The 55,006-nt window shown below is 64.1% G+C and carries 58 protein-coding genes (1 of these 58 cut by a window edge); 24 read left to right on the top strand and 34 right to left on the bottom strand.

Annotated features, from left to right (window positions below; translation table 11 throughout):
• The first annotated feature begins 83 nt into the window (after positions 1-83).
• The 5 genes from ABIB80_RS07470 (at position 84) to ABIB80_RS07450 (ending at position 4,198) form a co-directional block, all read left to right on the top strand.
• Complete coding sequence (locus ABIB80_RS07470; RefSeq protein WP_007599865.1) at positions 84-923, top strand: protein-disulfide reductase DsbD domain-containing protein; 840 nt, start codon at positions 84-86, stop codon at positions 921-923.
• A gap of 251 nt (positions 924-1,174) precedes the next feature.
• Positions 1,175-2,542, top strand: coding sequence for a flippase (locus tag ABIB80_RS07465; protein WP_035994027.1), 1,368 nt, complete (start codon positions 1,175-1,177; stop codon positions 2,540-2,542).
• Positions 2,543-2,595: 53 nt separating this feature from the next.
• Entirely contained in the window at positions 2,596-2,832 is a 237-nt protein-coding gene (locus ABIB80_RS07460; protein ID WP_007599863.1) for a hypothetical protein, read from the top strand.
• The gene (locus ABIB80_RS07455) at positions 2,829-3,143 is read left to right on the top strand and encodes a type II toxin-antitoxin system RelE/ParE family toxin (RefSeq protein WP_007599861.1); all 315 of its coding nucleotides are present in this window, start codon (positions 2,829-2,831) and stop codon (positions 3,141-3,143) included. Before ABIB80_RS07460 ends, ABIB80_RS07455 begins: the two co-directional genes overlap by 4 nt.
• 230 nt (positions 3,144-3,373) lie before the next feature.
• Positions 3,374-4,198, top strand: coding sequence for a sulfite exporter TauE/SafE family protein (locus ABIB80_RS07450; protein WP_007599859.1), 825 nt, complete (start codon positions 3,374-3,376; stop codon positions 4,196-4,198).
• Between the two features lie 136 nt (positions 4,199-4,334).
• Here the strand turns inward: ABIB80_RS07450 and ABIB80_RS07445 are convergent, their stop codons facing one another.
• From ABIB80_RS07445 to cysG, 12 genes are all read right to left on the bottom strand, one after another.
• Positions 4,335-5,123 (bottom strand): 3-hydroxybutyrate dehydrogenase, encoded by a 789-nt coding sequence (locus ABIB80_RS07445; RefSeq protein ID WP_007599857.1) that lies wholly within the window; start codon positions 5,121-5,123, stop codon positions 4,335-4,337.
• A 1-nt stretch (position 5,124) separates the two neighbouring features.
• Positions 5,125-6,300, bottom strand: a complete 1,176-nt coding sequence (locus ABIB80_RS07440) for a DUF3734 domain-containing protein (protein ID WP_007599855.1) — start codon at positions 6,298-6,300, stop codon at positions 5,125-5,127.
• 78 nt (positions 6,301-6,378) lie between these two features.
• The gene (locus ABIB80_RS07435; RefSeq protein ID WP_007599852.1) at positions 6,379-6,882 is read right to left on the bottom strand and encodes a CAP domain-containing protein; all 504 of its coding nucleotides are present in this window, start codon (positions 6,880-6,882) and stop codon (positions 6,379-6,381) included.
• Positions 6,883-6,972: 90 nt separating this feature from the next.
• Positions 6,973-8,010: a sulfate/molybdate ABC transporter ATP-binding protein gene (locus ABIB80_RS07430; RefSeq protein WP_007599851.1), complete on the bottom strand. Its 1,038-nt coding sequence runs from the start codon at positions 8,008-8,010 to the stop codon at positions 6,973-6,975.
• Positions 8,000-8,911 carry a sulfate ABC transporter permease subunit CysW gene (gene cysW, locus ABIB80_RS07425; RefSeq protein WP_007599850.1) on the bottom strand — a complete coding sequence of 304 codons (912 nt, stop codon included), beginning with the start codon at positions 8,909-8,911 and terminating at the stop codon, positions 8,000-8,002. The genes ABIB80_RS07430 and cysW overlap by 11 nt, the downstream gene beginning before the upstream one ends.
• A 10-nt stretch (positions 8,912-8,921) precedes the next feature.
• Positions 8,922-9,707: a sulfate ABC transporter permease subunit CysT gene (gene cysT, locus ABIB80_RS07420; protein WP_007599849.1), complete on the bottom strand. Its 786-nt coding sequence runs from the start codon at positions 9,705-9,707 to the stop codon at positions 8,922-8,924.
• 87 nt (positions 9,708-9,794) lie between these two features.
• Positions 9,795-10,808, bottom strand: coding sequence for a sulfate ABC transporter substrate-binding protein (locus ABIB80_RS07415; protein WP_088941139.1), 1,014 nt, complete (start codon positions 10,806-10,808; stop codon positions 9,795-9,797).
• Positions 10,809-10,920: 112 nt separating this feature from the next.
• On the bottom strand, positions 10,921-11,652 hold the full coding sequence (locus ABIB80_RS07410) for a phosphoadenylyl-sulfate reductase (protein WP_007599847.1): 732 nt from the start codon (positions 11,650-11,652) through the stop codon (positions 10,921-10,923).
• Entirely contained in the window at positions 11,649-12,164 is a 516-nt protein-coding gene (locus tag ABIB80_RS07405; RefSeq protein ID WP_007599845.1) for a DUF934 domain-containing protein, read from the bottom strand. Before ABIB80_RS07405 ends, ABIB80_RS07410 begins: the two co-directional genes overlap by 4 nt.
• On the bottom strand, positions 12,151-13,806 hold the full coding sequence (locus ABIB80_RS07400) for a nitrite/sulfite reductase (protein WP_007599843.1): 1,656 nt from the start codon (positions 13,804-13,806) through the stop codon (positions 12,151-12,153). The genes ABIB80_RS07405 and ABIB80_RS07400 overlap by 14 nt, the downstream gene beginning before the upstream one ends.
• Before the next feature lie 11 nt (positions 13,807-13,817).
• Entirely contained in the window at positions 13,818-14,135 is a 318-nt protein-coding gene (locus ABIB80_RS07395) for a DUF2849 domain-containing protein (RefSeq protein WP_007599842.1), read from the bottom strand.
• Positions 14,132-15,568, bottom strand: coding sequence for a siroheme synthase CysG (gene cysG, locus ABIB80_RS07390; protein ID WP_007599840.1), 1,437 nt, complete (start codon positions 15,566-15,568; stop codon positions 14,132-14,134). Before cysG ends, ABIB80_RS07395 begins: the two co-directional genes overlap by 4 nt.
• 245 nt (positions 15,569-15,813) lie before the next feature.
• On the opposite strand from cysG, the gene cysD reads away from it, so the two are divergent.
• From cysD to ABIB80_RS07375, 3 genes are all read left to right on the top strand, one after another.
• On the top strand, positions 15,814-16,608 hold the full coding sequence (cysD, locus tag ABIB80_RS07385) for a sulfate adenylyltransferase subunit CysD (protein ID WP_035995422.1): 795 nt from the start codon (positions 15,814-15,816) through the stop codon (positions 16,606-16,608).
• Between the two features lie 19 nt (positions 16,609-16,627).
• On the top strand, positions 16,628-18,544 hold the full coding sequence (gene cysC, locus ABIB80_RS07380) for an adenylyl-sulfate kinase (protein ID WP_007599836.1): 1,917 nt from the start codon (positions 16,628-16,630) through the stop codon (positions 18,542-18,544).
• A gap of 370 nt (positions 18,545-18,914) precedes the next feature.
• Positions 18,915-21,080 carry a malate synthase G gene (locus ABIB80_RS07375; RefSeq protein ID WP_007599834.1) on the top strand — a complete coding sequence of 722 codons (2,166 nt, stop codon included), beginning with the start codon at positions 18,915-18,917 and terminating at the stop codon, positions 21,078-21,080.
• Positions 21,081-21,232: 152 nt separating this feature from the next.
• Here the strand turns inward: ABIB80_RS07375 and ABIB80_RS07370 are convergent, their stop codons facing one another.
• A complete protein-coding gene (locus tag ABIB80_RS07370; RefSeq protein ID WP_007599832.1) occupies positions 21,233-21,388 on the bottom strand; it encodes a Thivi_2564 family membrane protein in 156 nt (51 codons plus the stop codon).
• Positions 21,389-21,662: 274 nt separating this feature from the next.
• Here ABIB80_RS07370 and ABIB80_RS07365 point away from each other — a divergent pair, with 274 nt between their 5' ends.
• The gene (locus tag ABIB80_RS07365; protein WP_219682894.1) at positions 21,663-23,756 is read left to right on the top strand and encodes a methyl-accepting chemotaxis protein; all 2,094 of its coding nucleotides are present in this window, start codon (positions 21,663-21,665) and stop codon (positions 23,754-23,756) included.
• 167 nt (positions 23,757-23,923) lie between these two features.
• Here ABIB80_RS07365 and ABIB80_RS07360 read toward each other — a convergent pair whose 3' ends face one another.
• Together ABIB80_RS07360 and ABIB80_RS07355 are read right to left on the bottom strand one after the other, a co-directional pair.
• Positions 23,924-24,577, bottom strand: coding sequence for a DUF2865 domain-containing protein (locus ABIB80_RS07360; protein WP_007599831.1), 654 nt, complete (start codon positions 24,575-24,577; stop codon positions 23,924-23,926).
• A gap of 17 nt (positions 24,578-24,594) precedes the next feature.
• Positions 24,595-25,425, bottom strand: coding sequence for a L,D-transpeptidase (locus ABIB80_RS07355; protein WP_007599830.1), 831 nt, complete (start codon positions 25,423-25,425; stop codon positions 24,595-24,597).
• Between the two features lie 209 nt (positions 25,426-25,634).
• Between ABIB80_RS07355 and ABIB80_RS07350 the strand changes: the two genes are divergently transcribed.
• The 5 genes from ABIB80_RS07350 (at position 25,635) to ABIB80_RS07330 (ending at position 29,746) form a co-directional block, all read left to right on the top strand.
• A complete protein-coding gene (locus ABIB80_RS07350; RefSeq protein WP_007599829.1) occupies positions 25,635-26,747 on the top strand; it encodes an AI-2E family transporter in 1,113 nt (370 codons plus the stop codon).
• A gap of 78 nt (positions 26,748-26,825) precedes the next feature.
• A complete protein-coding gene (locus tag ABIB80_RS07345; protein WP_007599824.1) occupies positions 26,826-27,197 on the top strand; it encodes an ElaB/YgaM/YqjD family protein in 372 nt (123 codons plus the stop codon).
• Between the two features lie 76 nt (positions 27,198-27,273).
• Positions 27,274-27,729, top strand: a complete 456-nt coding sequence (locus ABIB80_RS07340) for a hypothetical protein (protein WP_007599822.1) — start codon at positions 27,274-27,276, stop codon at positions 27,727-27,729.
• A 178-nt stretch (positions 27,730-27,907) separates the two neighbouring features.
• Positions 27,908-29,050, top strand: a complete 1,143-nt coding sequence (locus tag ABIB80_RS07335) for an OpgC domain-containing protein (RefSeq protein ID WP_007599820.1) — start codon at positions 27,908-27,910, stop codon at positions 29,048-29,050.
• 87 nt (positions 29,051-29,137) lie between these two features.
• Positions 29,138-29,746 (top strand): TetR/AcrR family transcriptional regulator, encoded by a 609-nt coding sequence (locus ABIB80_RS07330; RefSeq protein ID WP_198288318.1) that lies wholly within the window; start codon positions 29,138-29,140, stop codon positions 29,744-29,746.
• Here ABIB80_RS07330 and ABIB80_RS07325 read toward each other — a convergent pair.
• The 15 genes from ABIB80_RS07325 to urtA form a co-directional block, all read right to left on the bottom strand.
• Positions 29,743-31,410 carry a CHASE domain-containing protein gene (locus ABIB80_RS07325; protein WP_007599818.1) on the bottom strand — a complete coding sequence of 556 codons (1,668 nt, stop codon included), beginning with the start codon at positions 31,408-31,410 and terminating at the stop codon, positions 29,743-29,745. The two genes, ABIB80_RS07330 and ABIB80_RS07325, sit on opposite strands and share 4 nt — an antisense overlap.
• A gap of 297 nt (positions 31,411-31,707) precedes the next feature.
• Complete coding sequence (ureG, locus tag ABIB80_RS07320) at positions 31,708-32,331, bottom strand: urease accessory protein UreG (protein ID WP_007599817.1); 624 nt, start codon at positions 32,329-32,331, stop codon at positions 31,708-31,710.
• A 159-nt stretch (positions 32,332-32,490) separates the two neighbouring features.
• Positions 32,491-33,219, bottom strand: a complete 729-nt coding sequence (locus tag ABIB80_RS07315; RefSeq protein WP_083869919.1) for an urease accessory protein UreF — start codon at positions 33,217-33,219, stop codon at positions 32,491-32,493.
• A complete protein-coding gene (locus ABIB80_RS07310; RefSeq protein ID WP_083869916.1) occupies positions 33,200-33,817 on the bottom strand; it encodes an urease accessory protein UreE in 618 nt (205 codons plus the stop codon). Before ABIB80_RS07310 ends, ABIB80_RS07315 begins: the two co-directional genes overlap by 20 nt.
• Before the next feature lie 14 nt (positions 33,818-33,831).
• Positions 33,832-34,131 (bottom strand): putative quinol monooxygenase, encoded by a 300-nt coding sequence (locus ABIB80_RS07305; RefSeq protein WP_007599815.1) that lies wholly within the window; start codon positions 34,129-34,131, stop codon positions 33,832-33,834.
• Positions 34,132-34,273: 142 nt separating this feature from the next.
• The gene (gene ureC, locus ABIB80_RS07300) at positions 34,274-35,989 is read right to left on the bottom strand and encodes an urease subunit alpha (RefSeq protein ID WP_007599814.1); all 1,716 of its coding nucleotides are present in this window, start codon (positions 35,987-35,989) and stop codon (positions 34,274-34,276) included.
• Positions 35,990-36,026: 37 nt separating this feature from the next.
• Entirely contained in the window at positions 36,027-36,566 is a 540-nt protein-coding gene (locus ABIB80_RS07295; RefSeq protein ID WP_007599813.1) for an HD domain-containing protein, read from the bottom strand.
• 57 nt (positions 36,567-36,623) lie between these two features.
• Entirely contained in the window at positions 36,624-36,929 is a 306-nt protein-coding gene (locus ABIB80_RS07290) for an urease subunit beta (protein ID WP_007599812.1), read from the bottom strand.
• Between the two features lie 111 nt (positions 36,930-37,040).
• Positions 37,041-37,343 (bottom strand): urease subunit gamma, encoded by a 303-nt coding sequence (locus tag ABIB80_RS07285; RefSeq protein ID WP_007599811.1) that lies wholly within the window; start codon positions 37,341-37,343, stop codon positions 37,041-37,043.
• 24 nt (positions 37,344-37,367) lie between these two features.
• Positions 37,368-38,198: an urease accessory protein UreD gene (locus ABIB80_RS07280; RefSeq protein WP_007599808.1), complete on the bottom strand. Its 831-nt coding sequence runs from the start codon at positions 38,196-38,198 to the stop codon at positions 37,368-37,370.
• Between the two features lie 31 nt (positions 38,199-38,229).
• Positions 38,230-38,925, bottom strand: coding sequence for an urea ABC transporter ATP-binding subunit UrtE (gene urtE / locus ABIB80_RS07275; protein WP_007599806.1), 696 nt, complete (start codon positions 38,923-38,925; stop codon positions 38,230-38,232).
• Between the two features lie 3 nt (positions 38,926-38,928).
• The gene (urtD, locus tag ABIB80_RS07270; RefSeq protein ID WP_007599801.1) at positions 38,929-39,690 is read right to left on the bottom strand and encodes an urea ABC transporter ATP-binding protein UrtD; all 762 of its coding nucleotides are present in this window, start codon (positions 39,688-39,690) and stop codon (positions 38,929-38,931) included.
• The gene (gene urtC / locus ABIB80_RS07265; protein ID WP_007599799.1) at positions 39,687-40,865 is read right to left on the bottom strand and encodes an urea ABC transporter permease subunit UrtC; all 1,179 of its coding nucleotides are present in this window, start codon (positions 40,863-40,865) and stop codon (positions 39,687-39,689) included. The genes urtD and urtC overlap by 4 nt, the downstream gene beginning before the upstream one ends.
• Entirely contained in the window at positions 40,862-42,469 is a 1,608-nt protein-coding gene (gene urtB / locus ABIB80_RS07260; protein ID WP_354127157.1) for an urea ABC transporter permease subunit UrtB, read from the bottom strand. The genes urtC and urtB overlap by 4 nt, the downstream gene beginning before the upstream one ends.
• A gap of 84 nt (positions 42,470-42,553) precedes the next feature.
• Positions 42,554-43,876, bottom strand: a complete 1,323-nt coding sequence (urtA, locus tag ABIB80_RS07255) for an urea ABC transporter substrate-binding protein (protein ID WP_007599797.1) — start codon at positions 43,874-43,876, stop codon at positions 42,554-42,556.
• A gap of 479 nt (positions 43,877-44,355) precedes the next feature.
• Between urtA and ABIB80_RS07250 the strand changes: the two genes are divergently transcribed.
• From ABIB80_RS07250 to ABIB80_RS07240, 3 genes are all read left to right on the top strand, one after another.
• Positions 44,356-45,936, top strand: coding sequence for a DEAD/DEAH box helicase (locus ABIB80_RS07250; RefSeq protein WP_051058446.1), 1,581 nt, complete (start codon positions 44,356-44,358; stop codon positions 45,934-45,936).
• 23 nt (positions 45,937-45,959) lie between these two features.
• Positions 45,960-46,247 (top strand): translation initiation factor IF-1, encoded by a 288-nt coding sequence (gene infA / locus ABIB80_RS07245; RefSeq protein WP_007599789.1) that lies wholly within the window; start codon positions 45,960-45,962, stop codon positions 46,245-46,247.
• Between the two features lie 266 nt (positions 46,248-46,513).
• Positions 46,514-46,726 (top strand): cold-shock protein, encoded by a 213-nt coding sequence (locus tag ABIB80_RS07240; protein ID WP_007599788.1) that lies wholly within the window; start codon positions 46,514-46,516, stop codon positions 46,724-46,726.
• A 77-nt stretch (positions 46,727-46,803) separates the two neighbouring features.
• Here the strand turns inward: ABIB80_RS07240 and ABIB80_RS07235 are convergent, their stop codons facing one another.
• The 4 genes from ABIB80_RS07235 to ABIB80_RS07220 all read right to left on the bottom strand — a co-directional run bounded on the left by ABIB80_RS07235 (position 46,804) and on the right by ABIB80_RS07220 (position 49,808).
• Positions 46,804-47,433 carry a TadE/TadG family type IV pilus assembly protein gene (locus ABIB80_RS07235; RefSeq protein WP_007599787.1) on the bottom strand — a complete coding sequence of 210 codons (630 nt, stop codon included), beginning with the start codon at positions 47,431-47,433 and terminating at the stop codon, positions 46,804-46,806.
• Positions 47,434-47,456: 23 nt separating this feature from the next.
• Positions 47,457-48,029, bottom strand: coding sequence for a TadE/TadG family type IV pilus assembly protein (locus ABIB80_RS07230; protein ID WP_007599786.1), 573 nt, complete (start codon positions 48,027-48,029; stop codon positions 47,457-47,459).
• A 300-nt stretch (positions 48,030-48,329) separates the two neighbouring features.
• On the bottom strand, positions 48,330-48,827 hold the full coding sequence (locus ABIB80_RS07225) for a pilus assembly protein N-terminal domain-containing protein (protein ID WP_007599785.1): 498 nt from the start codon (positions 48,825-48,827) through the stop codon (positions 48,330-48,332).
• A gap of 153 nt (positions 48,828-48,980) precedes the next feature.
• Entirely contained in the window at positions 48,981-49,808 is an 828-nt protein-coding gene (locus tag ABIB80_RS07220; protein WP_007599784.1) for a sterol desaturase family protein, read from the bottom strand.
• A gap of 261 nt (positions 49,809-50,069) precedes the next feature.
• Between ABIB80_RS07220 and ABIB80_RS07215 the strand changes: the two genes are divergently transcribed.
• From ABIB80_RS07215 to ABIB80_RS07185, 7 genes are all read left to right on the top strand, one after another.
• The gene (locus tag ABIB80_RS07215) at positions 50,070-50,234 is read left to right on the top strand and encodes a Flp family type IVb pilin (RefSeq protein WP_007599783.1); all 165 of its coding nucleotides are present in this window, start codon (positions 50,070-50,072) and stop codon (positions 50,232-50,234) included.
• 72 nt (positions 50,235-50,306) lie between these two features.
• Entirely contained in the window at positions 50,307-50,447 is a 141-nt protein-coding gene (locus ABIB80_RS07210) for a hypothetical protein (protein WP_198288341.1), read from the top strand.
• A 121-nt stretch (positions 50,448-50,568) separates the two neighbouring features.
• On the top strand, positions 50,569-51,093 hold the full coding sequence (locus tag ABIB80_RS07205) for an A24 family peptidase (RefSeq protein WP_007599781.1): 525 nt from the start codon (positions 50,569-50,571) through the stop codon (positions 51,091-51,093).
• A gap of 127 nt (positions 51,094-51,220) precedes the next feature.
• Positions 51,221-52,018, top strand: a complete 798-nt coding sequence (gene cpaB, locus ABIB80_RS07200; RefSeq protein ID WP_007599779.1) for a Flp pilus assembly protein CpaB — start codon at positions 51,221-51,223, stop codon at positions 52,016-52,018.
• 11 nt (positions 52,019-52,029) lie between these two features.
• A complete protein-coding gene (locus ABIB80_RS07195) occupies positions 52,030-53,505 on the top strand; it encodes a type II and III secretion system protein family protein (RefSeq protein ID WP_007599778.1) in 1,476 nt (491 codons plus the stop codon).
• A gap of 17 nt (positions 53,506-53,522) precedes the next feature.
• On the top strand, positions 53,523-54,260 hold the full coding sequence (locus ABIB80_RS07190; protein WP_007599776.1) for a CpaD family pilus assembly protein: 738 nt from the start codon (positions 53,523-53,525) through the stop codon (positions 54,258-54,260).
• A protein-coding gene (locus tag ABIB80_RS07185) for a CpaE/TadZ family protein (RefSeq protein WP_007599774.1) crosses the window boundary here: on the top strand, positions 54,257-55,006 show its 5' portion. It continues 519 nt past the right edge of the window; 750 of the gene's 1,269 nt are visible here — the first part of the coding sequence; its start codon is at positions 54,257-54,259; its stop codon lies off the right edge, out of view. The genes ABIB80_RS07190 and ABIB80_RS07185 overlap by 4 nt, the downstream gene beginning before the upstream one ends.

The raw sequence follows: 55,006 nt of genomic DNA, 5'->3' as shown, positions 1-55,006 counted from the left end.
AAGGCTTGCAGGGACTCGATTCAAGTGCATCCATCACAAGCAATTCAATGGTTTGCCGCGGGGTCACCCTGTAAAGACGTACCATGCTGACAAGAGTTCCCCTGCGTGCGGCGGTTGGCGTCGCGACAACCCTGCTCGCGTCGTCGCTGGCGCTTGATGCCCATGCCGACGATTCATCGCCATGGCAACGCGACGGACATTCCGCGGTGCGGTTGCTGGCGGGATCGCGCAGCGGCGCCGTCCTGCTCGGCGGTATCGCCTTCCAGATCCAGCCCGGCTGGAAGACCTATTGGCGCATGCCGGGCGATTCCGGCGTTCCGCCGCGCTTCGATTTCTCGAAATCCGACAATGTCGAAGCGGTGACGGTGATGTGGCCGGCCCCGCAGAAATTCGACGACGGCGCGGGCGGCCATTCGATCGGCTATCACAACCAGATCGTGCTGCCCCTGCGCATCATCGCCAAGGCGGCCGACAAGCCGGTGACGCTGCGCGCCGAAATCAATTATGCGGTGTGCGAAAAGCTGTGCATTCCCGTCGAGGCCCGCGCCGAGCTCGGCTTCAACAGCGTCGCCTCGACCGAGGACGCCAATCTGCGTGCAGCGCTCGACACCGTGCCCAAGCCTGCCACCATCGGCGATCCCAACCCGCTCACCATCCGCGACGTCAAGCGTGACGGGCCCAAGAATGTCGTGGTCGACGTGGTCGCGCCCGATGCGCGCACCGTCAATCTCTACGTGGAAGGCCCGACGCCTGATTGGGCGTTGCCCATCCCGGCACCGGTCGAGCCCAGCCCACCTGGCGTGAAGCGATTTTCTTTCGAGCTCGACGGACTGCCGCCGGGCGCCAAGCCCGACGGCGCAGCGCTGAAGTTCACGCTGGTCGGACCGGAGAAGTCGTACGAGTTCAATACCAATTTGGAGTGATTGTCGTCCTGGACAAGCGGAGCGTAGATCCAGGACCCATTACCCCCAAGGCGTAGTGGTGGCGCGAAACTGCTAACCTCGAATCTTCGCCAAACCTCTCCCTGGGGTAATGGGTCCTGGCTTTCGCCAGGTCGACGTTGGAGTTGCAACACACTCCACCCAACCGAATCTTAACGAATGGTTGCTAATCCCCAAGGCTAGCGCAGAAGCCTTCCGCGGCATGCGCGTGTGCGCCTCGGGGACCCTTCGAATTGGCCGTGATGGATGCAGAACCCGCAACGACCGGACCTGCCGGCCTCATCGCGCGGCTGCGCGACAAATTGACGGGCGGGTCGAGCGAGGCATCGCTGACGCGGCGGCTGGCCGGCACCATCTTCGTCATCCGCATGATCAGCGCCGGTCTTGCCTATTTCTCGCAGGTCCTGCTCGCGCGCTGGATGGGAACGTCGGACTACGGCGTCTATGTCTATGTCTGGACCTGGGTGCTGCTGCTCGGCAGCATGATGGACTTTGGCATGTCGGCCTCCGCGCAAAAAATCATTCCGGAATACCGCGGCCGTGGCGAGCATGCGCTGCTCCGCGGCTTTCTCTCGGGCAGCCGCTGGCTGACCTTTGCCGTTTCCGCACTGGTGTCGCTCGGCCTTGCCGGTATCGTCAAATTGCTGTCGCCCTGGATCGATCCGGCCGAAGAGCTGCCGCTCTATATCGGCTGCATGACGCTGCCCGCTTTCGTCGTCGCCAACACCCAGGACGGCATCGCGCGTTCGCATGACTGGATGCAGCTCGGCCTGATGCCGCAATTCATCATTCGCCAGGCGCTGATCATCGTCATCACGGCCTGCGCCTTCCTGCTCGGCTATCATCTCGGCGCGGTCGCCGCGATGGTCGCGAGCGCCGGCGCGGTGTGGATCGCGATGACCGGGCAGATGGTGGTGCTGAACCGCAAGCTCGGCGGTCATATCGAGCCGGGCCCCAAGGCCTACGACATCGGCGGCTGGCTCGCCGTGTCGCTGCCGATCCTGCTGGTCGAAAGCTTCTACCTGCTGCTGTCCTACACCGACGTGCTGGTGCTGCAGCAGTTCCGCCCCTCCGAGGAGGTCGGCGTCTATTTCGCCGTGGTGAAGACGCTGGCGCTGGTCTCCTTCATCCACTACGCGATGTCGGCGACAACAGCGCATCGCTTCGCCGAATACAACGCTGCGGGCGACAAGGCGCGGCTGTCGGCCTACGTGGCGCATGCCATCAACTGGACGTTCTGGCCGTCGCTGGCGGCGACCATCGTGCTGCTCGCGCTCGGCAAGCCGCTGCTCTGGCTGTTCGGACCGCAATTCGTGGTCGGCTACGACATCATGTTCGTCGCCGCGATCGGCCTCGTGGTCCGTTCCGCGATCGGCCCGGTCGAACGGCTGCTCAACATGCTCGGCCAGCAGAAGATCTGCGCGCTGGCCTATGCGCTGGCGTTTGCGATGAACCTGGTGCTCTGCATCGCGCTGGTGCCGCGCTTCGGCGGCCACGGTGCTGCGGCCGCGACCTCGATCTCGCTCAGTTTCGAGACGGTGCTGCTGTTCTGGATCGTGCGACAACGGCTCGGCCTGCACGTGCTGGCGTTCGGACGCTAGCCATCGGCTCAAGGCGATTGGAAAGCCATCCGCCGCCTGATATAGTCGGATCCATGGCTGCAAGCGATCTGCGAAACCTTCTGGAACGTGCCCAGACTTGGCCTGAAGAGGCCCAGAAGGAGTTGGTTGCCATTGCAAGCGAAATCGAGAGTGAGCTGCTCGGCGGCGAGTATCTTGCAACGCAAGAGGAATTGCGAAGCATCGACGCGGCCTTGGCGTCGATGGATCGCGGCGAGGTCGCTACGGATGCCGAGGTTGCGGAGGCCTTCGCGAAATTTGGGCGCGGATGAAGGTCGTCTGGACGCGAGAGGCGCTTGCTGATCTCGCGGACATCGCGACCTATTATGCCAGCAACGCCAGCCCTGTGATCGCGGAAGCTGTCGGCCAGAGATTCGTTGACGTCGTGGAACGTGTCCGTGTCGCGCCTTTCTCGGCGCCACGCGTTGCGCACCGTTCCGAGGTTCGTGTCGCAGCGGTCGTCCGCTACCCATTCCGGATGTTTTACCGTGTCCGTGGCGACGTCATCCATATCGTCCACATCCGCCACACGTCACCGCGACCGGTCGCGGGGCTGAATGAGCCCGGAAAGCAATATGCCTAGTCTAGAGCGTTATCGGTTCTGATTGAATGAGAACCGAAGCTCTGGATTCCGGTTTTGACGTCTAACCGAAATGTCCGTTTCGCGAGAGGGCGATGAATTGGAGAAAACGCCTCCGCTCCGCCCCCCTGCAGGAGGATTTTTCTTATTCGGTGCAAGCGGTTGCGCCGCAGGGAAAGTTTATTCTACGTCATATTGCCCAACTGACGAGATAAACCTAAGATTCCCTGGACATGATCGATCCACTCTACGTCGCCTCCGGTTTCGGCGTCGGCCTGCTGGTCGGGATGACCGGCGTCGGCGGCGGTTCGCTGATGACGCCGCTGCTGATCCTGCTGTTCGGGATTCATCCATCGACCGCGGTCGGCACCGACCTGCTCTATGCCGCCGCCACCAAGACCGGCGGCAGCGTGGTGCATGGCTGGTCGCGCAGCGTGCACTGGCCGGCGGTGCTGCGGCTCGCCTGCGGCAGCCTTCCGGCGAGCGCGCTGACGCTGCTCGTGCTGTGGAAGCTCGACCTCAAGAGCGATTCCGAGCGCAATCTCGTCAACCTCGTGCTCTGCTTCGCACTGCTGCTGACTGCGACCTCGCTGATCTTCCGCAGATCGATCATGGAGCGCTATCGCCGGCGCCTGGAGCAGGTCGATGACCGCACCACGGCGATCGCGACCGTCGTCACCGGAATCGTGCTCGGCGTGCTGGTTTCGATTTCATCGGTCGGCGCCGGCGCGGTCGGCGTCACCGTTCTGCTGCTGCTCTATCCGCGACTGCCGGTGGCGACCATCGTCGGCTCCGACATCGCCCATGCGGTCCCGCTGACGCTGATCGCCGGAATGGGGCATTGGGCGCTTGGCGACGTGGATTGGGCGCTGATGGGCGTGCTGCTGTTGGGCTCGCTGCCCGGCATCGTCGTCGGCAGCTTTAGCGCGACACGCGTGCCCGAGACGGTGCTGCGCCTGACACTTGCCTGCGTGCTGTTCGTGGTCGCCGGCAAGATCATGTTCGCGGAGCTGCACCTGTCCTCGGCATTCGAGACGGCGCTGGCCTGGACGCACTGAACGGAGAACGGCGTCGTCCGATATCATCTTGTAGGGTGGGCAAAGCGAAGCGTGCCCACCACTTTTTTCCTCATTCGAACAAACAATGGTGGGCACGGCGCTGACGCGCCTTTGCCCACCCTACGGCACCGCCGAACTACTCCGCGGTCCAGCCGCCGTCGATCGACAGGTTGGTGCCGGTGATCTGCGCGGCATCGTCGCCGCACAGGAACAGCGCGAGGGCCGCGACCTGCTCGGAGGTGACGAACTCCTTGGTCGGCTGCGCGTCGAGCAGCACGTCGTTGATGACCTGCTCGCGCGTGAGATTGCGGGCCTTCATGGTGTCGGGGATCTGCTTCTCCACCAGCGGCGTCCAGACATAGCCCGGGCTGATGCAGTTGCAGGTGATCTTGCTGGTCGCGACCTCCAGCGCCACGGTCTTGGTCAGGCCGGCGATGCCGTGCTTGGCCGACACATAGGCCGACTTGAAGGGCGAGGCGACCAGCGAGTGCGCGGAAGCAGTATTGATGATGCGGCCCCAACCCTTCTTCTTCATGCCCGGGACGGCGGCGCGAATGGCATGGAAGGCCGAGGACAGGTTGATCGCGATGATCTGGTCCCATTTCTCCGGCGGGAATTCCTCGATCGGCGAGACGAACTGGATGCCCGCATTGTTGACGAGGATGTCGACCGAACCAAAACTCTTCTCGCCGAGCGCGATCATCCCGGCGATTTCGGCGGGCTTGGTCATGTCGGCGGGCGAATAGACCGCCTTCACGCCGAAATCGGACTCGATCTTGGTGCGCTCCTTCTCGATGTCCTCCGGCGAGCCGAAGCCGTTGATGACGACGTTGGCGCCGGCGGCGGCGAAGGCGCGCGCATAGGCGAGCCCGATGCCGCTGGTCGACCCGGTCACGACGGCGTTCTTGCCTGACAGACTTCCCATATTACTCGCTCCTTTTTGGCGGGGGCGCAGTGACGTCCCCCGTGAGATCGTAGGTCACCATGGTCTCGCCGGATTGCGGCCGCTCGAGCCAGTCCTTGTGGCGCATCGACAGATGCACGTCACGCACGCCGGCTTCCCAATGCTCGACCATGGCGACATGCGAGAAATCGTAATCCTTGGACGAGGATTCGTAGTTCTTGCTGCGGTAGATCAGGTGCACCACAGTCACAGTGCTTTCGCGCGATACCTTGGCAAGGAATTCCACGGAAGGGTCGTTCTTGAGATAATCGGGCAATTTGGAAATCAGGTCGCGCACGGCCCTGCGGGCGTTGTGCACCTGCTTGTTCTTGTCGGTGTTCATCCGCGTGCGGCTCGAGAAGCGGATGTCCTTCTCGCGCTCGGTCGCCTCGAGCAGCGAGGTCGGCAGATCGCCGCGAGCGCTGAAAAGGTCGATCTGGAAGATGAGAAGATCGCGGTCGGTCTCGGCGTCCAGCACGTAGTCGAGCGGCGTGTTGGAGGCGATGCCGCCATCCCAATAATGCTCGCCCTCGATCACAACGGACGGAAAGCCGGGCGGCAGCGCGCCGGAGGCCATGATGTGCTCGGGGCCGATTTTCTTGCCGAGCTTCCTGAACTCGAAATTGTCGAAATATTTGAAGTTGCCGGAAGTGACGCCGACGGCACCGACCGACAGCCGCGTCTTCAGATCATTGATGCGGTCGAAATCGACCAGACGCTCCAGCGTCTTCTTCAGCGGTGCGGTGTCGTAATAGCTCTCGGCCTGCGGGCTGCCGGGCGGCCAGAGCGGCGCGGGCGGAATGCGCGGCGTGAAGAAGCCGGGCACGCCGAAGGTCGCGATCAATGCGGCGCTGGTCGAGTTGAACAGCTCGCGGCTGTGGTCGCTCTTGCCGATCGGCTTCCACGGCACCGGCGCGGAGACCATCTCCCAGAATTCCTTGAGCCGCTTGACGCGCGTCTGCCCTTCGTTGCCGGCGATGATCGCGGCATTGACCGCGCCGATCGAGATGCCGGCGACCCAGTCCGGCTCGAAGCCGGCATGGCAGAGCGACTGAAAGGCGCCGGCCTGATAGGAGCCGAGCGCGCCGCCGCCCTGGAGGACCAGGACACGTTGCGCGTTCGCGGGGATTGTTGCGACTTCTGGACTATGATCAATCATGCGGGAACAGTAGCAGATGGCGAGCGACCGTGGCGACAGTCTGCCGCGGCGTCAATGCATCCCGGGATCAAGTCTGGCTTATCGGGCGTCCGTCGAGGCCAGGATCATGGTCCAGAACACCTTGTATTTGGTGCCGGGAGCATAGCCCGCCGCGATGCCCAATTTTGTGACACCGCTCTTGAGCATGTTGGCGCGGTGCGGGGGCGAGTCGCGCCAGCCGGAAAACGCTTCCGCCAGCGTATGATAGCCGGCCGAGACGTTCTCGACCGCAACGGTCGCCGGATAGCCGCCGGCGCTGAGGCGCTTGGCCAGCGGCGCGCGGACGTCATGGTCCATCTTGTTGGCGGCAGCCATGGCCTGGGACTGGGATTCGGCGAGACTCATCAGGGCAGGATCGATCACGACGGTCCCGAGCCCGTTATTCTGGCGGTATTGCGAGATCATGATCGCGGCCGCCTGCGCATCGAGCTTGGAGCCCGGAACGGACATATCGGCATACATGGACGGCTGCTGGACCGGTGCCTCGTTGCCGGCGCAGCCGGCGAGCAGCAAAAGAATGAGTATCGCGGCCGCGGCGCGCATGAACAGGAGCCCCCAAATCAGGGGCCGTTGTTGCATACCAACCGTGGCTGAAAGGTGAATATTGAGGAAAAATTGATCCGTCGCGCCTGCTCAGGTGCCCGCAAAGATCCGGTAGCGGCGGGGCTCCAGGCCGATCGTGTCGCCGGCGCGCAGTTCCCTGTCGCGGGGAGCGTCAATCTCGATGGTTTCTCCGCCTGATAGTGCCACCTCGGCTCGCTGCACGGGACCGAAATTCCGGACATGCCGCACGGCGCCCTCAAAGGCACCGCTGCCGGGCGGGCCAACCAACATGTCGTGTCGCCGCACGAACAGTCTTGACGCGCCAGGCGCATGCCCGTCTGCCGCGAGCCGAAGCGGCCGGTCGCCAAGCCTGACGACGCCCTCGGCGATCAGGACCGGAAGCTCGATGGATTCGCCGATGAAGCTGTGGACGAAGGCGGTCGCCGGGCTCTCATAGACGTCATCGGGCGAGCCGATCTGCTCGATCTTGCCCTTGTCCATCACCACCACGCGGTTGGCGACTTCGAGCGCCTCCTCCTGATCATGGGTGACGAAGATCGAGGTGACGTTGATCTCGTGGTGCAGCGAACGCAACCATTTGCGCAGCTCCTTGCGCACCTTGGCATCAAGCGCGCCGAAGGGTTCGTCGAGCAGCAGGATGCGCGGCTCGATCGCGAGCGCGCGGGCCAGCGCGATGCGCTGGCGCTGGCCGCCGGAGAGCTGGCTCGGATAACGGTCGGCGAGCCAGTCGAGCTGCACGAGATCGAGCAGCTCCTTGACGCGCGCGCGGATGGTCGCTTCGTCCTTGCGGATCGCGCGCGGCTGCACGCGCAGCCCGAAGGCCACGTTCTCGAACACCGTCATGTGGCGGAACAGCGCGTAGTGCTGAAATACGAATCCGACGTGCCGCTCGCGCGCGCCCTGCGCCAACGCATCCTCGCCGTTGAAGGACACCTCGCCGGAATCGGGCCAGTCGAGCCCGGCGATGATCCGCAGCAGCGTTGTTTTGCCCGAGCCAGACGGCCCGAGCAGCGCCAGCAGCTCGCCGTCATTGACCTTGAGGTCGACGCCGTCGAGGGCTTTGAAACTGCCGAACTTCTTGACGAGATTCCTGACTTCAATGCTCACTTGCGTCATGTCCTTCGTCGAGGTGATTTTCCAGAACGGTCTTGGCGATCAGCGTGATCAGCGCCAGCATCGCCAGCAGCGAGGCGATCGCGAACGCCGCGACGAACTGGTATTCGTTGTAGAGAATCTCGACCAGCAGCGGCATGGTGTTGGTCTCGCCGCGGATATGGCCGGAGACGACGGAGACCGCGCCGAACTCGCCCATCGCGCGCGCGTTGCAGAGCAGGACGCCGTAGAGCACGCCCCATTTGATATTGGGCAGCGTGACGCGGAAGAAGGTCTGCAGGCCCGAGGCGCCGAGCGAGATCGCGGCCTCCTCCTCCTGCGTGCCCTGCTCCTGCATCAGCGGGATCAACGCCCGCGCCACGAAGGGGAAGGTCACGAAGGTGGTCGCAAGCGCGATGCCGGGCACCGCGAACAGGATCTGGATGTCGTGATCGCGCAGCCAGCCGCCGAAATAGCCCTGCGCGCCGAACAGCAGCACGAAGACGAGACCCGAGATCACCGGGCTGACCGAGAACGGCAAATCGATCAGCGTGATCAGGAAGGTCTTGCCCGAGAATTCGAATTTTGCAATCGCCCAGGCCGCGACGAGACCGAACACGAGATTGAGACCAACCGAGATGGCCGCCACCACGAGCGTCAGCTTGATCGCGGACAACGCTTCCGGGTCGGCGAGCGCGGAGAGATAGGCGAGGACGCCCCTTGAGAAAGCTTGTGCGAAGACCAGGGCCAGCGGCAGCACGACGAACATGGTGAGAAAGATCACCGCCAGCGCGATGATGACGATGCGGACCGCCTTTGGCTCGGTGCGGAGATTGTTGCGTGCGGCCGCGGCATGCGCGCGTGCCCTGGCGTCCGGAGCCGAAAGTGAGACGGAATCTGCGATCTGCATCGTCATCGCATCCTCCTCAGCGCACAGGTATCCGGCTCTGCGCCCAGCGCTGGAGCCGGTTGACGGCGAAGATGATGACGAAGGAGACGACGAGCATGACGACGGCGATCGCGGTCGCGTCGGCATAGCGAAACTCCGATAGCCGGATCACGATCAGGAGCGGCGCGATCTCGGAGACGTTGGGCAGATTGCCGGCGATGAAGATCACCGAGCCGTATTCGCCGACGGCGCGGGCGAAGGCGAGCGCGAGGCCCGTGAGCAGCGCCGGCCCCAGCGAGGGCAGGATCACGCGAATGATGGTCTGCCAGCGACTGGCGCCGAGACTGCCCGCGGCTTCCTCAATCTCGGGGTCGATATCCTGGAGCACCGGCTGCACCGTACGCACCACGAAGGGGATGCCGATGAAGATCATGGCGACGAAGATGCCGACCGGCGTAAACGCCACCTTGATGCCGAGCGCGGCAAGCGGCGCACCCAGCCAGCCCTTCTCGGCGAACAGGGCGGTCAGCGCGACGCCGGCAACGGCCGTCGGCAGTGCGAACGGCACATCAACGATGGCATCGAAGATGCGCCGGCCCGGAAAGCGGTAGCGCACCAGCGCCCAGACGATGATGCTGCCCATTACCAGATTGACGCAGGCCGCCGCGAAAGCGAGTCCGAACGACACCCGCAGCGCGTTCAGGGTGCGGCGGCTGGAGAGGATGTTCCAGAATTGCTCGGGGCTCAGCTCAAGCGATTTCAGGAACAGCCCGGCGAGCGGAATCAGGATGATCAGGGTCAGCCAGGAAAGCGTCAGTCCCATGGTGAGACCAAAGCCCGGCAATGTCCGGCGTCGTGCTGCGATTACGCTCACCAGGCCCCCTGCTAAAGCCCCTCCGACGGCGCCCGATCAGTTCTTGTAAATCTGATCGAAGACGCCACCGTCGGCAAAATGTTCCTTCTGCGCCTTGGTCCAACCACCAAAAACGTTGTCGATCGTGAATAGTTCGACCTTGGCGAAGGCGTTTTCGTATTTTTTCGCGATCTCGGCATCGCGAGGACGATAGAAATTGCGCGCGGCGATCTCCTGACCTTCCTTGGTGTACCAGTACTGAAGGTAGGCGTCGGCAGCGTTGCGGGTGCCTTTTTTATCGGCGACCTTGTCGACAATCGTAACCGGCGGCTCGGCGAGGATCGACAGCGGCGGCGCGACGATCTCGAACTTTTCGGGGCCGAATTCCTTAAGCGCGAGATACGCCTCGTTCTCCCAGGCGAGCAGCACGTCGCCGACGCCGCGCTCGACGAAGGTCACGGTGGCGCCGCGCGCGCCGGTATCCAGCACCGGAACCTGCTGGTAGAGTTTTCCGATGAAGTCCTTGGCCTTGTCGGCCGAGCCGTATTTCTTCTGCGCAAAGCCCCAGGCGGCAAGATAATTCCAGCGCGCACCACCCGACGTCTTCGGGTTCGGCGTGATCACGGCAACGCCCGGCTTGAGCAGATCGTCCCAGTCCTTAATAGCCTTGGGATTGCCCTTCCGCACCAGGAACACGATGGTGGAGGTATAGGGCGATGAATTCTGCGGCAGTCGCTTCTGCCAGTCGGCTGCGGTGAGCCCTTTCCCGGCGATGGCGTCGATATCGTAGGCAAGCGCCAGCGTCACCACGTCGGCCTGCAATCCGTCGATCACCGCGCGCGCCTGCGATCCGCTGCCGCCATGCGACTGCTTGATCTCGACGCTCTTGCCGGTTTCCTTCTGATAGGCAGCCGCGAACGACTTGTTGAACTCGGCATAGAGCTCGCGCGTCGGATCGTACGACACGTTCAGCAGATTGATGTCAGCAGCGAGAGCCGAGCTTGCCAAAGAAGCCGTCACGAGGAGGCCTGCCGCGAGCGGGACGATACGGCGCATCATGTCCATCTCCATTTACCTCGACGACATCTGTGTCATCGATGGCATGCGGGCATAACTCGGGTCGAAACGCGCTCAAGTCAACGGAACCGGATTTCCTTGTTCGTAGCCGGGCAGCGCGACTGTGCTACGAAATCTTCATCGTATGGATGCCGCATTCTGTCTTCGCTCGGCCGCGCCAGCGACCGGCGCGTGCGTCCTCGCCTTCGGCCGTTCTGCTGGTGCAAGGCATACACCCAACCGACAGAAAACCGGAGGCGGCCAGTGGATGACGCGGCAATTTGGCGCGGACGAAAATCGCTTCGAGTTCCTCACGCGAGACATTGGCGAAGGGGTTGAACTTCAACCTTGTGCCATCGTCTTCGACCACAGGAATGTCGGCGCGGGTACTGCCCTGGAAGCGCTTGCGACCGTTGAGCCATGCATCGAACGGTTTCAGCGCACGCGCCAGCGGCTCGACCTTGCGAATACGGCAGCAGGCATCCGGATCGGAGAACCAGAGGTCGCGATCGCCATCCTCGCGCGCCAGCGTCTCCTCCGCCGGCTTGATCGAGCGGACATCCTTCAGGCCGAGCATCGCAATCAGCGTATCGCGATAGGCAAGCGTCTCCTCAAACAGCCAGCCGGTGTCGAGAAAAATCACCGGGATCGCCGGATCGACGTCGGCCATGACTTTCAACAGCGTCGCCGATTCCGTACCGAAGGACGACACCAGCGCGAGCTTGTCGCGACCGACCGCCTTCAAGGCCGCTGCGATGACCTCCGCGGGCGAGGCATCGCGCAAGGCACGATCAAGTTCCTGCGCCGAAGGCGGCGCAGAGCCGGATATGGGCGAAACCTGAGGCGCGATGACGCTCATGTGCCGACACCTTCGGAGTGGCGCAGCTGCATGCGCCGGTGCAGCGCGGTGATGCGGCCATCGCCGGTCGGCTGGTAGAACACCGAATAGCGCTTCGCGGTCTGCATGAAGGCTTCCGCGTCGGCCTGCTTCTTGACCTCGAAGGAATCGAAGCCGGCGCGCAGCATGAACACGAACTGGTCGCGCAGCACCTGGCCCGTGGCCCGCAATTCGCCGCGGTAGTTGTAACGCTCGCGCAGCAGCCGCGCCTGGCTGTAGGCGCGCCCGTCGCGGAAGGTCGGGAAGACCAGCGCGACCACGGCGATCTTGCCGAGGTAGGGCACCAGTTCGGCGATGTCGCGATTGTTCGGCCAGATCACGCCGACCTTGCCGGCCCGCTTGAGCAGCGTATCCACCTCGCCGATGAAACGCTCGGCCGGGACCAGGACATCGCCGCTCTCGGGTAGCGGCGTGTCGACGGCGAGCTTGACGAAGCTGTCGTCGGCGATCTTTCCGCCGTTAACGAGTGGCATAGACGCGCTCCTTGAAGGGTTCGACGCCGAGGCGCTTCACCGTGTCCATGAACAGCTCTTCGGGCCGCTCGCGCAGCGCCAGATAAGCTTCCACGATGTCCTCGACCACGTCGGCGACCTCGTCGAACTTGACGCCTGGACCGATCAGATTGCCCAGCGCGGCGCTCTCGTCGGCGCGGCCGCCGATGGTGATCTGGTAGACTTCCTCGCCGTTCTTCTCGACGCCGAGAATGCCGATATGGCCGACATGGTGATGGCCGCAGGCATTGATACAGCCGGAGATGTTGATGTGGAGCCGGCCGATCAGATTGGCGAGTTCGTGGTTGGCGAAGCGCCGCGTCAGCTCCTGCGCGATCGGAATCGAGCGCGCATTCGCCAGCGAGCAATAGTCGAGGCCCGGACAGGCGATGATGTCGGTGATCAGATTGACGTTCGGGGTTGCCAGCCCGAGCTTGTCGAGCGCCTTCCACAAGCCCGGCAGGTCGCGCTTGGCGACATGCGGCAGCGCCAGGTTCTGCTCGTGGCCCACGCGAATCTCACCGAAGGAATATTTGTCGGCGAGATCGGCGAGCGCATCCATCTGCTCGGCGGTGGCATCGCCCGGAGGCGCGCCGATCGGCTTCAGCGAGATCGTGACGATGGAATATCCCGGGTTCTTGTGCGGGGCGACCGAGTTCTTGCGCCATGCCTCGAAATCCGGATCGGCCGCGGCCTGGCGCAGTTCGTCCGGATTGTGCGGCAGCTTCTCGTAAGCGGGGTAGGTGAAACGCGAGCGGATGTCCTCGATCACCTCGTCGTCGATCTGGAGCGAGGAGTTGCGGATATGCTGCCACTCCTCCTCGACCTCGCGCGAGAATTTTTCGATGCCGAGCTCGTGCACCAGGATCTTGATGCGCGCCTTGTAGATGTTGTCGCGGCGGCCGTACTGGTTATAGACCCGCAGGATCGCCTCGATGTAGCTGAGGATGTCGCGGCCGTGGACGAAGTGCTTGATGGTCTTGGCGATGAACGGCGTGCGGCCGAGACCGCCGCCGACCAGCACCTCGAAGCCGGTTTCGCCCTTCTCGTTCTTGATCAGACGCAGGCCGATATCGTGGATCTTGATCGCGGCGCGATCGTGATCCGACGCGGTGATCGCGATCTTGAACTTGCGCGGCAGGAACGAGAATTCCGGATGCAGCGTGGTGTGCTGGCGGATCAGCTCCGACCAGATACGGGGATCCTCGATCTCGCCGGGCGCGACGCCGGCCCACTGGTCCGAGGTGACGTTGCGCATGTTGTTGCCGGAGGTCTGCATCGCATGGATGCCGACCTCGGCGAGATCAGCCAGCGCGTCCGGCAGTTCGGCGAGCTTGATCCAGTTGAACTGGATGTTCTGCCGCGTGGTGAAATGGCCGTAGCCGCGGTCGTATTTGCGCGCGACGTGGGCCAGCGCCCGCAACTGGTTCGACGCCAGCGTCCCGTAGGGGATCGCGACACGGAACATGTAGGCGTGCAGTTGCAGATAGACGCCGTTCTGAAGCCGCAGGATCTTGAACTCGTCTTCGGTGAGCTCGCCGGAGAGGCGGCGCTTCACCTGGTCGCGGAATTCCGAGACGCGCTCGTTGACGAGCGTGCGATCGATTTCGTCGTAAGCGTACATGAGAGAATGCCTTAAACCTGGACCGGCTGTCCGATGGTCACGCCGGTGCGGCGGATCTGTTCGCGCAGATTGCCGGGTTCGACCTTGCCGTCGGCGCCGACCTGTACCGGGGCGATATAGGGACCGATCGCGCCGACGTCATCGGCCACGGACTCGGCAAGCAACGCTTTCGCCTCGTCGGAGTTGCGCACGATCGCAGCTTCCGACAGGTCCGCGGACCAGCTCTTGGCGGCGGTACGGTACACCACGATGCCGTCCCAGGTGCGATTGGCGGTCACGACCGAGGGGCCGGCGATCTTGATCTTCTTCTGTTCAAGCGGGGAGGTCATTCGGCTGCATCCAATAGGTCAGAGATGATTTGCTTTGGGGTTTTCTCGGCGGTTTCGCGGCGAAGCGAGCCGGCATGCCGGACCACGTCGCCGATGATGAGAATGGCGGGACCGCCATGGGTCCGGCGCACCAGTTCGGGCAGGTCGCGCAGCGTGCCGATCGCGCCTTGCGCATCGGGACGCGTGACGCGGGCGAACACGCCGACGGGCGTCTCCGGCGAACGGCCGGCGGCCAGGAGACCGGCGCGTATGGCCGGCGCAGCCGTCATGCCCATGTAGACCACGACGGTCATCCTGGTGTCGGTCAGCGTCGACCAGTCCACGACTTCCGCGTCGCGCGCCTTGTGCGCGGTGAGGAAGGTGATGCGGGTGGCTTCATGACGGTAGGTGAGCGGCACCTCGAAATCGGCGGCGCCGCCGAGCCCTGCGGTGATGCCGGGAATGATCGAATAGGCAACGCCGGCGGCACGCAGGGCTTCGACTTCTTCGCCGCCGCGACCGAACACGAAGGGATCCCCGCCCTTCAGCCGCACCACGCGCTGGCCGGATTGCGCGGCCTCAATCATGCGCTTGTTGATGGCGTCCTGCCCGATGCCGGGCTTGCCGACGCGGCGTCCGACCGGCACGCGCGTGGTGTCGCGGCGGATGCGATCGAGAATCTCGGGCGAGACCAGCTCGTCATGGAAGACGATATCGGCGTCCTGGAGCGCGCGCAGCGCCTTGATGGTGAGCAGATCCGGATCACCCGGACCGGCGCCGACCAGCGCGACCGAGCCTTCCGGCTTGTCGGCCCGCGCGAACGCGGATGGATCGGAGATCGCCTTGAGCGCAGCGTCCGCCTCGCTTTTGCGGCCGGCCAGAACGGCGGCGCCGATCGGGCCGTCGATGATGCGCTCCCAGAAGCGGCGGCGCAGCGGAAACTCGGCAATACGTTCGTTGATGGATTTGCGGAAGCCGCCGATGAATTCGGCCAGCTCGCCGATGCGCGCCGGCAGCAGCGCCTCGATCTTTTCGCGCACGCGCCGCGCCACCACCGGCGACGTGCCGCCGGTGCCGACGGCGACGACGACATCGCCGCGATCGACGATCGCCGGGAAGATGAAGCTCGAATGCGCGAGATCGTCCATGACATTGACCGGCAGGCCGAGTGCCTTGGCGCGGGCCGACATCGCCACGCCGACATCGCCGGCGCCGGCGCAAACGACGGCGATGATGCCCGAGAGATCGGCGGTCAGCGGGTCGGCGGCCGCGATGTTGATACGCGCCGCGTCCTCGGAGCTCAGACCCAGGTCCTGATTGCCGTCGATCGCATGCACGCGGATGCGCGCACCGGCAGCGGCCAGAACGCGCAGCTTGGCGCGCAGAAGCTCACCCGCACCGATGAGGACCACCGGACCGGCCTTGAGATCGAGGAACACCGGCAAGAACCGCATACGATACTCGCTCCCCCCAGATCCGGGGTTGACTGGAATTATTTTCTATATATGTGTCGTTTCTAGCGCGCAAAGAGAAAATTTTTTCTTCTCTCTTGCACCGCAACTATAGAATTTTCGCCTCCAAACGCAAAGTGGCAGAGATGCATCTTCTCAAGGACAATTCCACCGCTGGCGGGCTGAGCAGCCCCGCTCTCGCCGAGCGCGTGCCCGCGCAAGAATTTTCTGCCGACCTGGCACCGAGCATGGACCATCTCGACCAGCTCGAGGCCCAGAGCATCTATATCTTCCGCGAAGCCTTCGGCCGCCTCAAGAAGATTGCCCTGCTGTGGTCGCTCGGCAAGGACTCCAACGTCATGATCTGGCTGGCGCGCAAGGCGTTCTTCGGCCGTCTGCCGTTCCCGGCCCTCCATGTCGACACCGGCAAGAAGTTTCCGGAGATGTATCGCTTCCGCGATCACTACGGCAAGAAATGGGATCTCGATCTACGCGTCGAGCCCTGCCCGCCGATTGATGCCGTCGACCCAACGTTGCCGCCGGCTGCCCGTTCCGCCGCGCGCAAGACCGAGGGCCTCAAGATGGCGCTCGCCAAATACGGTTTCGACGGACTGATCGCCGGCATCCGCCGCGACGAGGAGGCAACGCGCGCCAAGGAGCGCGTGTTCTCGCCGCGCGGCTTGGAGGGCAATTGGGACGTGCGCGATCAGCCGCCGGAGTTCTGGGACCATTTCAATGCGTCGCCGCCGCAAGGCGCGCATTTGCGCATCCATCCGATCCTGCATTGGACCGAGTCCGATATCTGGGCCTACACCAAGCGCGAGAACATCCCGATCATCCCGCTGTATCTGTCGCAAAACGGCAAGCGCTATCGCTCGCTGGGTGATCAGGACATCACCAATCCGGTCGCCTCAAACGCGTCGACCATCGACGAGATCCTGATCGAACTCGAGCAGACCAAGGTGCCGGAACGTTCCGGCCGCGCGCTCGATCACGAGACCGAGGACGCTTTCGAGCGCCTGCGTGTCGCCGGCTATCTCTGATCAAGGACGCGAGCGTCGTATGAACATGATCGTCACCCCCGCTTCGCCCGCCACCCCGAACGGCACCACGCGTCCGCAGGTCCGCATCGTCATCGTCGGCCATGTCGACCACGGCAAGTCGACGCTGGTCGGCCGCCTGCTGCACGAGACCGGCAGCCTGCCCGACGGTAAGCTCGACATGCTCAAGGCCGTCAGCGCGCGGCGCGGCATGCCGTTCGAATGGTCGTTCCTGCTCGACGCGCTCCAGACCGAGCGCGACCAGGGCATCACCATCGACACCACGCAGATCCGCTTCCGCACCAATTCGCGCGACATCGTGCTGATCGACGCACCCGGCCACGCCGAATTCCTGCGCAACATGATCACCGGCGCCTCGCAGGCCGACGGCGCGGTGCTGATCATCGACGCGCTCGAAGGCGTGCGCGACCAGACAAGGCGGCACGGCTATCTCCTGCATCTGCTCGGCGTGAAGCAGGTCGCTGTCGTCGTCAACAAGATGGACCGCGTCGACTTCTCCGCCGAACGCTTCAAGGAGATCAGCGACGAGATCTCGGCGCATCTGCAAGGCCTCGGCGTGAAGCCCACGGCCGTGATCCCGATTTCCGCCCGTGACGGCGACGGCGTCGCCGAGCGCACCGACCGCATCGACTGGTACAAGGGTCCGACCGTGGTCGAGGCGCTCGACCGGCTCGAGCCGGCGCGGCCGCTGGAAGCGCTGGCGCTGCGCCTGCCGGTGCAGGCGATCTACAAATTCGACGATCGCCGCATTGTTGCGGGCCGGATCGAATCCGGCAGCCTGGTTGCCGGCGACGAAATCGTGATCATGCCGGCCGGCAAGATCGCCAGGATCAAGACGGTCGAGAGCTGGCCGGTGACGCCGGTCGCAGGACGTCAGGGCGCAGGCCGCTCGGTCGGCATCACGCTCGACCGCGAGCTGTTCCTCGAACGCGGCGATATCATCGCGCATACGAACAGCGCGCCGCGCGAGACGCGACGGCTGCGCGCGCGGATCTTCTGGCTGCACGACAAGCCGCTGGCCAAGGGCGACCAGCTCCTGGTTCGCTGCGGACCGAAGGAAAGCCGCGCCACTGTCGTCGCAATCGAGAAGGCGGTCGATCCCGGCGAGCTGTCGAGCGTCGAGAACAAGGCGATCGGGCGCAACCATGTCGGCGAGATCGACATTTCCCTTTCGAATCCGATTGCCACCGATCCCTACACCGAGAATCCGCGCACCGGCCGTCTCGTGATCGAGGTGTCCGGGCGCATCGCCGGCGGCGGTCTCGTGCTGTCGGTCGACGCCGGTCAGCGCGCTCTGCCCGTCGACATCGTGCCGGTGGAATCCGCGCTGCGGCCCGACGAGCGCTCCGCGCGCTATCGTCACAACGGCGCCGTGGTCTGGCTCACCGGCCTCCCCGCCTCCGGCAAGTCGACTCTCGCAAAAGCGCTGGAGCGGCGGCTGTTCAGCAATGGCGGCTCGCCGATCCTGCTCGACGGCGATACGCTACGCGCCGGGCTCAACAGCGATCTCGGCTTCTCGGCCGCCGATCGCAGCGAGAACATCCGCCGTCTCGCCGAAGTCGCGACGCATCTCGCCCGCAACGGCCACATCGCCATTGTCGCCGCCGTCTCGCCCGCCCGCGAGGACCGCGCCACCGCGCGCCGCATCGCCGACACTGCGTTCCGCGAGATTCACGTCGCGACGCCGGCGGAAATTTGCGAGGAGCGCGACCCCAAGGGCCACTACAAGAAGGCCCGCGCCGGCACGCTCGCGTCGTTCACCGGCATCGGCAACGACTACGAGACGCCGCAAGCCGCTGAGCTCGTGATCGACACCTCGACGCGGACGGTCGCCGAGGCGGCGGACGAGATCGAACGGATGCTCAAGACGACCGGCGTGCTGTTCGACGAACTCGTGGACCTCGCCGCGAATATTTGAGCCGGGCTGCTGCCCCGACCCGTGCTGTCGTCCTGGCGAAGGCCAGGACCCATACCGCGTGATTTATCGGTTGGGACGGCAGCAGTACCGGGACGAGTCTTCGCCTAACTCCTCCCTGGGGTAATGGGTCCTGGCTTTCGCCAGGACGACGCCGGGGAGAGATCGCGCCGAATGCTTCAGCAGCGGGCATCAAGGGCACGGCGCGTCCGCGCTCCCCACCTCGTCTTGACATTTTGACAACTTTTGGGGGCCTTCTCACGGCCCCGATTTTGGGGCTAATAAGACCCCGAAAGCCGCTCCTTGGAGCGCATTTTGCTGCTGTCGGGTCAAAAGCAGCCAAAAACAGCCATTTCCAACAAGAAAGCCCATCATGAAACGCGTCGACGCCCACGGATTGAAGATCGCTCCCGTCCTGTTCGATTTCATCGCCAAGGAAGCGGCCCCGAAGACGGGGATCGCGCCGGATGCGTTCTGGGCCGGGCTCGCCGCCATCATCAAGGAGTTGGGGCCGAAGAACCGCACGCTGCTCGCGGTGCGCGACACGTTGCAGGCCAAGATCGACGACTGGCACCGCGCCAACAAGGGCAAGGCGTTCGACCTCAACGCCTATACGGCCTTCCTGAAGGAGATCGGCTATCTCGTCCCGGAGCCGGCGACGCAGAAGGTCGAGACCGAAAATGTGGACGAAGAGATCGGCAAGATCTGCGGCCCGCAGCTCGTCGTGCCCCTGACCAACGCACGCTACGCGCTGAACGCGGCGAATGCGCGCTGGGGCTCGCTCTATGACGCCTTCTACGGCACCGACGCGATCCCGCACGATTCATCCGAGAGCGGCAAGGGTTACAACAAGGCGCGCGGCGACAAGGTGATCGCCAAGGCCAAGGCCTTCCTCGATGCCGCCGTGCCGCTGGCGACCGGCAGTCACACCGACGTCACCGCCTATAGCGTGGTCGCGGGCCAGCTCGCGGTGAAGCTGAAGAGCGGCAACGCCACCGCGCTGAAGAACGCCGCGCAATTCGCGGGCTTCCAGGGCGACGCAGCCGCACCGAGCGCGGTGCTGCTCGCCAACAACGGCCTGCATGTCGAGGTGAAAATCGACCGCACCAGCGCGATCGGCAAGGACGATCCGGCCGGCGTCGCGGACATGGTCATGGAGTCCGCGGTCTCCACGATTCTCGACATGGAAGACTCGGTCGCGGCCGTCGATGCCGAGGACAAGGTGCTGGTCTATCGCAACACGCTCGGCCTGATGAACGGCACGCTCTCGGCCGATTTCGAGAAGGGCGGCAAGACGCTGACGCGCTCGCTCAACGACGACCGCAGCTACAAGACGCCTGACGGCAAGGGCGAAGTGAAATTGCACGGTCGCAGCCTGCTCCTGATGCGCAATTGCGGTCACCACATGTTCACCGACGCGGTGCTGGACGAAAAGGGCGAGGAGATTCCGGAAGGCCTGCTCGACGCTGCCGTCTCCGGGCTTCTTGCTGTCCATGACTTGAAAGGCAACTCCAAGGTCAAGAACAGCCGCACCGGCTCGGCCTATATCGTCAAGCCGAAGATGCACGGCCCCGACGAGGTGTCGCTGACCTGCGAGATCTTCGACCGCGTCGAGAAGATGCTGTCGCTGCCCGAGAACACGCTCAAGGTCGGCATCATGGATGAGGAGCGGCGCACCACCGTCAACCTCAAGGCCTGCATTCAGCGCGCCTCCAAGCGCATCATGTTCATCAACACCGGCTTCCTCGACCGCACCGGCGACGAGATCCACACCTCGATGGAGGCGGGTCCGATGATCCGCAAGAACGAGATGAAGGCGCAGCCCTGGATCAAGTCCTATGAGGACTGGAACGTCGATATGGGCCTGACCTGTGGCCTGCCCGGCCATGCCCAGATCGGCAAAGGCATGTGGGCCGCGCCGGACAAGATGGCGGACATGCTGGCGCAGAAGCTCGCCCATCCGCAGGCCGGTGCCACCACCGCCTGGGTGCCCTCGCCGACCGCCGCGACGCTGCACGCGCTGCACTACCACCAGGTCAACGTCACCGCGCGCCAGCAGGAGCTCGCCAAGGGCGGCCCACGCGCAAAGCTTTCCGACATCCTCACCATCCCGGTGTCGAAGTCGAACTGGGCGCCCGACGACGTCAAGCAGGAGATCGACAACAATTGCCAGGGCATCCTCGGTTACGTCGTGCGCTGGATCGACCAGGGCGTCGGCTGCTCCAAGGTGCCTGACATCCACGACGTCGGCTTGATGGAGGATCGTGCCACCTTGCGCATTTCCAGCCAGCACCTCGCCAACTGGCTACACCAGGGCGTCATCACCGAAGCGCAGGTGATGGAATCGCTCAAGCGCATGGCGGTCGTGGTCGACAAGCAGAACGCGGGCGATCCCCTCTACAAGCCGATGGCGCCCGCCTTCGACGGCACGGCCTTCAAGGCGGCTAGCGACCTCGTCTTCAAGGGGCGCGAGCAGCCGAACGGCTACACCGAATACATCCTCACCGCCCGCCGCCGCGAGGCCAAAGGGGCGGGATAGGCCCGAATAGGCGAGCACCAAAAGCCCCGGCTCACGCCGGGGCTTTTTTGTTGGCGCAGCAGCCCGGATGGAGTGGAGCGTAATCCGAAGCCGCTATCGATTGGGGCAAGACCCGGATTGCGCTGCGCTCCATCCGGGCTACGAAAGCGCGGCTAGAACACGGCCAGATATTTCAGTAGCGACACGATGCCGATGATGATGACGACGACGCGCGCGATCTGCTTGGCGCGGCCGTCCATCGGCAGCATGTTGATGAGATAAAGTACGAGAATGACGACGAGAAAGGTGACGAGTACGCCGACCAGCATCGCTAGGACCCCCCTTTAGGCAAAATTGCTGACCCTCTCCTAACGCGCAACTCCCGGCTTGGTTCCATCGACGCAACCCTCTGCAACTTCTAGTAAATACGTACTTCTACGATCAGCCGGCCGGCCTAAAACTTTACCCTTTTCCTTTGAGATGCGGAAACCGTTTGGGCCGTGAGCCGCAAACGGCATGCGATTGCCTCGTCTTACGGGCCCCTTTTTCTGTTGTTGCCGGGGCGACTTCACGAACTTTGTATTGGGAATTGGGGGGACTTCGATGCTGAATCGTCTGACCGTATCCGCGCTGCTGAAGGCGGTGATCGCGATCACGTCGGTCTGCGTGGTGATCGTGCTCTCCCTTACCGCCTACGAGTCCTGGGATCGCCTGAAGACCGCCAATCGCATCTCGCAGATCGCCGACACGTCCGCCGATCTGTTCAAGGCGATGCACAATCTGCGCACCGACCGCTCGACCACGGTCCGCCTGCTGAACGCGACCGAGCCGATGGACGGCGAAATCGAGAAATATCTGCGCGCCCTGCGCGATGCCCAAATGCCCGCCATGGCGCGCGCGCTCGCGCTGCTGCCGGCCATGGACTTTCCGCAATCGGGCACTCTGGTACCGGAGCTCGCGCGCCTCTATAAGCTGCTGATCGAGGAGCAGAAGCAGTTCTGGGAGGATGTCGCCAAGCCGAAGGACCAGCGCCGCGCCAGCCTGCCCAAGGAATACATGGAAACGACGCAGGGCCTGCTCGACACGCTCGACAAGCTCTCGAACACGTTGGCCGCCACCGTCAATCACCTGGACGCCGCGATCGACCAGTTGCTGTCGATCAAACAGAACGCCTGGCTGCTCCGCAACACAGCAGGCGAAGCTTCGCTGATCGTCTCGACCGGGCTGGCCGCCGGCAAGATCACGCCGGAGGGCCGCTACGCCTATACCCAACATGTCGGCGGCACGAGCGCGATGTGGAAGGCGCTGGAGTTGTCGACGGCCGGCATGCAGTTGCCGGCGGGGCTCGCCTCCGCGATGGCCTCCGCCAAGACCTCCTATTTCGAGCCGCAGTATCTGGCCTTGCGCGACCGTCTCGCGGACGCGCTGGTCAAGGGTGAGAAGCCCGAGATGACGGCGAACCAATGGAGCCCGCTCACGGTCGGCCGGATGGCGAGCGCGGTCGCAGTGGCAGAAGGTGCGCTCGATGCTGCCAAGATCCACACCCAGGAGCAGCGCGGCGCCGCAGAGCGCGCACTGATCGTACAGCTTACGCTGCTGGCGCTCGCCGTGGGGCTTGCCGTCGGCGCGATCATGCTGGTCAGCCGCCGCGTCATCACTCCGCTCAACACCATCCGCGACGCCATGCTGAAGGTCGCCGGCGGCGACCTTGCTGTCGACAGCGGCTATCTCGATCGCAACGACGAGATCGGCGCGCTTGCCGGCGCGCTGGAGACCTTCAAGCAGCAGGCCAACGAGAAGCTCACGATCGAGGCGCAGGAGCGCGAACGCAATGCGGGCGCCTCCGCGCGCCAGCGCGCCGTCGAGACCTATGTCGGCGAGTTCGAGGGCGCGGTGCGCAAGACGCTCGGCGAGTTGAGCGAAGCCTCCGGCGAGATGCGCAAGACCTCGGGCGATCTCTCCGCGGTGTCGCGGCAGACCAACGACCGCGTTCAGGTCGCGGGCAAGGCCTCCAACGACGCCTCCATGAGCGTCGACAGCGTCGCCGCCGCAGCGGAAGAGCTCAGCGCCTCGATCAACGACATCAGCCAGCAGGCCGCGCATGCCGCGGGTATCGCCAGCCGCGCCGTGACCCAGGCACGCGAGACCGACGGCACGGTGCAGGGACTTCAGAAGTCGGCCGGTCGCATCGGCGAGGTCGTGGGCCTGATCAACACCATTGCGCAGCAGACCAATTTGCTCGCGCTCAACGCCACGATCGAGGCCGCCCGCGCCGGAGAAGCCGGGCGTGGCTTTGCCGTGGTCGCCTCCGAGGTGAAGTCGCTGGCGAGCCAGACAGCCAAGGCGACCGAGGAGATCTCCGAGCAGATCGCCGACATCCAGAAGGTCGCGGGCGACGCCATCAGCGCGATCCAGACCATCGGTGGCATCATCGGCGAAGTGAACGAGGTCGCGACCGCAATCGCTGCCGCCGTGCAGGAGCAGGGTGCGGCCACGCAAGAGATCACCCGCAGCACTCAGTTTGCGGCGCAGGGCACCAAGAACGTCTCGGACAACATCACCGGCGTCAAATCCGATGCTGACGCTGCTGCCGCCGCCGCCGACAACGTGAAGCATGCCTCCGAGATGCTGGAGAGCCAGAGCCGCCAGCTCGGCCATGAGGTCAGCGACTTCCTCGGCAAGATTCGCGCAGCGTAGCGTGGGTATATGGGAACGACGAGCCACACATGCCGGTGTCGTCCTGGCGAAAGCCAGGACCCATAGCCACCCCACTCTGCAAGGGGCAGGCTGGTGGTCAGCGGTGTGGGGGCAACACCGGCATTTGGGGTAATGGGTCCTGGCTTTCGCCAGGACGACCTTGAGGGCTACTCCTTCGCCACCACCGGCACTTGGCGGAATCTTGCGCGCACCGAATCCGGCAGCGGGGAGAAATTCATCGCGACACCGCGGCGGTCGTTGGCATTGCGGCTGGCGACCACCAGGCCGTCGGCGCCCGCGACGATGTCACCTTTGCGCAAGGTGGGATCGTCGTCGACCTTGACCTGAGCGAGCCCGACCGGATCCTTGCCGTTGCAGGTGCAGCCTGAGACAATCTCATTGCGATAGCGGAACGCGTTAGGCAGGTCGGAATAGGATTTCCCCTTCTCCGTCGTCGCGTCGTCGATGTTGCCGCCATAGACCAGCGACGTCTCCGAGGCCGGGCAGAAGCTCTTGCAGGATTGCGCCTTGCTCTCGGAATCGTTTCCCTGCGCCGGGAAGTAACGTCCGTCGCAGCCGCGCACGCAATAGGCCGTGCCGCCGCCATAGGACGCCCGTTGACGCGGCGCGTCGTAGCGTGGCGTGTCATCGGTCTGGAACGGCATGCGAATCTCGGGCGCCGGTCGCCCGCGGAAGCCGCCGAACAGCGCCGAGAAAAAGTCCTCCGCATGGGCCGATGGCGTCAGCGCGAGGCCGACGGAGGCAACGGCGACGAACGCCACCGCGCCACCGGCGAGTTTGCCGATCGAACGTCTCTTCATGTGACCTCACACGATCCTTAGTTCACGGCCGAATTCGAAACGTTCAGCGCCTGCCGGCCCGAGGGCAGCGCCGTCACGGCCGGGCGCTTGCGCACGGAATCGCTACCTTTCGCCATCAGCGGCGCGTTCTTCGGCAGCACAACGACCTTGGCGCCGACATTGACGCGGCCGAACAGGTCGGTGACGTCCTCATTGGTCATGCGGATGCAGCCGGACGAGACGAACTTGCCGATCGTGGTGGGATCGTTGGTGCCATGGATGCGGTATTCGCTCGACCCGAGATACATCGCACGCGCGCCGAGCGGATTGCCGGGGCCGCCAGCGACGAAGCGAGGCAGATAAGGTTGTCGCGCAATCATCTCAGCCGGCGGATGCCAGTCCGGCCATTCCGCCTTGCGGCTGACGCTCTGCACGCCCGACCAGGTAAAACCCTCGCGCCCGACGCCGACGCCATAACGGATGGCGCGGCCCTGGCCGAGCACGTAATAGAGATAAGTATTGTTGGTATCGATGACGATGGTACCGGCCGGCTCGCTGCGGTCGAAGCTGACAATCTGCCTGCGCAGGCGATCGGGCAGCGCGGCATCCTCGTCGGCGGCCTGCGCGTTCGGGCTTGCATAGCCCTGATTCGCATAGCCTTGGTTCGCATAGCCTTGGTTTGCATACCCTTGGCTCGCATAACCCTGCGAATAGCCCTGGTCCTGCGGGTAGGGCTGATGCGGATAGGTGTAGCCCAGCGTCTGTGCGCTCGCGGCGCCGAACGGCACTGCCAGCAAAGCGGTTGCGAACGCGAATGCGGTGATGCGGCGCGGCGATATGCGGCGTCGGACTGCAGAGAACTTCGTCATGTGCTGCCCCGTTGGATGCCTGCATCAGGGTGATGCGCTGGTTCGATCAACGCGGCCGAGCCGATACAAGTTCCGCTGCGGGATGCAGCAGCAACGTCACAGTCAAGCGAGCACCTCTTCACGAAGCCGCGATGGAACCCGCAGGGCGCTTGGACGTTCTCCCGTGATCACAGGCGCGAGGACCGAAGACTCCGTGCCGGAGAGGTATTGTGCGCGTCCTTCCCAGTGAACGTATAATTCCCGGCAACGGCGAAGGCACTCCGCTTCCCGAGAGCCACGGCGAACTCCCCCCGGTGATCCGCCGCACAGAGCTCGTCGCCTTCTCGCTCGCCGGGCTGCTCCTCATCGCAATCGTCGCGGTACTCTATGTCGGTAAGGCGTTCTTCCTGCCTGTCGTGATGGCGTTCGTCACCGGCACGATGCTCTCGCCGGCAGCGACCTTTCTGGAGAACCGGAAAGTGCCGCGCGGGCTTGCCGCCGTCTTGATCGTGTTCGCGGTGACCGCCGTGGTCGGCTTCATCGTCGCGCTGATCGCCTCGCCGGCGATGGAATGGAGCTCGCGCCTGCCCGAACTCGGCACCCAGCTGAAAGACAAGGTCCACGTGTTCGACCGGCCGCTGGCGCTGTGGCGAGAGCTGCAGACGATGCTCGGCGGCTCGGAGGGATTGCCGAGCTTCCAGATGCCGAAATTCGATTGGGTGCAGCCGACGATCGAATTCCTGTCACCGACCTTTACCGAATTCCTGCTGTTCTTCGTCACGCTGATCCTGTTCATCGCCAGCTGGCGGGACCTGCGACGGGCGATGATCATGACCTTCAGCGATCATGAGGCACGGCTGCGCACGCTTCGCATCCTCAACGAGATCGAGGTCCATCTCGGCAACTATCTCTTGACCGTGACCCTCATCAATGTCGGCGTCGGCGTCGCCGCCGGCATCGTCTGCGCGCTCACCGGAATGCCCAATCCGGCTGGCCTCGGCGCGCTCGCGGCCACCCTCAATTTCATTCCGATCATCGGACCGGTGGCCATGTTCGCCATTCTGGTCGTGGTGGGACTGGTCACCTTCCCGACCGTCAGCGGCGGCCTGATGGCGGCGCTCGCCTTTGGCGGCATCACCTTCCTGGAGGGACATTTCGTCACGCCGACCATCATCGGCCGGCGGCTGGCGCTCAATGCGCTCGCGGTGCTGCTGGCGCTGGCGTTCTGGACCTGGCTGTGGGGCCCGATGGGCGCGTTCCTGTCGTCGCCGCTGCTGATCGTCGCCCTGATCCTGAAGGAGCATCTGTTGCCGCAGGATTCGCCGCAGCTCCCGCAGGACTGACCGGTTTCCGTGAACGGAACTTACCCGACGACGAAACGTTTCCCGGCTGTCTCAACCGTCAACAGCTCGGAGCCCCCGATGTCCACCACCAATGCCGAAGCCGGGATGAGAGACTGGACCGACAAAGCCACCCGAGAACGCCTCGAGAAGGATGTAGCAGCCGTGAAAAGCGATATCGCCGCCCTCACCGATCAGATCACCGACGCGCTCAATACTTTTGCCAACTCCTCCGGCAAGCAGGCCCGCCGCGGCTATCGCCAAGCGCGCGAAAACGTGGATTCCGCGATCGACGACATGTCGGAGCGCGGCAGCGCGATGATGGGCGCGGCACAGGAGGCCTACGGCTCGATCGAGGAGACGCTGGAGGACGCGATCAGCCAGCGGCCGCTCGCGACCGTCGGGCTCGCGCTCGGCATCGGCTTTCTGATCGGCGCGGCCTGGCGCCGCTGAGGTCGCGAATGGGTATCGAGACGGTGGCGCAGCGGCGCCGCCGGCGCCGGCTTGTGGGGATCTGAGGAGCAAGACCATGTTTCAGCGCATCATCGACGGGATCAGCGCATCCACCGGCAGCGCTGTGCGGCTGACCTCGTTGGCGGCAGGCGCGGCGTTCGCGCTCTTCATCACCACCTGCTTCCTGTGCGCAGCGGCGTTCATCTCGGTGCTCGAGAAATATGGTCCGGTGCAGGCCTGCCTTGCCGGTGCAGGCGTTTTCTTTCTCCTGACCCTGACCGCGGCGGTGAGCTATTGGGTCTACAAGCGGCAGCTGCGCAAGCAAGCTTATATCGCGGCCGAGCGCGCCACGAAGTCGGCGGCCTCGAGCATGCTCGCGGACCCCATGCTGCTCGCCACCGGACTCCAGATCGTTCGCGCCATCGGGATCAAGCGGCTGTTGCCGATCCTGGCGATCGGCGGTGTCGCCCTCGGAATCATGGCGAGCCGCGCCGGCGTACCCGACGAGGCCTCGGCCGAACCTGCCGAGTAGCAGCTACGGCGGGTTAGAAAATTTCGTCAGAAGTCCCGCGAACGCATCTATCGAATCGGCACCAGTGGCCCCGCGCCGATTTTGCGCCGTTGCCTGCGCCATCACGCAAACGCTACTCGGATAGGCAGGCGGTTGCCGGTAAAAGCAGCGCCCCTGATTCCAAAAAGCCATTTTTTCGATGAAACCGTCCGTCCAGGCGAACCTCGCCGCATTCCATCACGACCCTCGTCTCTATTTGACGCTCGGCATCGCCAACTGGTCGGTTTTCGTCGACCACATCCCGAACAACGTCGTCAATTTGCTGACGCTGCGCAACTTCGGCTTCAGCGGCGCCGCAGACTTGTTCGTGTTCGTGGTGGGCTATGGCGTCGCGATCATTCACGGCAGGATCGCACTGGAGCGCGGCTACGTGGTCGCGGCGACGCGCATCTTTCGCCGCGTCTGGCGGCTGTATGCCGCTTATGTCGTGCTGTTCGTGATCTATATCGACACCATCGCCTATGTCGCCTCGCAATCGAAGGCGCCCGAGATCATCCACGAATACAACATATCGGGAATTCTCGAGCACCCGCTGCGCATCCTGGTGCGTGGCCTCGTGCTCCAGGAGGAGCCGCTGAATCTCGACCTGTTACAGCTGATGATCCCGCTGATGGCCTTCTTTCCGTTCGCGCTGTGGGGCCTGTTGCGGCGTCCGAACCTGATGCTTGCGGCATCGGTCGCGCTGTACGTTGCGGCGCGCTGGTTCGACTGGAATTTCCGGGTCTATCCGGACCAGGAGTGGACCTTCAACCCGTTCTGCTGGCAGATGCTGATGGTGCTGGGCGGCTGGTTCGCCGTGACCGGTGCGTCGGGCCGCGCGCTGCATGGCCTGTCCTGGCTGCGCGTGCTTGCGGGCGCCTATCTCGTATTCGCAATGGCGATCACGCTGATGCGCCACTCGCCGGCGCTTGCCGCCTACTTGCCGAACATCGTGCTCGACAATATCACGCCGACCGACAAGGAAAACCTCGCACCCTATCGCGTGGTCCACTTCCTCGCGCTCGCTTTCCTCGCGACATATCTCGTCCCGGCCGATCATCCCGCCCTGCAATGGAGACCGTTACGGGCGGTCATCAGATGCGGCGAGGAATGGCTCGCGGTGTTCTGCGTCGGCGTGTTCCTGTCCCTCGCCGGCCATCTCGTCCTGATCACCGGCGCCAATCTGGTGGTGATGCAGATCGCCGTGAGTCTGGCCGGCTTCGCGGCGATGGCCGCGGTCGCATATTACATCGGCTGGTCGAAGCGGCAGGACCTGCCCGCGGCCTTGCGGCAGCAGACCTAACTCGACACCTTCCGATTCCGCTAGGCCGGCCGTCACGGCTGGGCTATGCGGAGCGGCAGCGGATTGCGCGAGGAGGCCGGCGTGGTGATGGCGAATGGCGGGAGTGAGGGAGCCGACAGCGCGCCCCGGCGCGGCCGGCCGAGGTCGATCGAGACCACCAACGCCATTCTCCAAAGCGCCTATGCGCTGATGGCCACCACCGGCCTTGCCGCCACCACCATCGACGCAATCGCGCGCCACTCCAGCGTCTCCAAGATGACGATCTACAAATGGTGGCCGTCCCGCGAAGCCTTGCTGATCGACGCCTTCCTTCACCATGCCGCGCAGATGCTACCGCTGCCGCCTGCAAGCTCGGGCAGCCCCGCCGCGCGCGCACGCCGCCATGCCGCGGCCTACGCCGAAGCGCTCCAGGGCGAGTTCGGCAAGGTCCAGCTCGCCGTCATCTCCGAATGCATCTCCAAGACCGGCTCGGCGGAGCTGTTCTACGCCCGCTACCTGCAATTCCGCCGCGACGCACTGATCGAGATGATCGCCGCAGGCCAGAACGACGGCAGCATTCTGGCGGAAGCGCCGCCCCAGGATCTCTACGACGCGATTTATGGCAGCCTGTTCTACCGCTACGTCTTCGGCATCGCGCCGATCACGCCGGCCTACGCGCGGACTCTGGTTGACCTCGTGCTGCGCCCGAAGAGTTAGGGCGTTTTCCGCGCCGGCCGGATCGGTGCTGACAGCTTGTCGGTGCGGTCGCGCTCGGTCATGTCCTCGACCGTCTCCATCGGCGCGGTCAGCTCGTAGACATAGGAAACGTCGGTGAAATAGCGCTTGGCGGTGCCGCCGAGCGCCTCGGGCGCGACGCGGTCGAGCAGGATCAGGCCGAAATCGGAATCGGGGCGGCGCGTCGCTTCGCTGGTGTTGAACTCCTCCCAGCGGAAATAGAAGACCTCGCCGGCCCCCTCGTTCGTCACCGTCCAATTGGCCGTGATGTGCGGATGCTTGCCGACCAGCGACAGGCCCTCGTCGGAGTGCGAGGCGAGCTCGAAGAACAGCAGCGACAGGCTCTGCGCTGCACGCGCGCTGACTGCGATATCAGGACCGGTGACGGCGATTCGGTCGGCATGCGGGATGGCGCGCGCCTCGAACAGGCCCTTCAGCTTGACCCCCTGCCACTGGCTCTCGCTGAGCAGTGAGACGACGTTGGACATGGCGTGGATGCGGCCGATCAGGAGCTCGCGCGCGACATCGATGTCCGAGCCATGGCGCAGCGTGCGGGTCACGATCGACTGGATCACTGCCAGGATGTTTTTGACCCGGTGGTTGAGCTCGTCGATGACAGCAGTCAACCGGCGCTCGAAGCCGATTCTGACCTGGATTTCCCGGCTGAGCCGCAAATTGTTGTAGGCGACATAGCCGAACAGGCCGCACACCATCGCGGTGATCGCAAAGCCGATCGCCGCCACGATGATCGCAGTCTGCTCGGCGCGGCGCGCCGAATTGGTCTTGGCGTAATAGCCGAGCTGCCAGTCGCGCCCCCCAAAGCTCACCGTGCGCGTCGCCGACGGCGCCGGCCCATCGGCCGCCGTCGTTCGGGCCGAGACGACGCCTTGATCGTTGGCGACGAGTTCGCCACCCTCCCGGCGCGGATCCTTCAGTGCGACTGCGAACAACGACATGTCGTCGTTGGTCAGCATCAGGGAAGAGAGCTCGTAGGAAAATGTGATGAAGCCCGCCGGCTCCGTCGCGCCCTCGGGGATGACGGGAGCGGCCACAATGATGCCGATCGGCCCGCCGCTGCGCAGGAGGGCAACCGGTTCTGAGGCAACCGATCTCTTCTCCACTCTGGCGCGCGCCAGCATGGCGCTGCGCACCTGATCCTGGTCGTAGCTGCGGCCGGGCAGCCCCTTGGTCTCGTTGCTGCGCGGCTCGAGATCCATCAGCACGTCGATCGGCTGGGTGACACCTGCGGGATCGATCGGCTTGTCGTCATAGGTGCGGATTCGCGGATTGGGGAAGCCGGCGCTCGCGATGGCGGCCTGTGCTGCGGCAAGTTCGTTCGGCTTCAGGCGGGCGACCCAGCCCGCCACCACGAAATCGGTCTTGAAGGCGTAGATGGCCGAGCGCAGCGGCTCGAGCATGTTTGGCTTGAGCACCGACGGCGCCCGGAACAGGCCGGAGGCAACCCGCGCGAGCAGTTCGCGCTCGGTGAGCCGGTCCTGGACGAGGCTCGCATGGACGTCGATCGCGCGCGCCAGCGCGATCCGGTCCAGCGCCAGCTCCTGGTCGTGGACGCGATAGGCCGCAAGCCCGGAGAGCAGGGCTCCGAGAAGAGCAATGAAGCCGATGATGAAACCCAGCCGGACCACGCGACTACTCAGGCGAAAGCAGGAGGTCGGCAATAAACACGGAGCATATGGACGCCGCTCGAACGGGCACGTGCCGAAACAGGGTGGACCCCAATGGCCGGGATAATGAAGGAGGAGACATCGGTACGCAACTTGGTCGCCTGAGAAGCTTAAATCGGCCCGCCGCTGGTCCGGCCGGGACGGATTTGCTCCGGGCACCGGAGGTAATCAATTGCCGTGACCGAAATTTGTTCCGTGGACACGGCTCTGCCCATGGCGTTAACGGGGGGAAACGCCTGCGTTAGGTGGTCGCGCCGGTCAGCCGGCCCGTTTCAAGCCGCCTTTGGCCTCAATGAAGCCGATGATGCGGTCCAGCCCCTGGCTCTTCTTCAGGTTGGTCATGACGAACGGCCGCTCGCCGCGCATGCGCCTGGCGTCCGTCTCCATCTTTTCCAGGGAGGCGCCGACATGGGGCGCCAGGTCGATCTTGTTGATGACAAGGAGGTCGGACCGGGTGATGCCGGGGCCGCCCTTGGACGGGATCTTGTCGCCGGCCGCCACGTCGATGACGTAAATGGTGAGATCGGCGAGCTCGGGGGAAAAGGTGGCAGCGAGGTTATCGCCGCCGGATTCGATCAGCACGAGATCGAGCCCGGGAAACTTGGCGCGCATATCCGCCACCGCGGCGAGATTCATCGAGGCGTCCTCGCGGATCGCGGTGTGCGGACAGCCGCCGGTCTCGACCCCGGCAATGCGATCCGGCGTCAGCGAACCCGAGCGCACGAGAAATTCCGCATCCCATTTGGTGTAGATGTCGTTGGTGATCGCCGCGATGTCGTAGCGCTCGCGCATGGTCTTGCAGAGCAGGTCCATCAGCGCGGTCTTGCCCGATCCGACCGGACCGCCGATGCCGACGCGCAAGGGACCGTGAGATGTAGGCATTGAGTCTTTCCTATCGTCGTCCTGGCGAAAGCCAGGACCCATTACCACTGAACCCGATTGTCACGGCACGCTGGAGCCGCATCTGTGCATAGCCACGCGCACTCGTGGTTATGGGTCCTGGCTTTCGCCAGGACGACGGCGGAGAGCAACTCACCCTGCTCATGACCGAAACAGCCGCGTATATTGCGTCTCGTGCCGCAGGCTGGCGAGGTCGGCGCGAAACGTCGCGCCGCCGACATCGTCCAACGTCGCATTCAGCGCACGATGTGCCGTCGTGGCAACCGCGGCTTCCAGCTTCACCAGCACGCGCTGGCTGTCGGTCTGGCCGAGCGGGATGAGCCGGCTGGCCGCGGAAATCCAGTTCGAGACCAACGCATGCAGGAAGGCGTGCAGCGTCGGTGCCAGCGGCACGCCGTGCATCGCGGCGACCACGCCAACGGCAACGGGATAGACCAGTGGCGTGCGGCATGCCGCAACCATGGCATCCAGCCCGTCGGCATCCCACGCTGCGCGGGCCATGTCGATGAAGGCACGGCCCTGCGATGTCGTCTCCAGTTGCCGCTCGCGCGACGGCACGAAGGCCGCGGCGAGCTCGGCGATATCGCTCAAGGTGTCGCCCTCGCCCGCTTCAGTGGCGCGATAGGCGTGGACCAGAAAAATCGCATCGCAGAAGCCCGAGCCATCGCGAAGCATCGCGTCGAGCCAGTCCGCCAGCGACGCGACGTCGGTGATGTCGCCGGCCTCGACCGCCCATTCGATGCCGCTGGAGTAGGAAAAGCCGCCGACGGGAAACGCGGGCGACAGCCAGGTCATCAGCCGGTACAGCGCCGCCGCCTCGCGCTCCGCGAGGTCGCGGGCCGCGACCGGCTCATTTGTGGTCATGAGCATGCTTGTGGCCGTGGTGATGATCGGGGTGATCGCAGTGCTCGTCGTGCTGGTGATCGTGACCGTCGCCATGTGCGGCATGATCATGATGGTGATCATGATGGTGATCATGATGATCATCGTGGCCATGATCGTGATGCGCGTGGTCGTCGTGTCCATGCGCATGACCGGCATCGGCATAGGCGCCGCCCTCGGGATCGAACGGCGCCTCGATCTCGATCACGCGCGCACCGAGGCCCTTCACCATGGCTTCGATGACGTGGTCGCGGCGGATGCGCAGGCCCTTGGCCATGATCTGCGTCGGCAGATGGCGATTGCCGAGATGCCAGCCGACGCGAATAAGGTGGTGCGGATCGTGGCCGCGAATCTCGAGCAACGGCTCGGGCGCGGCGACCACCTCGACCAGTCGGCCGTCCTCCAACACCAGTGCATCGCCGCCGCGCAGGGCGACGGCATTCTCCAGGTCGAGCAGGAACTCGAGCCCCCGCGTTCCCGTCATCGCCATCCGGCGGCGGTGTCGATCGTCGAAATCGAGCACGACCGTATCCGCCGGCGCTTCCGCGAAGCGGTGTTGTCCCCTGACCTGCGTCGCCCGGATCATGCGCTTTTACCCCGTTAGCGTGTCTCGACCTTCTCGGGCGTGATCACTTCGATCTTCGGCGGCGCCGTAAAACACTTCACCGCGACGCGGCCGAACGTCTTCATGTGCTCCATGGCGCGATGCGGCACCAGTGCTTCGGCATTCTCCCACTGCTCGACGAACACCATCTTGGCGGGATCGGTGACGCTCTCATGCAGATCATAGGCGATATTGCCGGGCTCTTTCCGCGTCTCCTTGATGCAGGCGGTGGCAGCTGCAATGAATTCGGCGCGCGTTTCAGGCTTGATGGTCAAGGTGGCGACGACGTAGATCACGAGAAATCCTCCCGGCTTTTCTTCTGGGCTTCAGATACCCGGCGGGACCTTAGACCAGGCGGGATCGAACGCAAAACCCGGAAAAGCTGCCCCCGGATATGCGACCAGGACATGTTCCTGAGACATGCGTTGAGGCGCTATTTCAGTACATGAAATATCGCTGCGCCATCGGCAGCACCTCGGCGGGGGCGCAGGTCAAAAGCTCGCCGTCGGCGCGGACCTCATAGGTCTCCGGATCGACTTCGATATTGGGCGTGGCGTCGTTGTGAATCATGCTCTTCTTCGAGATCCTGCCGCGGGTGTTCTGGACCGCATAGAGCTTCTTGTCGATGCCGAGCTTACGCGCGAGGCCGCCGGTGATCGCGGCCTTCGAGGTGAACACCACTGAGGATGCGGTTATCGCCTTGCCGAAGGCGCCGAACATCGGCTGATAATGCACCGGCTGCGGGGTCGGGATCGAGGCGTTGGGATCGCCCATGGGAGCGGCGACGATCATGCCGCCCTTGACGACACAATCGGGCTTGACGCCGAAGAAGGCCGGCGACCACAGCACGAGATCGGCGAGCTTCCCCTTCTCCACCGAGCCGATCAGCTTCGAAACGCCATGGGCGATCGCGGGATTGATCGTGTATTTGGCGATGTAGCGCTTGACGCGGAAATTGTCGTTGTCCTTGCCCTTATCCTGCGGCAGCGAGCCGCGCTGCTTCTTCATCTTGTCGGCGGTCTGCCAGGTCCGGATGATGACCTCGCCGAGGCGGCCCATGGCCTGGGAGTCCGACGAGATCATCGAGAGCGCGCCGAGATCGTGCAGGATGTCCTCGGCCGCGATGGTCTCCTTGCGGATGCGGCTTTCCGCGAACGCCAGATCTTCCGCGATCGAGGGATCGAGGTGGTGGCACACCATCAGCATGTCCAGATGCTCGTCGATGGTGTTGCGCGTGAAGGGCCGCGTCGGGTTGGTCGAGGACGGCAGCACGTTCTTGAGCCCCGCGACCTTGATGATATCGGGGGCATGACCGCCGCCGGCGCCCTCGGTGTGGAAGGCGTGGATGGTGCGGCCCTTGAAGGCTTTGATGGTATCCTCGACGAAGCCGGATTCGTTCAACGTGTCGGTGTGGATCATCACCTGGATATCGTAGTCGTCGGCGACCGAGAGGCAGGTGTCGATCGCGGCCGGCGTCGTGCCCCAGTCCTCGTGCAGCTTCAGCGCACAGGCCCCGGCCTTGATCATCTCGACCAGCGCGGCGGGCCGCGAGGCGTTGCCCTTGCCAGAGATGCCGAGATTGACCGGGAAGGCGTCGAACGACTGGATCATCCGCCCCATGTGCCACGGCCCCGGCGTGCAGGTCGTGGCGAACGTGCCGTGCGAGGGCCCGGTGCCGCCCCCTAACATCGAGGTGACCCCAGACATCAGCGCGTGCTCGATCTGCTGCGGACAGATGAAGTGGATGTGGCTGTCGAAGCCGCCGGCGGTGAGGATCTTGCCTTCACCCGCGATTACGTCGGTGCCCGGGCCGATGATGATGGTGACACCCGGCTGGATGTCGGGATTGCCGGCCTTGCCGATGCCGGCGATCATGCCGTCCTTGATCGCGACGTCGGCCTTCACGATGCCCCAGTGATCGACGATCAGCGCATTGGTGATGACGGTGTCCGCCGCGCCCTGCTTGTTGGTGACCTGCGACTGACCCATGCCGTCGCGGATCACCTTGCCGCCGCCGAACTTCACCTCCTCGCCGTAGGTGGTGAAATCCTTCTCGACCTCGATGATGAGGTCGGTGTCGGCCAGCCGCACCTTGTCACCGGTGGTCGGGCCAAACATGTCGGCATAGACCGAACGCTTTATTTTGACGGACATCACAAGCCCCGTTTGCGTTTGAATTTTGGACCGGTGCTCACAGCGAGGTCCTCGCTGTGAGCACCGTGTCGTCGAATGTCGTATCGAGCCAAGAGTTGCCGCCCCGGCAACCGGCGACAACCTGCTCGGCCCAGTCGGTGTAGTCGACGAGATCGTCACGTTCCTCGGCCGTCGGATCGGAATGCACGCGCGCGCCGATATTGCTGATCTTGTCGGCGATCTTGATCAGCCTGGCGCCAGCCGATTTCTTCGGTGCGTCGAGCACCTGACGCCGCCGCCGCTCCGGCTTAGGCAGGCTCATATCGTCGGTGCATTCCTCGACAAGCGACGCGACACGGTCGGAGAATTTTTGCGCGAGCTCCTCGCGCGTGGTGTCGGTGTCCTCGATCGCATCGTGCAGCCAGCCTGCGGCAACGAGTTCGGCGTCGGCGCCGTCGGTCGCGGTGGCAAGCAGGTTCGCGACCTCGGCGAGGTGGTTGATGTAGGGCTCATGACCACGGCCCTTGCGCGCCATGCCGTTGTGACGGCGCGCGGCGAGCTCGGCGGCTTCGGAGACGAGGCGGACAGGTGACAGCATGGCAAAGTCCTCCGTTTTCGCCTCAACCATGCCGCGCCACGCTCGTTCCTGTGGATTTCACAGCTTCCCCATCACGTCGCCGCGGAAGCCGTAGATGGTCTTCTTGCCGGCCACCGCGACGAGCTGAACGTCGCGGGTCTGGCCGGGCTCGAAGCGAACGGCGGTGCCGGCGGCGATGTCGAGGCGCATGCCGCGGGCTTTCTTGCGGTCGAACTTCAGCGCCGGGTTGGTCTCGAAGAAATGGTAGTGCGAGCCGACCTGGATCGGGCGGTCACCGGTGTTGGCGACCGTCAGCGTCACGGTCTTGCGGCCGGCATTGAGCTCGATCTCGCCGTCCTGGATGAAGAGTTCGCCGGGAATCATTCTATCCTCCTCGTCATTCCGGGGCCCGCGCAGCGAGAACCCGGAATCTCGATCAACAATCTTTGGATTCCGGGTTCGCCCTTCAGGCGCCCCGGAATGACGAATTCAAAACTACCTGATCGGCTCGTGCACGGTGACGAGCTTAGTGCCGTCCGGAAAGGTCGCCTCGACCTGGATGTCGTGGATCATCTCGGGAATGCCCGGCATCACCTGGTCGCGCGTGAGGACCTGCGCACCCGCTTGCATCAGCTCGGCGACGGTGCGGCCATCCCGCGCGCCTTCGAGGATGAAATCGGAGATGAGCGCGATCGCCTCCGGATGGTTGAGCTTGACGCCGCGATCCAGCCGGCGGCGGGCTACGATCGCCGCCATCGAGATCAGAAGCTTGTCCTTTTCGCGCGGAGACAGGTTCATACGAAATCTCTTCCGTTCACTTCGTCAATTCAGCCAGAGCCGCGGCAGCGCCGCACCGGTGCGCGCCAATACGGCCATCATGTCGCCACGCAGGCGCGCCGCATCTTGGGCACAGAACCGCGCCATTGCAAAGCCATTCCAGGCGGACATCCCGACCTCACCGGCGAAGGATTCCGAGGCCTCGCGGAGACGCTCGATCAGGGCCTCGTCGCCGGGCACGATCAGCGCCGTCCCGATCGCAGCGCCGCCCTTCGCCACCGCCGATCGCGCAAGCTTTGCGCCGATATTGCCGTCGAGCCTGACGGTCTCGGCGAACACTAGCTTGCCGCCGCGACGCAGTCGCCAGCGGTCGACGAACTCGCCCTGCTCCATCCGCTCACCCATCGCGGTACGGCCGAACACCACGATCTCGCACAGCAGGAGCGAGGCAGTCGCATCGAGGTCTATGTCGAAGCGACGGCGCACGCGCGCCCGGTCGAACAGGATCGTCTCCTGCGGCAGCCAGCCGAGATGTGCGCCTGCGGCAACCTTCAGCGCTATATTGAGCTCCGCCGCCTGCCCTGGCGCGCGATAGACCTTTTCCGCGGCCGCCGTCGTCAGCGTCAGCTTCGCACCATCTGCGGCCGCGATTTCGATGTCGAAGCGATCGCCGCCGGCGACGCCGCCGGCCGTGTTGACGAACACGCCGGAGAGCCCCTCGTCCTCCGGCGAAGGGAAGCGCACGCGCAGGGAGCCGGACTCATGCAAGATCCCGCGACGTGTCACACCGTCGCGCGCGTGGACGTCGAAGCGCACCGCTCCGCGGGCACGGTTGGCGTCGAACACCGAAGATGTCGCTAAAACGTCGCTGCGCATCCGCCTCCCCAGCCGGTCGCGGCAGAATGGCCTACAGCGCCATCTGGCGGCTGATTTCGCTCGCGTCGAGATTGGAGCGGTCGCAGGTGAACTTCACCGCGCCGCGATCCATCACCGCAAAACTGTCGCCGAGTTCGCAGGCAAAGTCGAGATATTGTTCGACCAGCACGATGGCGATGTTGCCGAGATTGCGCAGGTACGAGATGGCGCGGCCGATATCCTTGATGATCGAGGGCTGGATGCCCTCCGTCGGCTCGTCGAGCAGCAGCAGCTTTGGCCGCATCACCAGCGCACGCCCGATCGCGAGCTGTTGTTGCTGGCCGCCGGAGAGATCGCCGCCGCGCCGGCCGAGCATGGATTGCAGCACCGGGAACAGCGAATACACGTCGTCCGGAATGTGCTTGTCCTCGCGCCTGAGCGGGCCGAAGCCGGTCTTGAGATTCTCCTCGACCGTCAGAAGTGGGAATATCTCGCGCCCCTGCGGCACGAAGCCGATGCCCTTGCGCGCGCGCTCATAGGGCTTCAGGCCCGTAATATCGTTGCCGTCGAGCACGATCGCGCCCGATGAGATCGGGTACTGCCCGACCATGGCGCGCAAGAGCGAGGTCTTGCCGACGCCGTTGCGCCCGAGCACGCAGGTCACCTTGCCGGGCTCGGCCGCGATCGACACGCCGCGCAGCGCCTGCGCCGCGCCGTAGAACAGGTTGATGTCCTTGACCTCAAGCATCGCTCACCGCCCCAGATAGACTTCGATGACCCGCTCGTTGGACGAGACCTGGTCGATGGTGCCTTCGGCGAGCACGGTACCCTCGTGCAGGCAAGTGACCTTGACGCCGAGTTCGCGCACGAACGTCATGTCGTGCTCGACCACCATCACGGTGTGGGTCTTGTTGATTTCCTTGAGCAGCTCGGCGGTGAGATGCGTCTCGACGTCGGTCATGCCAGCGACGGGCTCGTCGACGAGAAGCAGTTTTGGATCCTGGGCGAGCAGCATGCCGATCTCAAGCCACTGCTTCTGGCCGTGGCTGAGGCTGCCGGCGAGACGGTTGCGGGCCTCGGTAAGGCGGATCGTTTCCAGCACCTTGTCGATCTGCTCGGATTCCGCCCGGCTGCCGCGCCAGAACAGCGTAGCCTTGACGCTGTGGTCGACATTGAGCGCGAGCAGCAAATTGTCCTGCACGGTCTGGCTCTCGAACACGGTCGGCTTCTGGAATTTGCGGCCGATGCCGAGCTCGGCGATGCGGGTCTCGTCAAGCCGCGTCAGGTCCGTGACGCCGTCGAACAGCACGGTGCCTTCGTCGGGCTTGGTCTTGCCGGTGATGATGTCCATCATCGTGGTCTTACCGGCGCCGTTCGGGCCGATGATGGCGCGCATCTCGCCGGGCTCGAGCGTCAGCGAGAGGTTGTTAATGGCGTGGAAGCCGTCGAACGAGACGTGCACGCCGTCGAGATACAGCATTGCGGAGGTCGCGCGGGTGTCCATGACGTTCATTGCGCCTCCTCCGCCATTTTGGGTTCGGCGACGCCATCTTCGGCCGCGGCGCTCGCAATGGTCGCGGCGTCGCGCCTTTCCTTCGACGAGTCCCACCAGGCGTTGAAAGTGCCGACGATGCCCTTGGGCAGCAGCAGCGTCACCAGAATGAACATCGCACCCAGCATGAACAGCCAGTACGGCGCGAGCATGCCGGAGGTGAAGAACGTCTTTGCGTAATTGACGACGACGGCACCGAGCGCAGCGCCGACCAGCGTACCGCGGCCGCCGACCGCAACCCAGATCACCGCCTCGATCGAATTGCCGGGCGCGAATTCGCTCGGGTTGATGATGCCGACCTGCGGCACATAGAGCGCGCCGGCGACGCCTGCCATGCAGGCCGACACCGTGAACACGAACAGCTTGTAGGATTCGACGCGGTAGCCGAGGAAGCGCGTGCGCGATTCGGCATCGCGCACCGCGATCAGCACCTTGCCGAGCTTGGACGAGACGATGGCGCGGCAGATCAGGAAGCCGGCGATCAGCGCCAGGCAGCTCAGCGCGAACAGCGCAGCACGGGTGCCTTCGGCCTGCACGTTGAAGCCCAAAATGTCCTTGAAGTCGGTCATGCCGTTGTTGCCGCCGAAGCCGAAATCGTTGCGGAAGAAGGCCAGCAGCAGCGCATAGGTCATCGCCTGGGTGATGATCGACAGATACACGCCCGTGACGCGGGAGCGGAAGGCGAGCCAGCCGAAGCAGAAGGCGAGCAGGCCCGGCACGATCAGCACCATCAGCGCGGCAAACCAGAACATGTCGAAGCCGTACCAGTACCAGGGCAGCTTCGAATAGTTCAGGAACACCATGAAGTCAGGCAGGATCGGGTTGCCGTAGACGCCGCGGCTGCCGATCTGCCGCATCAGGTACATGCCCATCGCGTAGCCACCGAGCGCGAAGAAAGCACCGTGGCCGAGCGAGAGGATGCCGCAATAGCCCCAGATCAGGTCGATCGAGAGCGCCAGGATGGCGTAGCAGACATATTTGCCCCAGAGCGCGACGAGATAGGTCGGCACTTGCAGGAACGAACCCGCGGGCAGCAGCAGGTTGGAGAGCGGGATCAGGATGCCGCAGGCCACGACGACCGCAAGGAAGATCGTCGCGCCGCGGTCCAGCGATCGCGTCAGCATGTGAGGGGTCATGCTTCCACCGCACGGCCCTTGAGCGCGAACAGGCCGCGCGGCCGCTTTTGAATGAACAGGATGATGAGAACGAGGATGGCGATCTTGCCGAGCACGGCGCCGGCGACCGGCTCCAGGAATTTGTTGGCGATGCCGAGCGTGAAGGCGCCGACCAGCGTGCCCCAGAGATTGCCGACGCCTCCGAACACGACGACCATGAAGCTGTCGATGATGTAGCTCTGGCCGAGATTGGGGCTGACATTGTCGATCTGCGACAGCGCCACGCCGGCGATGCCGGCAATGCCCGAGCCGAGGCCGAAGGTCAGCGCATCGACCCGCGAGGTCGCGATGCCCATCGAGGCCGCCATGCGGCGGTTCTGCGTCACCGCGCGCATCTCGAGCCCTAGCGCCGTGTAGCGCAGCATCGCGAGCAGAATGACGAACACCGCGAGCGTGAAGACAAGGATCCAGAGCCGGTTATAGGTAATCGTGATCTGGCCGAGCTCGAACGCGCCGCTCATCCAGGAGGGGTTGCCGACCTCGCGGTTGGTCGGGCCGAACATGGTGCGCACCGCCTGCTGCAGCACCAGCGACAAGCCCCACGTCGCCAGCAGCGTCTCCAGGGGACGGCCATAGAGAAAGCGGATGATGCTGCGCTCGATCACGACGCCGAGCGCGCCCGCCACCAGGAAGGCGAGCGGCACCGCGATCAGCAGCGAATAGTCGAACAGGCCGGGATAGCGGGTGCGGATCACCTCCTGCACCACGAAGGTGGTGTAGGCCCCGATCATCACCATCTCGCCATGCGCCATGTTGATGACGCCCATCACGCCGAACGTGATGGCAAGCCCGATTGCAGCAAGCAGCAGCACCGAACCCAGCGAGAGGCCGTACCAGGCATTCTGCACCATCGACCAGACCGCGAGCGAACTCTGGATCGAGCCGATTGCGCTCGCGGCAGCCTTGGTCACCGAGGCCGGCTGGTCGCCCATGCCGGTAAGCAGCGCCATCGCCTCCTGGTCGCCGCGCGCCTTGATGGTGGCAACGGCTTCGAGCTTCTCGACCTCGGTGGCATCAGGCTTGAACAACAGGATCGCCGCGCGGGCGTCGCCCAGCGCAGCTTTGACGGATCGGTTGGTTTCCTTGGCGAGCGCGCCATCGATGGCTTCGAGCGACGTCTCCTCATGCGACTTGAAGACGGATTGCGCGGCCTGCAGCCGCGCTCCGATGTCCGGTGACTGCAGCGTCAGGCTGCCGATCGCGGCATCGACGCTGCGGCGCAAGCGGTTGTTGAGGCGGACCGCGCTTGCACTGTCGGGCACGCTCGCCACAGCCAGGCCGGTCGCGGCATCGATCGACTTGCCGTCGGTGCCGGTGACGTAAACCTTCTTGCTATCCGGGTCGGCCATGAGTCGGCCGTCCTGAAGCGCGCTGATGATGGGGAAAGCCAGCTTGTTGCCGCTGCCCGCGACCACGCCGATCGCCTCTTCCGTGTCGGAATAATCGTCGTTGGCGAATTTGGCGACCGCATCCTCGAACGGGCCGGCCAAGGCCGGCAGTGCGAACGCGATCAGGAACAACGAGAGCAGGAGCGAACAGAGGCGGGCGGACAAATTGGCTGGCACTGTGAAAGACCCCGGCAGAAAAGGGTGGAGAAGGCGGCGGGATCGCCGCCTTCTCCGATCGTGCAATGGAGCGTCAGATCCGGATCAGGAGCCCGAACCGAGGCACTTGTTGGTCTTGGTGTTGAAGTTGCCGCACTTCTTGCCGACCCAGTCGCCGACCAGGTCCTTGGAGCCATCGAGCTCCTTCGACCAGGCGTCGCCTGCGACAAGACCCGGGGTCTTCCACACCACGTCGAACTGGCCGTTGGCTTTGATTTCGCCAATGAACACCGGCTTGGTGATGTGATGGTTCGGGAGCATCTTGGAGGTGCCGCCGGTCAGGTTCTTGGCTTCGATGCCCGGGAGCGCATCGATCACCTTGTCCGGATCGGTCGACTTCACCTTCTCGACCGCCTTGACCCACATGTCGAAGCCGATCACGTGCGCTTCCATCGGATCGTTGGTCACGCGCTTCGGGTTCTTGGTGTAGGTCTGCCACGCCTTGATGAACTTCTCGTTCTCCGGCGATTTGATCGACTGGAAGTAGTTCCAGGCGGCGAGATGGCCGAGCAGCGGCTTGGTGTCGATGCCGGCGAGTTCTTCCTCACCCACCGAGAACGCGACGACCGGGATGTCCTTCGCCTTGATGCCCTGGTTGCCGAGCTCCTTGTAGAAGGGAACGTTGGCGTCGCCGTTGATGGTCGAGACCACCGCGGTCTTCTTGCCGGCCGAGCCGAACTTCTTGATGTCGGCCACGATCGTCTGCCAGTCGGAATGACCGAACGGCGTGTAGTTGATCATGATGTCTTCCTGGGCGACACCCTTGGACTTCAGATAGGCTTCCAGGATCTTGTTGGTGGTGCGGGGATAGACGTAGTCGGTGCCCGCGAGCACCCAGCGCTTCACCTTCTCGTCCTTCATCAGATAGTCGACGGCGGGGATCGCCTGCTGGTTCGGCGCGGCGCCGGTGTAGAACACGTTGCGCTCGCTCTCCTCGCCCTCGTACTGCACGGGGTAGAACAGGATGCTGTTCAGCTCCTTGAACACCGGGAGCACCGACTTGCGCGACACGGAGGTCCAGCAGCCGAACACCACCGAGACCTTGTCCTTGGTGATCAGCTCGCGCGCCTTCTCGGCGAACAGCGGCCAGTTCGAAGCGGGATCGACGACGACGGCTTCGAGCTTCTTGCCGTTGACGCCGCCCTTCTTGTTCTGCTCGTCGATCAGGAAGAGGATGGTGTCCTTCAGCGTGGTTTCGCTGATGGCCATGGTGCCGGAGAGGGAGTGAAGCACGCCGACCTTGATGGTGTCGTCCGCGGCTTTCGCACCAGAAATGGAAGCCAGACCAAGCATCAGTCCGGCGGTCGCGGCGAGAACGCCACGGCGGCTAAATGGCGCCGCTATATCGTGAGTGGATTTGCTATGCATGAGTGTCTCATCTCCCTGACGCAGACGTGAAAAACGCTGCGAAACGGCCCCAACGGCCGCCTGCGATTAACGGATTCGCAAGAACCGTGCCATGGATTAGACACCAACTAAGCCATTGGCTTTGTTGCTAAAATGGACGGAAAACAAAGCCTCGCCATGACCGCGCCGCCTAAACACTGAGCAAATCGAATGTATGCGAATGTGGCAGACGGGCTATTTTTTGAGCAAATTTGCCACTCTGGCTAAATTTCCGGCATAACTATTTCTGCACCGCGATCGCCATTTGGGGTGAGCCTGCCTTGAAAGCGCCGCCTCAATGTTCCATATGGAGGGCGAGGTCTCTTGCGAATCAGAGACCGTTGCGAGCCGCGTGTTCTTAAGCCCTTACGGGCGTCTGGCTTGCCCCATCCCATCAAGCCATCCGACACCCCAAACACGCAGGTGTCCCTCTCGACACCCTTTTGCGCGCGCCGCGCCGAATGCGCCGGGCGCCCGCTTTTGACATGGAAAGAACCCATCTTTTGACTTCGTTTCAGGATTTCGGCCTCGCCGAACCCATCGCTCGTGCTCTCACCGAAGAGAACTACGTCACCCCCACCCCGATCCAGGCCCAGACGATTCCGACCGCGCTGACCGGCCGCGACGTCGTCGGCATCGCCCAGACCGGAACCGGCAAGACCGCGTCCTTCGCGCTGCCGATCCTGCACCGCCTGCTCGAGAATCGCATCAAGCCGCAGCCGAAGACGACCCGCGTCCTGGTGCTGTCGCCGACGCGCGAGCTGTCCGGCCAGATCCTTGACAGCTTCAACGCCTATGGCCGCCACATCCGTTTGTCCTCGACACTCGCCATCGGCGGCGTGCCGATGGGCCGTCAGGTCCGCTCGCTGATGCAGGGCGTCGAGGTGCTGGTCGCCACCCCCGGCCGTTTGCTCGATCTCGTGCAGAGCAACGGACTGAAGCTTGGAAGCGTCGAATTCCTCGTGCTCGACGAGGCCGACCGCATGCTTGACATGGGCTTCATCAACGACATCCGCAAAATCGTCGCCAAGCTGCCGATCAAGCGGCAGACGCTGTTCTTCTCGGCCACCATGCCGAAGGACATCGCCGAGTTGGCCGACGCCATGCTGCGCGACCCCGCCCGCGTCGCGGTGACCCCGGTCTCCTCGACCGTGGAGCGCATCCAGCAGCGCATCATCCAGGTCGACTTCTCCGCGAAGCCGGCCTTACTGGCCAAGCTGCTGAAGGACGAGCCGGTCAACCGAGCCCTGGTCTTCACGCGCACCAAGCACGGCGCCGACAAGGTCGTAAAGACACTCGAGAAGGCGGGAATCCCCGCCAGCGCCATCCACGGTAACAAGTCGCAGAACCATCGCGAACGGACGCTAGCCCAGTTCCGCACCGGTGAAATCCGCACGCTAGTCGCCACCGATATCGCCGCTCGCGGCATCGACGTCGACGGCATCACCCACGTCATCAATTTCGACCTCCCCAACGTGCCCGAGACTTACGTGCACCGCATCGGCCGCACCGCGCGCGCCGGCGCCGAGGGCACCGCGATCTCGCTGGTCGCGGGCGGCGAGGAACTTGCCTATCTCCGCGACATCGAGCGGTTGATCAAAGTGACGCTGCCGCGCGAAGACCACCGCACCGACGCGGGCCGCCGCGATGCGGGTCCTCCCCCGTCCCAGCAACGTCAGGGCCGGCCCAGCCGCCCAGGCCAGCGTCCGCACGGCGCACGGCATGGCGACGGGCGGCGTGCAGACGAAAGGCATGCTGACGGTCGTCACCACAGTGCCGCCAAGCAGGGCGACGGAAGGCCCGGCGAGGGACGTCATGGCGACGCCAGGCGTGCTGACGCACGGCCCGGCAGTGGCCCGAAGGCTTCGAAGACTCCTCGTCGCGACCACACCGGAGGCAAGGCGCATTCTTCGCCAAACGGCCGTCCGGAACAGCGTTCCGCGCATAGCGCCGGGGCGTCTGATGGGATACAAGGCGTTGCCTTTTTGCGCCGCGAGAGTCGGCCGAACGGCCAACCGAACCGCAAACCCCATTCGCACTAGCCGTCCACGACCTGGAGAAATTCATGGCTAAGGAAGAGCTGATCCAGTTCGAAGGACTGGTCACCGAAATCCTCCCCGACGCGCGCTACCGCGTGCAGCTCGACGCCGGACACGAGATCGTCGCCTACACCGCCGGCAAGATGAAGAAGAACCGCATCAAGACTCTGGCGGGCGACCGCGTGACGGTGGAGATGTCGCCCTATGACCTCGAAAAGGGCCGGCTGATTTTCCGCCACAAGGACGAACGTCCGAGCGGGATGGGCGGACCTCCGCGTCCCGGACAGCGCGGCGGCCAGTTCCGCCGCCGCTAGGGGCTCGGCGCGCGAGCGCGAACCTAAGATTCCGACCTGCATGCTGATCCGCCGTGACCATCACGGCGGATCAAAAAATCGTGCACGTCAGCATTGTTTTGGAGCTCTGTTTCCAATAAAATGAACTAATCGATTTTCGGCCGGACGACATTAGCATCCACCGGTACAGCCGGTTCAGACACGCTGACGACCCTTCCAAAAATTCGATCTAACCTGTCCGCGCAAGCGGGCTCTGACATTGTGTTATCTGAGAAGGGACTACCCCCATGAGCATGGGAACCGTGAAGTGGTTTAACGCGACCAAAGGCTTCGGCTTCATCCAGCCCGACGATGGCGGCCAGGACGTGTTCGTCCACATCAGCGCTGTGGAACGTGCGGGCCTCGGCACGCTGCGCGAAGGTCAGAAGATCTCCTACGAGATCGTGGCCGACCGCCGTTCCGGTAAGTCGGCAGCGGACAACCTTCGTTCCGCCGGTTGAGCCTACCGCTTACGGCCCCGATCGGCTCGAGCGAACAAATCAAAAGAAAAGGCCGGGCGCGATGCCCGGCCTTTTTTCTAGTTTAGGGGGCACGGCGACGGTACACCGTCGTAAGGAACGCAGGTGACCTGGCGCGGCCGCGTGTAGGAGACATCGCTCAGCGTGATGCCCGACTTCAGGACGAATTTGACGGAAGGCGTGTAGAGGTAACTCGCCTCACTGTAAATGAGGTAGGTCTTCGCGATCAAGAGCGTCGGCGGAATCATCGAGGTGACCGTGGTATCAGGCGCCAGAGACGGAGGCGCGTCCGTCACCGTGGCCTGCGTCGCGCCGTTCGCAATGGTGGCGGACTTGCTCCATTTAATCGTGGCGACTTTGCTTGAGTCGATATAGATCTGGGCAACCGTACCGTTCACGAGCGTAGCGTCATACGGCATGATCATCGATATGCTTGCCGTGAACGTGTCCTGCATGGCCGGACCGTTGGTCGCGATCGACTGCGACGTCAAGTCGGACAGCGTCCGTGCAATCATCGTAACTTTGCGATCGATCGCCACGGCCGATGAAAATTCGACGGTACCGAAGAACATCACCAGCATCAGCGGCACGATGACCGCGAATTCGGTCGCCGCGATCGCGCGCCTGTCGGCGACGAAGTCGCGGACGGAACTACTGGCATTTTTCCAGATATTTGCAATCGCCTGCATCGGTGGGCTCGGATCCATCTGTCTCAGAAGGGTTCATTCTTGAAGGCCGCAGTCGCAATCAGCAGCCGCTTGTTGCTGCAGCCCATGTTGAAGCCAAGGCCCGTGACGAAGAGCGGCCACTGATAGAACAGCCGCACCACGACGACCTGGTTGGCGGCCCCGGCACTGTACTGCACGCCGGTTGGATTGAAGCTGCAGGAATCGCCATAGTTGGTGAGGCTTAGCGCTCCGAACGAGCTTGTACTCACGACGTCGACGTAGAGCTTGGTGCAATCAAACAGCGCCGGGATCTGATTGCAGACGTAAGCCTTGAACGTCGTTTGCGAGCAGGGTGTGCTCACGCCGGACACCGCGCAGGCTGTTAGCGTGCCGGTTTGCGCCTGCCCGGTCAGCAACACGCGTGCAGAATTCTGCGCGGCACTCTCGAGCACCTGGCTCGCCAAGAACATCAGCGCCGACTCGATGATGGCGAACAGCAATGCGAAAAACATCGGCGCGACGAGCGCGAACTCGACGGCTGCGGAGCCGCGGCGGCTGCCGCGAAACCGGCGCAACGTGGCGAGGAGCGTGAATCTCGTAGGTGCAGGCGAAGGCATCAAATTCCCCAGCAGCAGCAGCAATCATCTGCCATGTTCAATAGCGGAAACTGATTGTTTAAGTGTTCAGGCGATCCGCACCCGGCGGCCCGGGCCGTTAACGGCGGGTTAACCGCAAACGACCCAGGGCACGGAGACGAGGGCATGGGGCGGGGCATGGAGACGAGGACGCGGAGAGAGAAACTCGCGCGCGTGCGTCGGGCGAGGACGATCCTTGCCCCGGCAAACCTGCCAATCAAACTCGCTGGTTGGTCTTACTTGGTTAGTCTTGCTCAGTTCGTCTTGGTCAGTTCGTCTTGGTCAGTTCGTCTTGGCGCCCGCACCGGCATTGCCGCTGGCCGTGCTGCTCAACGAACCGGCCTGACTCATCGTGTTGTTGAAGTAGGTGTCGCTGTCGCCGAGCGTCACGCGACGCTGGCAAATCGGCATGCAGCTGTAGGACTCGCGGTCGATCCCGCGATAGACGGTGACGAGCCGATCGCTCGGACCTTCGACCTGGATCTGGCGATCGACCAGGATCTCGCCGCCCCGATCGAGCGCGATGAAATTGGTGGCGCCATAGCCCTTTCCGGTCACGACGATCATGCCACCGGGCTGGAGCGTGACGTCGGCGATCATGGGATTGCCGACCACGATGGTCGCCACCTTGCCGGGCAACCGCACCAGCTTGGCCTGGTCGACATTCACGGCAATGGCATCTGCGGTCGGCTCGGCAATGACGACAGCCGGCGATGCCAGCACCGCGGCCGCAACCAGAAGACAGACGCGCGCACGACGGCGCAGCAATTGTTTACGCATACTCTTACCCCCGGGACGTCACAAACCGGCAGAAGCAATCACATAACAGCCGAGCCGGTGCCCGACCCGGCTAACCTGCCCTCAATTCGTGAACGTTCCGCAAATTCGCCGACTATTGTTTGAACGGACTGGCGTTTCGCGGCCCTCGAGAACCTAGCGGCGGAACGGATAGGCAAGCTGCCCTCCGATTTCCTTCGGCATGGTGGCTTCATCCTTGCCGTAATCCTGCGGCAGTTGCCCCTCGGGCATGCGGAAAGTGCCGAACAGCACATCCCAGATCGGGAACGTGCCGGCAAAATTGGTGTCCCCGCCCTCTGCGAGCGCGGTGTGGTGCCAGCGGTGGAACACCGGCGTCGCCAGCACATATTTGAACGGCCCGAAGGTCCAGTTCAGGTTGGCGTGCACGAAGGCCGAATGGAAGGTCGTGAACGGGGCGAGCCAGACCATGGCGTTCGGCGAAATGCCGGCCATCAGCAGCACGACGTCGACCGCGATCGTACCAAGCACGAGATTGACTGGATGGAAGCGGGCCGCAGAAATCCAGCTGATCTCCTCCGAAGAGTGATGGATCGCGTGGTACTTCCAGAACCCCCCGCCGTGGAACAGCCGGTGCAGCCAGTACAGCATGAAATCGGACAGCACCAGGAACAGCATGGCCTGGACCCAGAGCGGCAATAGCGCCAGCGGGCCGTGGCCATTGTCGTAGAAGGCGATGAGCTCGTCGGCATCATGGATGTTGAAGACGAAGCTCGCACCGACGATCAGAAGGCCGATCCGCATGACGCGTGCGAACACCGGAACGACAAACCAGTAGCAGATGTCCGTGACGATCTCCCGCTTGCGCCACCAGGGTGCGCCGGGATTGCAGGCCCAGACATGCTCGAGCACGGTGAAGACCACCGCGAGCGCGAAGGTCGTGGGGATCACCTTCGCGATGGTCTCGCCGAGCATCAGGGCGATTTCCATGGGCAGGCTCGACATCGTCGCCTCTCTTGCGAATTGCTGGTCGTACCTACGCGTACTCCCCTAAATTTAAGGGACGGTGAAGCCGGTGCCGCGCTTGCTGCGCATCCGGAACCGGAACGAATTGCAGATTGTGGCCTTAAGGCGAAATTCACTCTGGCCAGCGGCAAGCGCGTTTGCCCGACCTAATTAACTCTCCCGAAAGAGCTCGGATCTCATGGTCATTGCGTCAAGCACAACGCCGAACGAGGCGATCCCACCCCAGATGGAGTTTTGTTCATGAAGAACCTCATTGCGCGTTTCGCGAAAGATGAATCCGGCGCCACCGCCATCGAATACGGTCTGATCGCCGCCGGCATCGCGCTGGCCATCATCACCGTCGTCAACAATCTCGGCACCACGCTGAACGCCAAGTTCACCTCGATCAGCAGCTCGCTGAAGTAAGCGATCGACGAACGACGGCAAAAGCCCCGGGCCTCCGGGGCTTTGTGTTTCAGACGGCGAGTTCCAGTGGCGTTGAGCAAGTACAGAACCGATGCCGCGGTCGCGGCAAATGCGGCGGAGGCCACGCAGACCGGCTCGCCGGTCTACTGGGTCTGCCTTGCCCTGCTGCTTGCGACCGTCGCGCTCGCCGCACGCATCGCCTCCCTTTGGTGAGCACGCCTTCGGCTGGTTCCACCCCTCGAGCCGCTGCCGCCGTTTTCGGTTTGTTTAGCACTGCCGGCTAGAATCCGGCGACGCCAGCTCCGCGGCGAACCCAGGCCTCAAGACGCAGCCCATGATCCTCGACCTTGCGCGCCTTCTGCTCTTCCCGGCCCTGATGGCGTTTGCCGCCGCAAGCGACCTCTTCACGATGACGATCTCCAACCGCGTATCGCTGGCGCTGGTCGCCGGCTTTTTCGCGCTCGCTCTCGCCGGTGGCATGGCACCTTACGAGATGCTGAGCCATGTCGGCTCAGGCACGCTTGTCCTGGTCGTGGCCTTCACCTGTTTTGCGATGGGTTGGGTCGGCGGCGGCGATGCCAAGGTCGCGGCCTCCGTCGCACTTTGGTTCGGTTTCGCACAGCTGATGAACTTCCTGCTCTACGCCTCGCTGTTCGGCGGGGCGCTGACGCTGCTCCTGCTCCAGTTCCGGCAGTGGCCGCTGCCTTACGGGCTCGCCGGCCAAGCCTGGCTCGCGCGGCTGCACGCCAAGGAGAGCGGCATTCCCTATGGCATCGCGCTCGCACTGAGCGCGCTGATGGTCTACCCGGAGACCGAATGGGTGAAGGCGATCGATCTCGCTCACCTCGCATTGCGCTGAACGCATCGGGTAAACCCGGCGTTAAGGCGATTTAGATACGCCTCATTAACCATGCTTTGACGAATAGCTGGTCAACTGCCGATTACGGCGGCGTCAGCGTCGCGGCGTTTGGTGGAAAGTGAAGCGTATGAATAGGGCACGCATTGTCGTCCTGACGGTCGCCATCTGCGCCGGCGGTGTCGCCGCGTATCTGGCGAGCGGCTCGGACAATTCTGCGCCGCCTCCGGCTCCGGTCGCGCAGCTTCCCACCGTCGACGTCCTGGTCGCCAAGAACGACATCGGCCTCGGCCAGACCGTCAAGCCGGAAGACGTGCAATGGCAGACCTGGCCGTCCGCGACCGCCAGCGCCACCTTCATTCGCCGCAACGAGCGCCCCGAGGGCGTAACCCAGGTCACCGGCTCGATCGCACGATCCCCCTTCATCCAGGGTGAGCCGATCCGCGACCAGAAGCTGGTCAAGGCGGAAGGCTCCGGCTTCATGGCAGCAATCCTGCCCACCGGCATGCGGGCGATCTCGACCGAGATCTCGCCGGAAACCGGCGCAGGCGGCTTCATCCTCCCCAACGACCGCGTCGACGTGCTTCTGACGCGCCGTCTCAAGAACCCGGACCAGAACAGCGGCGCTCCCGATGTGGTCACGTCCGAGATCATCCTGGCCAATATCCGCGTCCTGGCCATCGACCAGGCGCCGAAGGAGAAGGACGGGCAGAACGCGGTGGTCGGCAAGACCGTCACCCTCGAGCTCAATCCTGCGCAGACTGCGACGCTCTCCTCGGCACGCCAGAGCGGCACGCTGTCGCTGGCGTTGCGCAGCATCGTCGACGTCAAGCTGAGCGAGATCACGCTCGATGATTCCGCGCAGAAGCGCGATGGCGTCTCGATCATTCGGTACGGTATCCCAAGCTCGACGGCGAAGGCACGATGAGGACTGTCGACATGAAATGCAGGGCGAATTTGGCGACGATGCGAACCTCTGTGGTCCGCGCCCTGTCGTTTTCGGCCGCCGTCGCGCTCGCGCTCAACCCGGTGCTGACCCCTGTGGTCGCCGCCGATTATCGCCCTGTGGCGCAGGCTGCGGCCGACGGTCAGATGAACGCGCGATTCCTCTCGCTCGGCATCGGCAAGTCGATCGTGATCGACCTTCCGCGTGACATCAAGGACGTGCTCGTCGCCGATCCCAAGATCGCCAATGCGGTCGTCCGCTCGGCGCAGCGCGCCTACATCATCGGCGCCTCGATCGGCCAGACCAACATCGTGTTCTTCGATTCAGCCGGCCAGCAGATTGCGGCCTATGACATCGCGGTCAAGCGCGACCTCAACGGCGTGCGGGCCGCGCTGAAACAGGTCCTGCCGAATTCAGACATCCAGATCGACGGCCTAGGCGACGGCATCATCCTGACCGGTTCGGCCGCGAATCCAGCCGAAGCCCAGCAGGCCAACGACCTCGCTGCGCGCCTCGCCGGCGGTCCCGAGAAGGTCGTGAACTCGATCGTGGTCCGCGGCCGCGACCAGGTCATGCTCAAGGTGACAGTCGCCGAAGTGCAGCGCAGCATCATCAAGCAGCTCGGAATCGACCTCACCGCCAACCTCAGCTACGGCACCTCGGTCGTCACCTTCAGCAACTCCAATCCGTTCACGGCTCTCGGCCATAACCTCGTCGACAGTAACAACCTGACCACCAAATTCGGCGGGGCGCCGTCGGTGCAGGCCACCCTGCGAGCGATGGAAACCGCGGGCGTGATCCGGACGCTGGCCGAACCGAACCTGACCGCGATCTCCGGTGAATCGGCAACATTCATCGCCGGCGGTGAATTCCCGGTGCCCGCCGGCTACGCGTGCGACCCCACCACGCACGTTTGTACCACCCAAATCAGCTTCAAGAAGTTCGGCATCTCGCTCAACTTCACCCCCGTCGTTCTCACCGAGGGCAAGATCAGCCTGCGGGTGATGACCGAGGTCTCTGAGCTCTCGAACGAGAACGCGATCACGCTGTCCCAAGCCGTGACCTCGACCTCGGTCAACTCGCTTACGGTGCCCTCGATCAAGACCCGCCGCGCAGAAACCTCGCTGGAAATTCCCTCCGGCGGCGCGATGGCGATGGCCGGCCTGATCCAGCAGCAGACCAAGCAGGCGGTCAGCGGACTGCCGGGTCTGATGCAGCTCCCGGTCCTCGGCACGCTGTTCCGCAGCCGCGACTTCGTCAACAACGCGACCGAGCTGGTCGTGATCGTGACGCCCTATATCGTTCGCGCAGTTGCGCAAAAGGATCTGTCGCGGCCGGATGATGGCTTCTCCGCGCCTGCGGATCCGCAGGCCGAACTGCTCGGCAACATCAACCGCATCTACGGCGTGCCCGGCCGGAGCGAACCGGCCAAGAACTACCGTGGCACCTACGGCTTCATCACCGACTGAGGCGGAACGGGGACTTCATGAAGATCACTAGACCACCCCAGATTCGCAGGCGCGCCATCCACCTCGGCGGCGCGCTCGTCGGCATGGCGCTCGCCCTTGGCGGTTGCCAGCACGACGAAGCGGTCACGGCCTCCATTCCCGACGACTACAAGCAGCGCCATCCGATCGCCATCGAGGAGCAGAATCGCTCCATCGTCGTCTTCGTCGGCCATGCCCGCGGCGGCTTGACCGCGGCCCAGCGCGCCGACGTGATGGGCGTCGCTTCGGCCTGGATGCACGAAGGCACCGGCGCGATCCGGATCGACGTGCCGTCCGGCACGCCCAACGCGCGTCCGGTCGCGGACACCATGCGTGAAATCCAGGCGATCCTGTCGGCGGCGGGCGTTCCGCCGCGCGGCGTCAGCGCCCGCTCTTACCAACCGGAGGACAAGCGCTTCCTGCCGCCGATCCGGCTCACCTATTCCAAGATCGCGGCGGTCGCGGGCCCCTGCGGCCTGTGGCCGGAAGACATCGGCCCTTCGATGAAGAACAAGAGCTGGTTCGAGAACAAGGACTATTACAATTACGGCTGCGCCTATCAGCGCAACCTCGCGGCGATGGTCGACAATCCGTCGGATCTCGAGCAGCCGCGGCCCGAAACGCCGTCCTACACGCCGCGGCGGACCGCCGCGTTCGAGAAGTATCGCAAGGGAATGCCGACGGCGGTCGCCTATCCCGAGGCCGACAAGGCCAAACTCAGCGACACCGGCAGATGATCAGCTACGCTCGCCAGCCCCAAGAAGAACAGTCCGAGGCATCGCTCCCGCCGGTCGAGGAGCATATTGCGCCGGCGCCCCGCGTTTCCGTCCAGGCTTTCTGCGAGACCGTGGAAACGGCGGCCGCCGTGCAGTCGGCCGGCGAAGATCGCCGTCTCGGCAAGGCCCATCTGAAGATCCAGATGGGCGGTATGGCGGCTGCGGTGGAAGCCTACCGCTCGGCACCCACGCCGAACGTGATCGTGCTCGAAAGCGACGGCCGCAACGACCTCCTGGGCGGGCTCGACCATCTCGCGACCGTCTGCGACGCCGGCACCCGCGTGGTCGTGATCGGCCGCATCAACGACGTCACGCTCTACCGCGAGCTGGTGCGCCGCGGCGTCAGCGACTACGTGCTCGCGCCGGTCGGCGCGATCGACGTCGTGCGCTCGATCTGCAACCTGTTCTCGGCGCCGGAAGCCAAGGCCGTCGGCCGCATCATCGCGGTGGTTGGCGCCAAGGGCGGCGTCGGCGCGTCAACTATCTCCCACAATGTCGCCTGGGCGATCGCCCGCGATCTCGCGATGGACGCGGTCGTCGCCGACCTCGACCTCGCCTTCGGCACGGCCGGGCTCGACTATAACCAGGATCCGCCGCAGGGCATTGCCGACGCCGTGTTCTCGCCCGATCGCGTCGACACCGCCTTCATCGACCGCCTGCTGTCGAAATGCACCGACCACCTCAGCCTGCTGGCGGCGCCGGCGACG

The sequence above is a fragment of the Bradyrhizobium sp. i1.15.2 genome (assembly GCF_040548425.1).
GTDB lineage: Bacteria > Pseudomonadota > Alphaproteobacteria > Rhizobiales > Xanthobacteraceae > Bradyrhizobium > Bradyrhizobium canariense.
The sequence above is the reverse complement of the archived record's forward strand: the minus strand, read 5'-3'. Positions and strand labels throughout refer to the sequence as shown.

What these genes read in the sequence shown, in the direction of transcription:
- ureG (WP_007599817.1), bottom strand. Translation starts at nt 32,331, where the DNA reads ATGCCTACATCTCACGGTCCCTTGCGCGTCGGCATCGGCGGTCCGGTC.
- ABIB80_RS07235 (WP_007599787.1), bottom strand. Translation starts at nt 47,433, where the DNA reads ATGCAGGCGATTGCAAATATCTGGAAAAATGCCAGTAGTTCCGTCCGC.
- ABIB80_RS07345 (WP_007599824.1), top strand. Translation starts at nt 26,826, where the DNA reads ATGTCCACCACCAATGCCGAAGCCGGGATGAGAGACTGGACCGACAAA.
- urtE (WP_007599806.1), bottom strand. Translation starts at nt 38,925, where the DNA reads ATGCTTGAGGTCAAGGACATCAACCTGTTCTACGGCGCGGCGCAGGCG.
- urtD (WP_007599801.1), bottom strand. Translation starts at nt 39,690, where the DNA reads ATGAACGTCATGGACACCCGCGCGACCTCCGCAATGCTGTATCTCGAC.
- ABIB80_RS07415 (WP_088941139.1), bottom strand. Translation starts at nt 10,808, where the DNA reads ATGGAGATGGACATGATGCGCCGTATCGTCCCGCTCGCGGCAGGCCTC.
- infA (WP_007599789.1), top strand. Translation starts at nt 45,960, where the DNA reads ATGGCTAAGGAAGAGCTGATCCAGTTCGAAGGACTGGTCACCGAAATC.
- ABIB80_RS07240 (WP_007599788.1), top strand. Translation starts at nt 46,514, where the DNA reads ATGAGCATGGGAACCGTGAAGTGGTTTAACGCGACCAAAGGCTTCGGC.
- ABIB80_RS07225 (WP_007599785.1), bottom strand. Translation starts at nt 48,827, where the DNA reads ATGCGTAAACAATTGCTGCGCCGTCGTGCGCGCGTCTGTCTTCTGGTT.
- ABIB80_RS07370 (WP_007599832.1), bottom strand. Translation starts at nt 21,388, where the DNA reads ATGCTGGTCGGCGTACTCGTCACCTTTCTCGTCGTCATTCTCGTACTT.
- ABIB80_RS07195 (WP_007599778.1), top strand. Translation starts at nt 52,030, where the DNA reads ATGAAATGCAGGGCGAATTTGGCGACGATGCGAACCTCTGTGGTCCGC.
- ABIB80_RS07340 (WP_007599822.1), top strand. Translation starts at nt 27,274, where the DNA reads ATGTTTCAGCGCATCATCGACGGGATCAGCGCATCCACCGGCAGCGCT.
- ABIB80_RS07220 (WP_007599784.1), bottom strand. Translation starts at nt 49,808, where the DNA reads ATGTCGAGCCTGCCCATGGAAATCGCCCTGATGCTCGGCGAGACCATC.
- ABIB80_RS07360 (WP_007599831.1), bottom strand. Translation starts at nt 24,577, where the DNA reads ATGAAGAGACGTTCGATCGGCAAACTCGCCGGTGGCGCGGTGGCGTTC.
- ABIB80_RS07285 (WP_007599811.1), bottom strand. Translation starts at nt 37,343, where the DNA reads ATGAACCTGTCTCCGCGCGAAAAGGACAAGCTTCTGATCTCGATGGCG.
- ABIB80_RS07205 (WP_007599781.1), top strand. Translation starts at nt 50,569, where the DNA reads ATGATCCTCGACCTTGCGCGCCTTCTGCTCTTCCCGGCCCTGATGGCG.
- cysW (WP_007599850.1), bottom strand. Translation starts at nt 8,911, where the DNA reads ATGACGATGCAGATCGCAGATTCCGTCTCACTTTCGGCTCCGGACGCC.
- ABIB80_RS07330 (WP_198288318.1), top strand. Translation starts at nt 29,138, where the DNA reads ATGGCGAATGGCGGGAGTGAGGGAGCCGACAGCGCGCCCCGGCGCGGC.
- ABIB80_RS07395 (WP_007599842.1), bottom strand. Translation starts at nt 14,135, where the DNA reads ATGACCTCCCCGCTTGAACAGAAGAAGATCAAGATCGCCGGCCCCTCG.
- urtC (WP_007599799.1), bottom strand. Translation starts at nt 40,865, where the DNA reads ATGACCCCTCACATGCTGACGCGATCGCTGGACCGCGGCGCGACGATC.
- ABIB80_RS07190 (WP_007599776.1), top strand. Translation starts at nt 53,523, where the DNA reads ATGAAGATCACTAGACCACCCCAGATTCGCAGGCGCGCCATCCACCTC.
- ABIB80_RS07400 (WP_007599843.1), bottom strand. Translation starts at nt 13,806, where the DNA reads ATGTACGCTTACGACGAAATCGATCGCACGCTCGTCAACGAGCGCGTC.
- ABIB80_RS07450 (WP_007599859.1), top strand. Translation starts at nt 3,374, where the DNA reads ATGATCGATCCACTCTACGTCGCCTCCGGTTTCGGCGTCGGCCTGCTG.
- ABIB80_RS07355 (WP_007599830.1), bottom strand. Translation starts at nt 25,425, where the DNA reads ATGACGAAGTTCTCTGCAGTCCGACGCCGCATATCGCCGCGCCGCATC.
- urtA (WP_007599797.1), bottom strand. Translation starts at nt 43,876, where the DNA reads ATGCATAGCAAATCCACTCACGATATAGCGGCGCCATTTAGCCGCCGT.
- ABIB80_RS07470 (WP_007599865.1), top strand. Translation starts at nt 84, where the DNA reads ATGCTGACAAGAGTTCCCCTGCGTGCGGCGGTTGGCGTCGCGACAACC.
- ureC (WP_007599814.1), bottom strand. Translation starts at nt 35,989, where the DNA reads ATGTCCGTCAAAATAAAGCGTTCGGTCTATGCCGACATGTTTGGCCCG.
- cysG (WP_007599840.1), bottom strand. Translation starts at nt 15,568, where the DNA reads ATGCGGTTCTTGCCGGTGTTCCTCGATCTCAAGGCCGGTCCGGTGGTC.
- ABIB80_RS07410 (WP_007599847.1), bottom strand. Translation starts at nt 11,652, where the DNA reads ATGAGCGTCATCGCGCCTCAGGTTTCGCCCATATCCGGCTCTGCGCCG.
- ABIB80_RS07310 (WP_083869916.1), bottom strand. Translation starts at nt 33,817, where the DNA reads ATGATCCGGGCGACGCAGGTCAGGGGACAACACCGCTTCGCGGAAGCG.
- ABIB80_RS07280 (WP_007599808.1), bottom strand. Translation starts at nt 38,198, where the DNA reads ATGCGCAGCGACGTTTTAGCGACATCTTCGGTGTTCGACGCCAACCGT.
- ABIB80_RS07250 (WP_051058446.1), top strand. Translation starts at nt 44,356, where the DNA reads ATGCGCCGGGCGCCCGCTTTTGACATGGAAAGAACCCATCTTTTGACT.
- ABIB80_RS07215 (WP_007599783.1), top strand. Translation starts at nt 50,070, where the DNA reads ATGAAGAACCTCATTGCGCGTTTCGCGAAAGATGAATCCGGCGCCACC.
- ABIB80_RS07445 (WP_007599857.1), bottom strand. Translation starts at nt 5,123, where the DNA reads ATGGGAAGTCTGTCAGGCAAGAACGCCGTCGTGACCGGGTCGACCAGC.
- ABIB80_RS07290 (WP_007599812.1), bottom strand. Translation starts at nt 36,929, where the DNA reads ATGATTCCCGGCGAACTCTTCATCCAGGACGGCGAGATCGAGCTCAAT.
- ABIB80_RS07335 (WP_007599820.1), top strand. Translation starts at nt 27,908, where the DNA reads ATGAAACCGTCCGTCCAGGCGAACCTCGCCGCATTCCATCACGACCCT.
- cpaB (WP_007599779.1), top strand. Translation starts at nt 51,221, where the DNA reads ATGAATAGGGCACGCATTGTCGTCCTGACGGTCGCCATCTGCGCCGGC.
- cysD (WP_035995422.1), top strand. Translation starts at nt 15,814, where the DNA reads ATGGACCATCTCGACCAGCTCGAGGCCCAGAGCATCTATATCTTCCGC.
- ABIB80_RS07365 (WP_219682894.1), top strand. Translation starts at nt 21,663, where the DNA reads ATGCTGAATCGTCTGACCGTATCCGCGCTGCTGAAGGCGGTGATCGCG.
- ABIB80_RS07405 (WP_007599845.1), bottom strand. Translation starts at nt 12,164, where the DNA reads ATGCCACTCGTTAACGGCGGAAAGATCGCCGACGACAGCTTCGTCAAG.
- cysC (WP_007599836.1), top strand. Translation starts at nt 16,628, where the DNA reads ATGAACATGATCGTCACCCCCGCTTCGCCCGCCACCCCGAACGGCACC.
- cysT (WP_007599849.1), bottom strand. Translation starts at nt 9,707, where the DNA reads ATGGGACTGACGCTTTCCTGGCTGACCCTGATCATCCTGATTCCGCTC.
- ABIB80_RS07460 (WP_007599863.1), top strand. Translation starts at nt 2,596, where the DNA reads ATGGCTGCAAGCGATCTGCGAAACCTTCTGGAACGTGCCCAGACTTGG.
- ABIB80_RS07440 (WP_007599855.1), bottom strand. Translation starts at nt 6,300, where the DNA reads ATGATTGATCATAGTCCAGAAGTCGCAACAATCCCCGCGAACGCGCAA.
- ABIB80_RS07435 (WP_007599852.1), bottom strand. Translation starts at nt 6,882, where the DNA reads ATGCGCGCCGCGGCCGCGATACTCATTCTTTTGCTGCTCGCCGGCTGC.
- ABIB80_RS07315 (WP_083869919.1), bottom strand. Translation starts at nt 33,219, where the DNA reads ATGCTCATGACCACAAATGAGCCGGTCGCGGCCCGCGACCTCGCGGAG.
- ABIB80_RS07455 (WP_007599861.1), top strand. Translation starts at nt 2,829, where the DNA reads ATGAAGGTCGTCTGGACGCGAGAGGCGCTTGCTGATCTCGCGGACATC.
- ABIB80_RS07295 (WP_007599813.1), bottom strand. Translation starts at nt 36,566, where the DNA reads ATGCTGTCACCTGTCCGCCTCGTCTCCGAAGCCGCCGAGCTCGCCGCG.
- ABIB80_RS07230 (WP_007599786.1), bottom strand. Translation starts at nt 48,029, where the DNA reads ATGCCTTCGCCTGCACCTACGAGATTCACGCTCCTCGCCACGTTGCGC.
- ABIB80_RS07375 (WP_007599834.1), top strand. Translation starts at nt 18,915, where the DNA reads ATGAAACGCGTCGACGCCCACGGATTGAAGATCGCTCCCGTCCTGTTC.